This is a genomic window from Pseudomonas sp. UBA3153 (genome assembly GCF_002364635.1).
GTDB classification, from domain to species: Bacteria; Pseudomonadota; Gammaproteobacteria; order Pseudomonadales; family Pseudomonadaceae; genus Pseudomonas_O; species Pseudomonas_O kuykendallii.
The window spans coordinates 1,431-57,154 of the sequence record NZ_DEYR01000015.1 but is presented as its reverse complement, the minus strand read 5'-3'; the positions used below and the strand labels follow the sequence as shown (position 1 = coordinate 57,154).

The window sequence follows — 55,724 nt, the reverse complement described above, 5'->3', positions numbered from 1 at the left end:
AACTCGGCGAGCAGGACCAGCGCCAGCAGCGCCTCGGGCTCGCACAGCGCGGGCACGAAGAAGTCATCGATGGGCGCCGTGGTGCGGGCGCGTTTCAGCCAGTCGACTCGCATCCCCGCGGGCCTCCCTCCTGTGATTTTCGGCACAGGCTACAGGCAAAGGCCGCGGCCCACAGCAGCGCCCTGAAGCCGCCGGCGGCTTTTGTTATCATCGCCGCAGTTTCAGGCCGCTCCTGCGGCCCGCGTCCAGTCGAGAGAATGTCCATGAGTGCCGAGAAAACCAACCAATCCTGGGGCGGCCGCTTCAGCGAGCCCGTCGACGCCTTCGTCGCCCGCTTCACCGCCTCCGTCGAGTTCGACAAGCGCCTCTATCGGCACGACATCATGGGTTCCATCGCCCACGCCAGCATGCTCTCCGAAGCGGGCGTACTGACGGTCGACGAGCGCAATGCGATCGAGAACGGCCTTAAGGAAATCCAGGCCGAGATCGAAGCCGGCACCTTCGACTGGCGCGTCGACCTGGAAGACGTGCACATGAACATCGAGGCGCGCCTGACCGACCGCATCGGCATCACCGGCAAGAAGTTGCACACCGGCCGCTCGCGCAACGACCAGGTGGCCACCGACATCCGCCTCTGGCTGCGCGACGAGATCGACCTGATCCTCGCCGAGATCACCCGCCTGCAACAGGGCCTGCTGGAGCAGGCCGAGCGCGAAGCGGACACCATCATGCCCGGCTTCACCCACCTGCAGACCGCCCAGCCGGTGACCTTCGGCCACCACCTGCTGGCCTGGTTCGAGATGCTGTCGCGCGACTACGAGCGCCTGGTCGACTGCCGCAAGCGCACCAATCGCATGCCACTCGGCTCGGCCGCACTGGCCGGCACCACCTACCCGATCCGGCGCGAAACCACCTGCCGGCTGCTCGGCTTTGAGGCGGTGGGCGGCAACTCGCTGGACGGCGTGTCCGACCGCGACTTCGCCATCGAATTCTGCGCCGCCGCCTCGCTGGCGATGATGCACCTGTCGCGCTTCTCCGAAGAGCTGGTGCTCTGGACCAGCGCGCAGTTCCAGTTCATCGACCTGCCCGACCGCTTCTGCACCGGCTCCTCGATCATGCCGCAGAAGAAGAACCCCGACGTGCCTGAGCTGGTGCGCGGCAAGAGCGGCCGCGTGTTCGGCGCCCTGACGGGCCTGCTGACCCTGATGAAAGGCCAGCCCCTGGCCTATAACAAGGACAACCAGGAAGACAAGGAACCGCTGTTCGACGCCGCCGACACCCTGCGCGATTCGCTGCGCGCCTTCGCCGACATGATCCCGGCGATCAAGCCGAAAACCGCCATCATGCGGGAGGCGGCGCTGCGCGGCTTCTCCACCGCGACTGACCTTGCCGACTACCTGGTACGCAAGGGTCTGCCGTTCCGCGACTGCCACGAGATCGTCGGCCATGCGGTGAAGTACGGCGTCGAGTCCGGCAAGGACCTGGCTGAGATGAGCCTCGACGAGTTGCGCCAGTTCAGCGACCAGATCGAGCAGGACGTGTTCGCCGTGCTGACCCTGGAAGGTTCGGTCAACGCCCGCGACCACGTCGGCGGAACCGCGCCGGCGCAGGTCCGCGCCGCCGTGATGCGCGGCAGGGAACTGCTCGCGACGCGCTGAGCCGCCGCTCCGGGCCGCATTCGGCGGCCCTTTCCCGCCGCCATCGACCTCAAGTCGGGCGTTCGATGGCCGATAGCCTGGCAAACCTCTTAAGGGAAGGCTGCAATGACCCGCATCAGCCAGAACCTCGACGCGCATACGCGCATCGCCAGCAGCGCCAACGGCGCCGTTGCCAACAGCGACGCCGCGACCGGCGGCAAGCTGTCGATCGGCAAGCCCTACCAGGCGACCGCCGCCAAGGCCAGCGGCTCGAGCGGCAGCACGGTGGACAAGTTAAAGGAAATGATCGCCAGGCTTCAGGAACAGCTCAAGGAAGCCCAGAAGCGTCTGGACCAGGCGAGCCGCGACGCCAGCGCGAATCCCGATTCCGAAGCCAGTCAGGCGGCGTTGCAGGCGGCCCAGACCGAGGTCGCCTCGCTGACCAGTTCGCTGACCCAGGCCTACGCAATGCTGATGAAGGCGGTCAAGGACTCCGGCGGCAGGGCCACGGGCAACACGGTGAGCGCCAGCGCCTGAGCGACGCTCACAGCCAACCCTTGTACTTGAACAGGGCATAGGACAGCAGCGCCGAGCCGACCATCATGCCCAGCGCCATCGGGTAGCCCAGCGTCCAGTCCAGTTCCGGCATCACCTTGAAGTTCATCCCGTACACGGTGCCGACCAGCGTCGGCGGGAGGAACAGCACGGCAGCGATGGAGAACACCTTGATGATGCTGTTCTGCTCGATGTTGATCAGCCCGAGGGTGACGTCGAGCAGGAAGACGATCTCGCCGGACATCTTGGTCTGGTAGTCGTTGAGCGAGCGCACGTCGCGCTCGCTGGATTTCAGCCAAGTGCGCGCCGCCTCGCTGAGCCAGCCGTTGCCGGCCTGGCGCACGTAGGTGATCTGCCGGCCGATGCTCAGGAGGCTTTCGTTGAGCTTGGCCAGCAGCGAGTTGTAGCGCCCCAGGTCCTTGATCACCCGCTGCAGGTCGGCCTTTTCCTGGGCGCGCTCGCGGGTCTCGCTGAAGATGTGCTGCGACAGGCTGTTGAGCTGCGCCTGGAGCTCCTCGAGCACATCGGCGATGCGGTCGACCATGCTGTCCAGCAGCGAGGCGAACAGCATGTCGCTGCTCTGATGGCAGTCGGCCTGGCGCGCGGCCTTGTTGACGAAGGTGCGGAACGCGGTCATCTCGCTGTAGCGCACGGTCACCAGCCAACGCTCGGACAGCACGAAGGACGACTCCTCCGAACGCGGGTGTTTCTGGGTGATGCCGGTGACCACACTGGTCGTCATGTAGAGCGCGCCGTTCTCTTCGTAAAAGCGCGAGGAATCCTCGATCTCGGCCATTTCCTCGCGCGTCGGCACGCCCACACCGAGGGCCTTCTCCACTACCCGCTCCTCGTCCGCGGTCGGGTTCAGCAGATCTATCCAGAGCACCTCGGGCGGCAGCGCATCGAGATTCTCGGGATGGCAGGCGCGCAGGCCCTCGCTGCTGGGCAGGTAGTAGGTGATCATGCGGGCAAGACTCCAGGACGTTCATCGGCTCGACGCCAGCAATAGAGCCGCGGCGCTGCTCATTCGTTCTTGCGCCCGCCCCGGAAGGCCGCGCGCATGGCAAACTGGCGGTTCATTTTGCAGGGAAACGGCATGAACGAGAACGACGACGAAGCCTTCGCCGAAGCGCGGCTGATCGAAGCCATCGAGAACCAGCTCGAGGCCGGTGAGCCGGCGGCGGCCCAGGCCACCTTCAACAAGCTGACCCTGGTCGGCTACGAGCGCGAAGACATCCTCGCCCTGATGGCGCAGGTGCTGGCCCAGGAAATCCGCACGATGCTGCGCGATGACCGCGGTTTCGACATGGACTGGTACGAGCAGGCGCTGCGCGCTCTGCCGGAACTGCCGGAGGACGACTGAACACGGCTGGCTGGACTCTTGCTTGGCGTCCGTGGACTCATTGCCGGCCGTTCGTTCATGCTCGTACTGCGTTTGCTGTTTTTTGCCGCTGCACTCTTTGGCGAGCAGGCGCTGGCCGAACACTACGTGGTCGGCGCCGAAGACGATTGGTATCCCTACACCGCCCTGCGCGACGACAAGATAACCGGCATGTCGGCGGACATCGTCCGGGCTGCGTTCGAGGCGGCCGGCGCGGATGTCGAACTGGTCGCCTATCCCTACTCGCGCTGCATGCAGCTGGCCCGCCAGGGCACCATCGCCGGATGTTTCAACACCGCACCGGAGCGGCGCATCGCCGCTGAGTTCCAGCTGTCCCAGCCCCTCTTCAGTGCCGAACTGATGCTCTGGGCGCGCCGCGACCAGGCGGTGGCCCTGAACGACCTCGACCAACCGGCAGACAAGAAGGTAGCGATGGTGATCGGCTACGAATACGGGCCGCTCATCGATCAGCACCCGACCCTGAAGCGGGTGCCGGTGCGCCGCGATCTCAACGGCTTTCTGATGCTGCAGCGCGGGCGCGTCGACTACTGCGTGGCCTATAGAGGCACCAGCGAAGCGCTGTTTCGCGAGACGCCGGCCCTGCAGGACCAGTTCGTGGCGGTCGCCAGCGTTCTGCGTCCGCAGCTGAGCCTCTCGTTTTCCCGCCGTTACCCGGGGGCCGACGAATTGCGGCGGCGTTTCGACGAGGGCCTGCAGCGCATTCACGAAAACGGACGCTATGAGCGCATCCTGACTGCCTGGCGTCATGAAACATCCGACTGATCGCGGCTACACTGCTGATGCCCGCCCAAAGTAGGTGGGCTCACACCTCTGGAGTTGCCATGTCCTATACGCCCGAGCTGATCGCAGAACTCGAAATCCTCGCCCTGTTCAACCTGGCCAACACCCAGGAAGGACTGAAGATCCACCACACTGCCGCGCCTTCCGCCATCGCCGCCGTTCGCCGGCTGTACGACAAGGGCCTGGTCGATGCCGCCGATGGCGGCTACCTGACCAGCCTCGGCCTCGACGCCGCCGAGCATGCCCAATCGCTGCTGACCATCCTGGCCTTCGAACCCGAAACGGCCTGACGCCGGACCGCCCCGCTTCGCCGGCCTCTGCGCCGGCGTTTCCCCCTCAAGAACGCCCCGAAACGCCCGATACACTGAGCATCCGGCGCAGCTCCTGATAGGCTGGACGCCCTCATTCGACGCGGACCCGCCATGTCGCGCAGCCACGAAATTCGCCCCGACATCGACGAGGGTATCGACCGCAAGGTGCTCAAGCAGCTTCGCGCGCGCTACCTGGAGGTCAATGACGGTCGCCTGCAGCGCGCCATGCAGATGCTTTCCACGCGCCAGCAACTGGTCCTGCGGCTGATGCCGCTGCTGTTCCACGTCAACCACCCGCTGCTTCCGGGCTACGTCTCCGGCACCACCCCGGCGGGCCTTTCGGGCTTTCAGCCGGACGACCAGATCCTCGCCGAAGCGCAGCGCCTGACCCGTTCCTTCGCCTACCGCGAGCGCACCGGCAACCCACTCGCCGGCAAGCCCCGGCAACCGATCCACGGCCTGTTCCTGATGGGCAGCCTGGGCACCGTCGCGCAGGCCGATCAGAGCGACATGGACATCTGGGTCTGCCACGCCCCCGAGCTGAGCGCCGCCGAAGTCGCGGAGCTGCAGCGCAAGTGCGATCAACTCGAAGCCTGGGCCACCACCCAGGGCACCGAGGCGCACTTCTTCCTCATCGACCCCTCGCGCTTCACCAGCGGCGAGCGCGAAGGCAAGCTGACCTCGGACGACTGCGGCACCACCCAGCACTACCTGCTGCTGGACGAGTTCTATCGCACCGCCATCTGGCTCGGCGGACGCACGCCGGTGTGGTGGCTGGTGCCGGCGTACGAGGAGCAGCGCTATGCCGCGTACGTACACACGCTGCTGTCGAAGCGTTTCATCCGCGCCGAGGAGGTGCTCGACCTCGGCCACCTGGCGCGGATTCCGCCCAGCGAATTCATCGGCGCCGGCATGTGGCAGTTGTTCAAGGGCATCGAGTCGCCCTATAAGTCGGTGCTCAAGCTGTTGCTCACCGAGGTCTACGCCAGCGAGCACCCGCAGGTCGAATGCCTGGCGCTGCGCTTCAAGCGCGCGGTGTTCGCCAACCAGCTGGACCTCGACGAACTCGACCCCTACATCGTCGTGCTGCGCCGACTGGAGGAGTACCTCGGCGAACGCGGCGAGCAGGAGCGCCTGGAGCTGGTGCGCCGAAGCCTCTACCTGAAGATCAACAAGAAGCTCAGCCGACCCGCGCGCGGTCGGGCGAAAAGCTGGCAGCGCCTGCTCCTCGAGCGTCTGGCCGACGAGTGGCAATGGCCGTCGCGACAACTGGCGATGCTCGACAGCCGCAGCCAGTGGAAAGTCCGCCAGGTCAGCGCCGAACGCCGCGCACTGGTCAACGAGCTGACCTACAGCTACCGCTTCCTCTCGCAGTTCGCGCGCAACCTGCAGGTCGGCAGCTCGCTCAACAGCCGCGACCTCGGAGTGCTCGGCCGGCGCCTCTACGCCGCCTTCGAGCGCAAGGCCGGCAAGGTCGAGAACGTCAACCCGGGGATCGCCCCGGACCTCGCCGAGGACGCGCTGACCCTGGTGCATGCCTCGCTCGGCGAATACAACGGCGAAAGCCAGTGGGCACTGTTCGGCGGCAACCTGAACGCCCAGGAATGGCAGGATTTCGCACCGATCAAACGCGCCCGCGAGCTGATCGGGCTGCTCGCCTGGTGCCATCGCAACGGCGTCATCGACGCCAGCACGCGACTTACCCTGCACGCCGGCAGCTCCGACCTCAGCGAATTCGAACTGAACAACCTGCTGACCAGCCTGCGCCAGGTCTTCCCGCTGCCGCTGCCGACCGCCGGAGAAAGCGCCCTGCTGCGCGCCAGCGCGCCGAGCGAGGTGTTGCTGCTGGTGAACGTCGGCGTCGACCCGCTCAGGCAGCACAGCCAGCTCAACGTGCACCTGACCACCGAGCGCACCGACGCGCTGGGCTATGCCGGTGCGCGCGAGAACCTGGTGCTGACCCTCGACCAGGTCACCCTCAACAGCTGGAACGAGATGCTGGTCACCCGCTTCGACGGCCCGTTCGCGCTGCTCGACTGCCTGCGCAGCTTCCTCGACAGCCTGCCCGCGGGCCGCGCGCGGCCGGACCTGCGGGTGCGCTGCTTCTGCCGCAACCGGGCGCCGGCGATCGCCCAGCGCGTGGAGGAACTGTTCCACGACGTGCTCGGCCACCTCGACGGCGAACGCAACAGCCGCTACCTGGTGCAGGTCCAGCAGCAGTACCACCTCCTCGAACTGAATCCCGGCCAGGCCGTCAGTCACGCAGCCCTCGCCGACCTGCCGGCGCTGGTCGAGCACCTGGGCGCGGGGCTGGGCCATTTCAGCCCGCTGCACCTGGACCGCTACGCGCTGGAGGGCAGCGAGCTGGCGCTGATCCTGCCGCTGGGGCAGGCCGACTGCATCCAGGTGTTCTACCGCCTGGCCGGCGATTTCGCCGAGCTGAGCGTGCTCGACGAACGCAATGCGCTGTGGCGCCAGCAGTTGCCCTTCCGCGACGAACACAGCCTGCTCAACCCGCTGCAGCGCTTCCTGCAGTCGGTGCTCTACCGGCGCAACGCGTCGCAGCCGCTGGACGAGCTGCCGGCGCTGCCGCTGGATATCCGCTATTACGAAGTGCTGCCGGCGCCGCCCCTGCGTGCCCAGCGCCTGGAGCGCCGCGCCGCGCCGCAGAGTTCGGACAACCCGTTTTTCTACAACGTCCAGGCGATCGTCGAGCCGCTGGACAGCGTGCGCGAGAACGTCACCCTGTACTGCAATGACCGGGAGTTTTCCGAACTGGAATACGGCGCCGACCTGTTCGCCGCCGTGGCCCGGCACATTGTCGAGCAGCGTCGCGAAAACGAGCGATATCGCTGCTACCTGACCGATCTGGACCTCTCGCAGGTGGCCCGCGACGGCCAGCTGCAGACCATCGACTATCTGCGCTACAAGGCCAAGCTGGAAGAGGCGCTGAACACGGCGCTGCTGGGCACGCCCTGAGCGCGAAGGGGAAAAGGTTAGGACTGCCGGTTGCGCAGACGGTCGGCGGCGGCATCGACGATCTGACGACGACGCGCCTCGTCCGACTCGCTCCACTGAAGGATTTCCTCGAGGCTGCGGCCGCAGCCCAGGCAGACGTCCAGCGCGTCGAGGCAGCAGCGCCGGCAGCAGGGCGACGCCACCGGCGCCGCGCCCGGCGTCGGCTCAGAGTTCCTCGAACTCAACGTCGCTGCCGGTCTGTTCGCGGGTCACGCGCGCCATCAGTTCGCCCAGCGGCTCTTCGCTGGTGTCGCAGATCCAGCGCGCGCTCTTCTCGTCGTAGTCGAAATGGAAACCGCCCGAACGTGCGGCGACCCACAGCTGGCGCAGCGGCTCCTGGCGACTGAGGATCACCTGCGTACCGTTCTCGAAACCGATCGTGAGGACCCCGGCGGAATTTTCCAGATCGACGTCCAGGTCGCTGTCGTCGAACACGTCCTCGATCTCCTGCTGGGCAGCGTCGATCAGGTCATGGTAGCGGGCTTCGCTCAGGCTCATCGGGTGAATCCTCGTCAATGGAACAGTCTTGTCGTAGCCAATCATCTCCCGGCACGCCAGTCGCGACGATGGCCGGGCGATGCCGTTGCCGCCCTTCGGCAGCCATCGCGGGGCCATTCGTCGGACCTCCGCCAATGCCCCGCGAGAACCGCCGTAAGCCGCGCCGGACGGGAGTCCTGCGCATAGGCAAGGCGCCGGGCGGCCGGTATACTCCGGCGCAATCACGCTTTTCACAAGGATTTTCGCCATGAAGCGCCTGCTGCTTCCCTTCCTCGCGCTGGTCGTGCTCAGCGCCACCCTCGCCGGCTGCGGCCAGAAAGGCCCGTTGTACCATCCGGACGACGAAAAGGCCGCCAACAGCAAAGATCGTTTCGAATTCTAGGAACCTGACTCCCGATCTGGCGAGCCGGCGCCGGACGCCCCCTGAAGTGGCCCGCAAGGCCCAAGGCAGCGGAATCCGCGCTTCGTAGCCGAGCCTTCCGAAGGCCGCTATCGCGCCGCAACAGATCGGGAACGGGTTCGACGAGGCCGCCCGCGGCCGCCGCACCGAGTGCCAGCGGAACGGGCGCTTCCACCGAGGAGGCATCATGGAATCCTTCAACTACCGCGACGGTTCGCTGTTCGCGGAAGGCGTGGCGCTGTCCGCCATCGCCGAACGCTTCGGCACACCGACCTACGTCTACTCGCGCGCCCATATCGAGGCGCAGTACCGCGCCTACGCCGATGCGCTGGCCGGTGTTCCGCACCTGGTCTGCTTCGCGGTCAAGGCGAACTCTAACCTGGGCGTACTCAACCTGCTGGCGCGCCTGGGCGCCGGCTTCGACATCGTGTCCAGCGGCGAACTCGAGCGTGTACTCGCCGCTGGCGGCGATGCCGGCAAGGTGATCTTTTCCGGCGTGGGCAAATCGCGCGACGACATGCGCCGCGCGCTGGAAGTCGGCGTGCACTGCTTCAACGTCGAGTCCACCGACGAGTTGGAGCGCCTGCAGGAAGTCGCCGCCGAACAGGGCGTGAGCGCCGCCATCTCGCTGCGAGTGAACCCCGACGTCGACGCCGGTACCCACCCGTACATTTCCACCGGGCTCAAGGAAAACAAGTTCGGCATCGCCATCGCCGACGCCGAGGCGGTGTACGCACGCGCCGCCAGCCTGCCGAACCTCAAGGTGCTCGGCGTGGACTGCCACATCGGCTCGCAGCTGACCAGCCTGCCGCCGTTCCTCGATGCCCTCGACCGCCTGCTGGCGCTGATCGACCGCCTCGCCGAGCGCGGCATCGCGATCCGCCACCTCGACCTCGGCGGCGGCCTCGGCGTGCGCTACAAGGACGAAACCCCGCCGCTGGCCAGCGACTACATCGCCGCGGTGCGCCAGCGCATCGACGGCCGCGCGCTGACCCTGGTGTTCGAGCCGGGCCGCTCGATCGTCGCCAATGCCGGCGTGCTGCTGACCCAGGTCGAATACCTCAAGCACACCGAGCACAAGGATTTCGCCATCGTCGATGCGGCGATGAACGACCTGATCCGCCCGGCGCTGTACCAGGCCTGGATGGACGTGGTGCCGGTGCAGCAGCGCGACGGCGAGAAGCGCCGCTACGACCTGGTCGGCCCGATCTGCGAGACCGGAGATTTCCTCGCCAAGGACCGCGAACTGGCACTCGCAGAGGGCGACCTGCTGGCCGTCCGCTCGGCCGGGGCCTACGGTTTCGTGATGAGTTCCAACTACAACACCCGCGGCCGCGCCGCCGAGGTGCTGGTGGATGGCGAGCAGGCCTACGAGGTGCGTCGCCGCGAAACCCTCGAAGAACTCTACGCGGGCGAAAGCCTGCTACCGGTCTGAGGGCCCGACCATGCTATTGCGCTTCACCAAGATGCACGGCCTGGGCAACGACTTCATGGTCCTCGACCTGGTCAGCCAGCACGCGCACATCCAGTCCAAACACGCCCGCCAGTGGGGCGACCGGCACACCGGCGTCGGCTTCGACCAGTTGTTGATCGTCGAACCGCCCAGCAATCCGGACGTCGACTTCCGCTATCGCATCTTCAACGCCGACGGCACGGAAGTGGAGCAATGCGGCAACGGTGCGCGCTGCTTCGCACGCTTCGTCATCGACAAACGCCTGACCAGCAAGCGCGAGATTCGCGTCGAGACCAAGGGCGGCATCATCGAGTTGACCCTGCGCGCCGACGGCCAGATCAGCGTCGACATGGGCGCACCGCGCCTGCTGCCGAGCGAGATTCCGTTCCAGGCCGAAAGCCAGGCGCTGAGCTATCGGGTCGAGGTCGACGGCGAAAGCGTCGAGCTGGCCGCGGTGTCCATGGGCAATCCGCACGCCGTCCTGCGCGTCGACGACGTACAAGCGGCGCCGGTGCGCACGCTGGGGCCGAAGCTGGAACAGCATCCGCGCTTCCCGCAGCGGGTCAACGTTGGCTTCCTCCAGGTGCTGGACCGCAAACTGGCTCGCCTGCGCGTGTGGGAACGCGGCGCCGGCGAAACCCAGGCCTGCGGAACGGGTGCCTGCGCCGCCGCGGTCGCCGCGATCCAACAGGGCTGGATGGATTCGCCGCTGCACCTGGACCTCACCGGCGGCCGTCTGGCCATCGAGTGGGCAGGTCCCGGTCACCCGGTTATCATGACCGGCCCCGCCGTACGCGTGTACGAAGGCCAGGTCCGTCTATGAACAAGAGCCAGCGATGAGCGAGAAAAACCAAGAGCCGCCTGTACTCGACGCCGCCGCGGTCGCCGCCTACCTGCGCGAGCATCCGGAATTCTTCGTCGACTTCGAGGAGCTGATTCCGGAGCTGCGCATCCCGCATTCGCGGGGCGAGGCGGTGTCGCTGGTGGAGCGCCAGGTCAAGCTGCTGCGCGAGCGCAACATCGAGATGCGCCATCGTTTGTCGCAGCTGATGGATGTCGCCCGCGACAACGACCGGCTGTTCGACAAGACCCGCCGCCTGGTGCTTGACCTGCTCGATGCCGGCAGCCTGGAAGAAGTGGTCAGCGCCGTCGAAGACAGCCTGCGTCACGAGTTCCAGGTGCCCTTCGTCAGCCTGATCCTGTTCAGCGAAACGCCGCTGGGCGTTGGCCGCTCGGTGAGCGTCGCCGAAGCGCACCAGGCGGTCGGCGGCCTGCTCAGCGGCAGCAAGACCCTCTGCGGCGTGCTGCGCAGCCACGAGCTGGCCTTCCTCTTCGGCGACGAAGACCGCGAGAAGGTCGGCTCCGCCGCGGTGGTCGCACTCAACCATCAGGGCCTGCACGGCCTGCTCGCGGTCGGCAGCCCCGATCCCCAACACTACAAGAGCTCGCTGGGCACGCTGTTCCTCAGCTACCTGGGCGAAGTGCTGTCCCGCGTGCTGCCGGGTTTTTCGGCGCCGCTGCGCTCGGTGCGCTGAACCGCCCGGCGCGGCGCTCCGCTGGATGCGAACACGCCTGACCGGAGCCCCATGCAGAACGACCTCGACGCCTATCTGGAGCACCTGCGCAGCGAACGCCAGGTCTCGCCACACACGCTGGAAGGCTATCGCCGCGACCTCGGCAAGCTGCTCGCCTTCGCTGAAGAAGAGCAACTGCCCGACTGGCAGTCGCTGGATACACGCCGCCTGCGCCGCCTGATCGCCCAGCTGCACCAGCGCGGACAGTCGAGCCCGAGCCTGGCACGACTGCTCTCGGCGACCCGCGGGCTGTACCGCTATCTGATCCGCGAAGGTCGCTCCAACCACGACCCTGCCGCGGGCCTCAGCCCGCCGAAAGCGCAGAAGCGCCTGCCGCGCACCCTGGACGCCGATCGCGCCCAACAGTTGCTGGATGGCGCGGTGGAGGACGACTTCCTCGCCCGCCGCGATCACGCCATGCTCGAGCTGTTCTACTCATCCGGACTGCGACTGTCGGAGCTGGCCGGCCTCGACCTCGACGGCCTCGACCTGTCGGCCGGTCTGGTCCGCGTACACGGCAAGGGCAACAAGGTCCGCGAGTTGCCCGTCGGCCGCCACGCACGCCAGGCGCTGGACACCTGGCTCGGCCTGCGTGCGCTGGCCAATCCGGCGGACCGCGCGGTGTTCATCAGCCGCCAGGGACAGCGCCTGGGCGCGCGCGCGATCCGCCAGCGCGTGCATCTGGCCGGCGTGCGCGAACTGGGTCAGCACGTGCATCCGCACATGCTGCGCCACTCGTTCGCCAGCCACATGCTGGAGTCGTCGCAGGACCTGCGTGCAGTGCAGGAGTTGCTCGGCCACGCCGACATCGCGACCACGCAGATCTACACGCACCTGGACTTCCAGCACCTGTCGAAGGTCTATGACAGTGCCCACCCGCGGGCGAAGAGGCGCAGCGAACCCGAATGAGCATCCAACTGGTCACCTTCGATCTCGACGACACCCTGTGGGACAACCGCCCGGTGATCGTCGCCGCCGAGCGCAGCATGCGCGACTGGCTCAACCTCCACGCGCCGCGCCTGGGCGCGTTGCCGGTCGATCATCTGTGGGGCATCCGCTCGCGCCTGGTGGAAGCCGAGCCCGGCCTCAGGTATCGCCTCAGCGAACTGCGCCGGCGCACGCTGTTCCATGCGCTGGCGGAGCTGGGCCACGGCGAAGGCGAGGCGCGCGAACTCGCCGAGGGCGCGTTCCAGACCATGCTCGATGCCCGTCACCAGATCACCTTCTTTCCGGACACCATCGCCACCCTGGAGCAACTCGCCGGGCGCTATGCGCTGGCCGTGATCACCAACGGCAACGCCGACGTCCGCCGCCTGGGCCTGGCCGACTATTTTCGCTTCGCCCTCTGCGCCGAGGAGCTCGGCGTCGGCAAGCCCGATCCGCACCCGTTCCAGGAAGCGCTGCGCCGCGCCGATGCGCAGGCCGAGCGTGCCGTGCATATCGGCGACCATCCCGGCGACGACATCCTCGGCGCCCAGGCGGCCGGGATGCGCGCAGTCTGGTACAACCCGCTCGGCAACGCCTGGGAACAACCGGGCGCCCCGGATGCGCAGATTCGCAGCCTGACCGAGCTGCCGGCGCTGCTGGACGCCTGGAACCGCGACTGAGCCGAACGCCAGCCATGAAAAAGCCCGCGACATGGCGGGCTTTTTCATCGGCGGGACAGCCTCAGATGGGGCGGCTGCCGTACTTGCTGTCGGGCTTCTTGGGCGGATCGGCGACCACATTGGGCTCCACTTCCTGCACCTTGCCACCGCGCGCGAGGAACTCTTCCATGGCTCTGGCCAGGGCGTCACGCTCCTTCTGCTTGGCTTCGACGCTGGGCAGCTCTTCGGGCTCGATGGCTGCCTTGGCCTTCTTGCCGGCCGGGGCAGGGGTCTCGCTCTCGCTGTCTTCGCTATCGACGTCTTCGGCAGCGGCGAGCTCCTCGCCTTCGTCCTCGTCGGTTCCTTCCAGTTCGTCCTGTTCCAGTTCTTCGTCGCTCATGTTCGACCTCACGCTCGCGATAAGCAGGTTGTTATGGTCCCGCCGCTGCACTGCGCGACAGGAAAAAATCAGCAAACTTCGCCATGCAGGGTAGCGATCAACCGCCGTGCACCGCCCTGGTCGCGGTGCTCACCGAGGTAGACACCTTGCCAGGTCCCCAACGCCAACTCGCCCGACGCTATCGGCAGACTCAGTTGGCAGCCCAGCAGGCTCGCCTTGAAGTGCGCCGGCAGATCGTCGGGGCCTTCGTAATCGTGTTCATAGCCGTCGGCTCCCTGCGGCACTAGACGGTTGAAGAACCGCTCGAAGTCTCGACGCACCGCAGCGTCGGCATTCTCGTTGACGCTCAACGACGCCGACGTGTGCTGCAGCCACAGGTGTAACAGACCAACCCGATAACGGGACAGTTCCGGCAGAACGTTCAGCACTTCGTCGGTTATCAGGTGGAAACCACGCGGACGCGCCCGCAAGGTGATCGATCGCTGCAGCCACATCTGGCGTTCTCCCCTTTTGGCGGGCGCATTCTAGCGCGACGCCGGAAAAAACAAAGGCCAGCCAGGGCCTCAATTTAGCCGGTGGTGGCGACCTTCGCCGCATGCTGCGATCTCTGTATAGCAAGGCGGTGGCCGTTTCGCAGGCAAAAAAAAGCCCGGCGAACCGGGCTTTTCTTCTTGAAGCGTATTACAGGTTGTAGCCGCGCTCGTTGTGCTCGGCGAGGTCGAGGCCAACGGTTTCGGTCTCGTCGCTGACACGCAGGCCGATGACCAGATCGAGAACCTTGAGGATCACGAAGGTCACGATGCCGGTGTAGACAACGGTGAAGGCAACGCCTTTGAACTGGATGAACAGCTGAGCGGCGATGTCTTCGACGGTGCCGAAGCCACCCAGAGCCGGAGCGGCGAAGACGCCGGTCAGCAGAGCGCCGATGATGCCGCCGATGCCGTGCACGCCGAAGGCGTCCAGGGAGTCGTCGTAGCCCAGTTTGCGTTTCAGGCTGGTGGCGCAGAAGAAGCAGATCACGCCAGCGACCAGACCGATCACCAGGGCGCCCATCGGGCCGACGGTGCCGGCGGCCGGGGTGATGGCGACCAGACCGGCAACCACGCCGGAAGCGATGCCCAGGGCGCTCGGCTTACCGTGGGTCAGCCACTCGGCGAACATCCAGCCCAGGGCAGCGGCGGCGGTAGCGATCTGGGTGACCAGCATGGCCATGCCCGCGGTGCCGTTGGCAGCTACAGCGGAGCCGGCGTTGAAGCCGAACCAGCCGATCCAGAGCATGGCGGCGCCGACCAGGGTGTAGCCCAGGTTGTGCGGAGCCATCGGAGTGGACGGGTAGCCTTTACGCTTGCCGAGCACGATGCAGGCAACCAGACCGGCGATACCGGCGTTGATGTGCACTACGGTGCCGCCCGCGAAGTCCAGTACGCCCCAGTCCCACAGCAGACCACCGTTGCCGCTCCACACCATGTGGGCGATCGGTGCGTACACCAGGGTGAACCACACGACCATGAAGATCAGCATGGCGGAGAACTTCATGCGCTCGGCGAAGGCGCCGACGATGAGGGCCGGGGTGATGATCGCGAAGGTCATCTGGAAGGTGATGAACACGCTTTCCGGGAAGGCCGAGGTCAGGCTGTCGACGGTCAGGCCGCTGAGGAAGACGCGCGACAGGCCACCCACGAAGGAGTTGAAGTTGACAACGCCCTGCTCCATACCGGTGGTATCGAAGGCCAGGCTATAGCCGTAGACAACCCAGACGATGCTGATCAGGCCAGTGATGGCGAAGCACTGCATCATTACCGAGAGAATGTTTTTCGAACGCACCATGCCGCCGTAGAACAGCGCCAGGCCGGGGATGGTCATGAACAGCACGAGAGCCGTGGCAGTCAGCATCCAGGCGGTATCGCCAGAGTTCAGGGTAACTTCCTGAGCCATGGCCAAACCGGGGGTGAAAAGGGACAAAAGGGCTCCAAGCCCTGCGAACTGACGCAGAGTCATCTGTATATCTCCTGGGTCGGGGTCGGGGGCTTAAATCGCGTCTGTGCCGGTTTCGCCGGTACGGATACGGATAGCCTGTTCGAGGTTCACCACGAAAATCTTGCCGTCACCGATCTTCCCGGTGTTGGCGGCCTTGGTGATGGCTTCGATGACGCGGTCCAGCTGATCATCAGCGATGGCTACGTCGATCTTCACCTTGGGCAGAAAGTCGACGACGTATTCGGCGCCGCGATACAGCTCGGTGTGACCTTTCTGGCGACCGAAGCCTTTGACTTCAGTGACCGTGATGCCCTGCACGCCGATCTCCGACAGCGACTCGCGCACGTCGTCCAGCTTGAACGGTTTGATGATGGCAGTGACTAGCTTCATAACTATCTCCCGTGTAAATGACTTGCCCCAGGAACAGATGACCTGAACCAAGTCTATGCGCTGTGTCTGGCTTTGTAACGCGTCGCGGCCCTGGCTCGGCCGCGCCGACATCAACCTACCGTTCCCGACGAAGCATTCTCCCCCGCTTCGCCTAACGCACCGGAACTGCATCGGTGCACGCGTCACAGGCAGCTAAGCAGAAAGCTTGCCATCTACGGCGATGGACGGTTTTTGGGGCCTCGCGGGCGATTCCATCGGCAATAGAACCGGCCAAATCGCCAATGCGCACCAAAATAGAGCACACACCGCGGAGCGCATGCGCGATAAACGTGCGCTTATGCCTCAAGGCCGGGAATTTCCGGCGCCATGCTAGACTCCGCCGCCACTGTCACCGGAATAAGCCCATGTTGCCGCCCAAAGCCCTGCTCGATGCCCTCAGCACCCATGCTTCGCGACTGTTCAATGGCGAGCGCCCCGTTCAGCGCGAAGAGTTCGAATCGCAGCTCAAGGCGTTGCTGCAAAGCACCTTCAGCAAGCTCGACCTGGTCAGCCGCGACGAATTCGACGGCCAGATGATCGTGCTCGCACGCACCCGCGCTCGCCTCGAGGCCCTGGAAAGCAAGGTTCTCGAACTCGAAGAACGCCTGGCGAAAGAGTCTCCTCCCGCCGCCGAGTGAATCGCGCTCGGCGAGCGGCATGTCATCAAGGAGTGATGCATGTCCCTGGCCATCGTCCACAGCCGCGCCCAGGTCGGCGTGGAAGCCCCGTCCGTCACCGTCGAGGCGCACCTGGCGAACGGCCTGCCGTCCCTGGCGCTGGTGGGCCTGCCGGAAACCGCGGTGAAGGAAAGCAAGGACCGCGTGCGCAGCGCCATCCTGAACTCGGGCTTCGACTTTCCACCCCGCAGAATCACCCTGAACCTGGCTCCGGCCGACCTGCCCAAGGACGGCGGCCGCTTCGACCTGGCCATCGCGCTCGGCATCCTCGCCGCCAGCGGACAACTGCCGGCGGAAAGCCTGGCCAACTGCGAATGTCTCGGCGAACTGGCGCTTTCCGGCGCAGTACGGCCGGTGCAGGGCGTGTTGCCCGCCGCACTGGCCGCCCGCGCGGCCGGGCGCGCCCTGGTCGTGGCGAAGGCCAACGCCGAGGAAGCCAGCCTGGCGTCCGGGCTGGTGGTCTTCGCCGCCGACCATCTGCTGGAGCTGGCCGCCCATTTCAGCGCGAAGACTCCGCTGGCGCCGTTCCAGGCGCAGGGGCTGCTGCGCCGCCTGCTGCCCTACCCCGACCTTGCGGACGTACAGGGGCAGATCGCCGCCAAGCGCGCGCTGCTGGTCGCCGCGGCCGGATCGCACAACCTGCTGCTGAGTGGTCCACCAGGAACCGGCAAGACCCTGCTGGCCAGCCGCCTGCCGGGGCTGCTGCCCGCGCTGGACGAACGCGAGGCGCTGGAAGTCGCCGCCATCCACTCCGTGGCCAGCCACACACCGCTGGAAGCCTGGCCGCAGCGTCCCTTTCGGCATCCGCACCATAGCGCCTCGGCACCGGCGCTGGTCGGCGGCGGCAGTCGCCCGCGCCCCGGCGAAATCACCCTGGCTCACCAGGGCGTCCTGTTTCTCGACGAATTGCCGGAGTTCGACCGCAAGGTCCTGGAAGTCCTCCGGGAGCCCCTGGAAAGCGGCGAGATCGTCATTGCCCGGGCCAACGACAAGGTGCGTTTTCCTGCACGCTTCCAGCTCGTCGCGGCGATGAATCCCTGCCCGTGCGGCTACCTCGGCGACCCCAGCGCACGTTGCCGTTGCTCCTCCGAGCAGATCCAGCGCTATCGCGGCAAGCTGTCCGGGCCGCTGCTCGACCGCATCGATCTGCACGTCGCCGTGCTGCGCGAGCCGATGGCCCTGGATACCGCCCCGCGACACGGCATGGGCAGCCACGAGGCGGCAGCCATCGTCGCGGCGGCGCGCCAGCGACAACTGCGGCGCCAGGGCATGGCCAACGCGTTCCTCGACCTGCAGGGGCTGCGGGAACATTGCCTGCTGAGCGCGGAGGACCGCCTCTGGCTAGAGGCCGCCTGCGAGCGTCTCGGCCTGTCGCTGCGGGCAGCGCACCGGGTGCTGAAGGTGGCGAGGACCCTGGCGGACCTCGAAGACGCCTCGTCCATCGACCGCGCGCACCTCGCCGAAGCCCTGCAGTACCGCGCCAGCGGCCTGGCTTAGGACGGCTGCTGCGGGTTGGCCTGGCGCGGACCGCCCGAGAGCAACTGGACGAGATGCTGCAGCGCCAGCGGCCGGCTGATCAGGTAGCCCTGTACCTGGTCGCAGCCGAACCGCGCCAGCAGCGCCAGCTGTTCGGCGCTTTCCACCCCCTCGGCGACCACGTCCAGACCGAGGTTGTGCGCCAGATCGATCATCGCCCGCACCAGCCGATAGCTTTCCGCCTTGTCATTCATGCCGCCGACGAAACTCTTGTCGATCTTCAGCAACGCGATGGGCAAGCGGTCGAGGTGAACGAAGGAGGAAAACCCGGTACCGAAGTCATCCAGGGAAAAGCGCACGCCAAGCTTGCGCAGCGCCTGCATGGTCTGGCGCACCTGGTCGCTGCGGCGCATCACCGCCGTCTCGGTGAGCTCGAATTCCAGCCAGCGCGCGTCCACCTGGTTTTCCTCGATCAGCCGGCTCAGGGTCGGCAGCAACTGGCTGTCCTGGAACTGGCGAAACGACAGGTTGACCGCCATGTGCAGCGCCGGCAGGCCCTTCGCACGCAGGTCCTGCATGTCGCGCAGCGCGCGGGAAATCACCCAGTAGCCGAGCGGCACGATCAGGCCGCTCTCCTCGGCCAGTGGAACGAACTCGCTCGGCGCCAGCAGCCCCCGGCGCGGATGCTGCCAGCGCACCAGCGCCTCGACGCCGAGGAAGCGCCCGGATTGCAGGCACAGCCGCGGCTGGTAATGCAGCACCAGTTCGTCGCGGCGCAGCGCCCGGCGCAGCTCGCCTTCCAGCCGGGCGCGGGTACGGGCACTGTGGTTGATGCGCTCGTCGTAGAGATGGAAGGTGCAGCCCTGGGCGTTCTTGGCCTGCTGCATGGCGATGTGGGCGTGCCACATCAGCGGGTCGATCGCGCCGCCGTTGGCGTGCGCCAGGCCCAGGCTGCAGCCGATCAACAGGCTTTCGCCCTCCAGCCAGTAAGGCTCCTCCAGGGCTTCGACGACCCGAGCGGCGAGACGCTCGGCGCGGCGGAAGTCGTTGGAGGTATCGATCAGCAGGGCGAATTCGTCGCTCCCCAGGCGTGCCAGGCGGTCGCCCTCGCCGAGCTGGTCCTTCATCCGCGCGACCACCTGCAGGATCAGCCTGTCGCCGGCCTCGTAACCGAGGCTGTCGTTGACCGCGCGAAAATTGTCCAGGTCCAGGTGCCCGAGGGCGAAACCGCGCCCCTCATGCTCGGCCATCCGCGCACTCAGCAGCGACTGGAAGCCCTGGCGATTGGCGATGCCGGTGAGCGGGTCCAGCTCGCCGTAACGGCGGCGCAGGCTGCGTTCGGCGACATAACGCAGGCAGCGCCGCAAGGTCGCCGGGCTGGTGTCGTCGTACACCAGCCAGTCGCTGACGCTGGCCGGCACGCTTTCCGGCTCCGCCTCCAGCAGCATCACGATGGGCACCGTGCTGGCGCCGGCCGCCGGCAACTGGTCCGGCGTGCAGAGCAGCAGGCAGTCGTCGTCGAGCAGTTCCGCCACACCTTCCCAGGACGGCGCGCTGACCAGTTGCGGCGCATTGTCGAGGGTCGTCAGCCGGTCGCGCAGCAGCCCGACCCAGGACGGATCGTCGCCAAGAAGAATCAAACGCGAGGGTTGCACTAGCGCGGGCACGCGACCTCCCCAGGCCATGACAGTGTTCGCCGGAGTATTCCCTCACCACTACGATGGTGGCCAGGCTGCGGATCGCGGCCTCGCATCACCGCGCGAGGGGCTCAACCCGTGCTGCCTGGCACTGTTCGGGAGTCGTTGTTCTGGCGGTCTTCCCTGACCCGGCCGGGCGCGAAATCGTCGACGGCCATTTGACAATTCACCCGTAGCCTACTGGAGCAGGCGAAATAACCAAGCCGTGGCACGCTGCCATCAGCGCAACGGCGCGAGCCTGGGGGCGAGTGCCTGCTAGAATGCCGCCCCTTCTCCTGAGCGAAACGCGACGACCATGTCCCGACTCAATCCCCGGCAGCAGGAAGCCGTGAACTACGTCGGCGGCCCACTTCTGGTGCTCGCCGGCGCCGGCTCCGGCAAGACCAGCGTGATCACCCGTAAGATCGCCTACCTGATCCAGCAGTGCGGCATCCAGGCCCGCCACATCGTCGCCATGACCTTCACCAACAAGGCCGCGCGCGAAATGAAGGAGCGCGTCGGCACGCTGCTGCGCGGCAGCGAGGGCAAGGGCCTGACGGTCTCGACCTTCCACAATCTGGGCATGAACATCATCCGCAAGGAGTACGCGCGACTGGGCTACAAGCCGGGTTTCTCGATCTTCGACGACGGCGACATCAAGGCGCTGCTCACCGACATCATGCAGAAGGAATACGCCGGCGATGACGGCGCCGACGAGATCAAGAACCTCATCGACAGCTGGAAGAACGAGCTGATCCTGCCCGACGAGGCCCTGGCCAACGCACGCAACCCCAAGGAGCAGACCGCCGCCATCGTCTACCTGCACTACCAGCGCACGCTCAAGGCGTATAACGCGGTGGACTTCAACGACCTGATCCTGCTGCCGGTCAAGCTGTTCCAGGAGCACAAGGACGTCCTGGAAAAGTGGCAGAACCGCATCCGCTACCTGCTGGTGGACGAGTACCAGGACACCAACTCCAGCCAGTACCTGCTGGTGAAGCTGCTGGTGGGCATGCGCAACCAGATCACCGTGGTCGGCGACGACGATCAGTCGATCTACGCCTGGCGCGGCGCGCGCCCGGAAAACCTGATGCTGTTGAAAGAGGATTACCCGTCGCTGAAGGTGGTGATGCTGGAGCAGAACTACCGCTCCACCAGCCGCATCCTCAAATGCGCCAACACCCTGATCGCCAATAACCCCCACGCCTTCGAGAAACAGCTGTGGAGCGAGATGGGCATGGGCGACGAGATCCGCGTGATCCGCACCCGGAACGAAGACGCCGAGTGCGAGCGCGTGGCCCTGGAAATCCTCACCGAGCACCTGCGCACCGAGCGCCCGTACAGCGATTTCGCCATCCTCTACCGCGGCAACTACCAGGCCAAACTGATGGAGCTGAAGCTGCAGCACCACCAGATCCCCTATCGCCTGTCCGGCGGCACCAGCTTCTTCGCCCGTCAGGAGGTAAAGGACCTGATGAGCTACTTCCGTCTGCTGGTCAACCCGGACGACGACAACGCCTTCCTCCGGGTAATCAACGTGCCGCGCCGCGAGATCGGCTCGACCACCCTGGAAAAGCTCGGCAACTACGCCACCGAACGCAAGATCAGCATGTACGCCGCCAGCGACGAGATCGGCCTCGGCGAACACCTCGACAGCCGCTACACCGAGCGTCTCTCGCGCTTCAAGCGCTACATGGACAAGCTCCGCCAGCAGTGCTCGCAGGACGACCCCATCGCCGCGCTGCGCAGCATGGTGATGGACATCGACTACGAGCAGTGGCTGCGCCAGAACGCCTCCAGCGACAAGGTTGCCGAGGCGCGCATGGGCAACGTCTGGTTCCTCGTCGATGCGCTGAAGAACACGCTGGAGAAGGACGAAGACGGCGAGATGACCATCGAGGAGGCCATCGGCAAGCTGGTCCTGCGCGACATGCTCGAACGCCAGCAGGAAGAGGAAGAAGGCGCCGAGGGCGTGCAGATGATGACGATCCACGCGTCCAAGGGGCTGGAGTTTCCCTCGGTGTACATCCTCGGCGTGGAGGAGGAAATCCTTCCGCACCGCTCCAGCATCGAAGCCGACACCATCGAGGAAGAGCGCCGCCTGGCGTACGTCGGTATCACCCGCGCCAAGCGCAACCTGACCATGACCTTCGCCGCCAAGCGCAAGCAGTACGGCGAGATCATCGAGTGCTCACCGAGCCGGTTCCTCGACGAATTGCCGCCCGAGGACCTGGTCTGGGAAGGCCAGGAAGACGCACCGGTGGAAGTGAAGGCCGCGCGGGGCAACGACGCCCTGGCGGCGATGCGCTCGATGCTCAAGCGCTAACGATCCATAGATAACGCTGCTTGGCGCCATCGACAAAAGTGATGAGTAACCACAGCGCGGGTGTGGTCTAGTTGAACCCAGGGTTTCAAGGCCGCCACCGCGCGGACATCGTCACTTTTTCGAGGAGAGCACCATGGCCACTGCAAGCGCCAAGCAGGAACTGAAAACCGTCAAGAGCGTCCGCGACGAGGCCGCGAAAGGCCCGGACGCCGGCATCGGCAACGCCGTCGAGATCGGCAAGGCCCTCACCGTGCTGGTGTCGGACATGTTTGCGCTGTACCTCAAGACCAAGAACTTCCACTGGCACGTAAGCGGGCCGCACTTCCGCGAGTACCACCTGCTGCTGGACGACCAGGCCGCGCAGATCTTCGCCATCATCGACCCGATCGCCGAACGTGCACGCAAGATCGGCCAGCCGACCCTGCGCTCGGTGGAGCAGGTGGTCGCCAGCAAGCGCCTGCAGAGCAGCGAAGTGGAGAACCTCAGCGCCGAGCAGATGCTCAGCGAACTGCACGCCGACAACCAGGCCCTGGCCGCCTACATGCGTAGCACCCACACGCTGACCAGCGACGCCAACGACGTGGCCACCACCAGCCTGCTGGAAGAGTGGATCGACCAGGCTGAAGAACGCGCCTGGTTCCTCGGCGAAACCCTGCGCACCCGCTGATTCGAGCCCGCGCGACGAACGAACGCCCCGCCTTTTCGGCGGGGCTTTTTTTTGCGCCGCAGCGGTGTTCCGCCCGGCGATCACCGCCGGTCGCGCAACTTTCGCCCTGCGCCGGGCATCGAACCCGGACAGGCGCGCCATCCCGAGCGCCCGACCACGCAGAGGGACCTCGCCCATCATGCAGATCACCCTGGTGCGCCACGGCCGCCCGAACTACTCCGGCGCCGAACGCTGTACGCCCCGCGAAATGAAGACCTGGATCGAAGGCTACAACCGCGCGCCGGTGGTGTGCTCCGAAGTGCCGCAATCGCTGATCGACCAAGCGAAGCGCACCGAGGTGTTCGCCTGCAGTTCGATCTCGCGCTGCGTGGAATCGCGCACCCGCATCGCCGGCGGATGCACCGACGAGGTTGACGAGGTGTTCGCCGAAGCGCACCTGCCCTACCCCGACTGGAACGCGCCGAAGCTGCCGGTGAAGGTCTGGCGGATACTGTTCCGCGGCGCCTGGTTCCTCGGTTTCGCCCGGCACACCGAATCGATCCGGGTGTCGCGCAAGCGCGCCCGCATGGCCGCCGACCGCCTCATCGAACTGGCCAGGATCCACGGCAGCGTGATGCTCGTCGGCCACGGCATCATGAACGTGCTGATCTCCGCCGAGCTGCGCAAGCGCGGCTGGTCCGGCCCGCTCAACCTGATCCTCAAGGATTACTGGCAGCCCTGCGTGTACCGCAAGGCACGCTGAGCACCGCTGCGGAGACCCCGGCGACGCCCGGTTTCCCGAGGCGCACAACCGGGGCTTAGCCCTTTTCCGTCAGAACCAGAAGCGCAGGCCGGCGACCAGGCGCGAGTCGCTGCGGGCCTCGTCCCGATCCTCCCCGAGCGACGCGGTTTCGCCGAAGCGGCGGGTCCACTCGAGGCCGACATAGGGCGCGAACTGCGGCGTGACCTCGTAGCGCAGCCGCAACCCGAAACGGCCCTCGGCGAGCCCGCTGCCGATCGTCCTGGCGCGGTCGTCCTTGCCGTAGGCTTCCAGCTCCAGCTGCGGCGCCAGCACCAGCTTCTGGCTCAGTTGCAGCTCGCGCTCGACCTCCAGCCGCGCCGCACTGCGGCCGTTCGGCCCCAGGTAGGCGCTGGCCTGCACCTCGAACCACCAGGGCGTGGTGCCGGCGATGCCGAAGGCCAGCCATTGCCGGTCGGGATCGCTGCCGAAGTCCTGGCGTACACCCAGGCGGCTGTCCCAGAAGGCCGCGACGGCATGCGACCAGAGCAGCTCCGCGCGCCCTTCGCTCTCGCCGCCAGCACGCTCACCTTCGCTCTGCAGCCAGAGCTTGTCGGTATCGCCGCCCCACCAGGCGTCCGCGTCCCAGGCCAGGCCGTTGTCATCGCGCCCGTCGCGGTATTCGAGCCGCTCGAACAGCACCTGATGGGCCAGCGACTCGCCGTGGCGGTGCTGGTCGTGACTGGCCGGCATCGGCATCGGCGGCGCCTGCTCTTCGCGCGGCAGGATGCGGTTGGCGTCTCCCGCATCGGCCGCCGGCGCCGGCATGCCGTGGTCCATCATCCCCATGCCATGCATGTCGTGCGTCATGCCGGGCATTTCCTCGGCCTGCAGCGCCGGAGCGAGCGCCAGCGCGGCGATCATCAGTAAACGCCTCATGCGACCACCACCTTGCGGAACATGCCCGCTTCCATGTGATACAGCAGGTGGCAATGGAATGCCCATTCGCCGGGCGCATCGGCGCTGACCAGCAGTGCCACCTGCTTGCCCGGCTGGACGTTGACGGTGTGCTTGCGCAGCAGCACGCCGCTCGCCTCGTTCTCCACCTCGAAGAACATCCCGTGCAGGTGGATCGGGTGATTCATCATGGTGTCGTTGATCAGCCGCAGGCGCAGGCGCTCGCCATAACGCAGGGGAATCGGCTCGGCCTCATTGTACTTCAGCCCGTCGAAGCCCCAGACGAAACGCTGCATGTTGCCGGTCAGGCGCAGCACTAGATCGCGCGTCGGCGGTCGAGGATCGAGTCCGTCGCCCAGGGTGCTCAGGTCGGCGTAGGTCAGCACGCGACGGCCGTTGCCGCGCAGCCGCGGGCCGGGATCGTCGAGCGCGTCGGACGGATTGGCGACGCGCATGTCGACCTGTGCCGAGGTCGGCAAGGGCGCGCTGGCGGGCATGGCGGCGTGATCCATCCCGGCCATCGATCCATGATCCATCCCCGCCATTGCCATGTGTTCCATGCCGGCCATGGTTCCCTCGCCGTGGCCCATGTCGCGCATGTCCAGCCAGACCGGCGGATCGAGGCGCGGCAGCGCGGCCTGCATGCCGGCCACCGGCGCCAGGGTCGCGCGGGCGTAGCCGCTGCGGTCCATGGACTGGCAGAAGATGCTGTAGGCCTGTGCGTCCGGCATGCGCACCAGCACGTCGTAGGTCTCACCGGGGGCGATGCGGAACTCGTCCACCGTCACCTCGGCCACCGCCTGGCCGTCGGTGGCGACCACCGTCAGTGGCAGGCCGGGAATCCGCACGTCGAAGTAGGTCGAGGTGCCGGCGTTGATGAAGCGCAGGCGCACCCGCTCGCCGGGTTCGGCGATGGCCGTCCAGTTGGCCGCCGGCGTGGCACCGTTGACCAGGTAGGTGTAGGTAGCGCCGGACACGTCCTGCAGGTCGGTGGGGCTCATGCGCATGCGGTTCCACATCGCGCGCTTGTCCCAGGCGGCGGCCAGGCCGAGGTTTTCGACGTCGCGGGCGAACTGCGCCACGCTGGGCTTGGCGCGGGCGAAATATTCGCTGTCCGCCTTCAGCCGACCGAAGATGCGCATCGGGTCTTCGTCGGTCCAGTCGCTGAGCATCAGCGTGTAGTCGCGCTCCACCGCCAGCGGCTCGCCGTTTTCGGGCTCGACCAGCAGCGCGCCGTACAGCCCGGTCTGCTCCTGAAAGCCGCTGTGGCCGTGATACCAGTAGGTGCCGGCCTGCAGCACGCGGAAGCGGTAGGTGAAGCTTTCCCCCGGCGCGATGCCGGCGAAGCTGATGCCGGGCACGCCGTCCATGTCGGCCGGCAGGAGGATGCCGTGCCAGTGGATCGAGCTGGGCACGGCGAGGCGGTTGGTCACCCGCAGGCTGACCTCCTCGCCCTGCCGCCAGCGCAGGGTCGGCGCCGGCAGCGAGCCGTTCACCGTGGTGGCGACCGCCGCGCGGCCGGTGTAGTTGACCGCCTGCTCGGCGATCTCCAGCTCGAAGCGATTACCCGAGAGTTGCCGCGGCGAAGGCGCGACGGCCTGCGCCAGAGCGCCCTGTGACCAGCCGCCGGCGAGCGCCAGTGCGCCCCCGGCGCCCAGGCCCTGGACGAAACGGCGCCGCGAAAGCGCCGGAAAGGATGCGTTCATCTGTGAAATCCTGATCGGGCGGAACAGGCGCGTTCGCGCAAGGGCGACCGCGGCTGTCCGCGAAAGTCGAAAGAGAAGGAAAACGCGCGATCAGGCGAGGGAGCGCGGCGGGCGCCGCAAGGGATCGGGGACGATGCTGCGGTAACGCTCGGGATCACCGAGCAGGGGCGCGGCGTGCACGGGCGCGGCGCCGGGTTGGATCAGGCTGGAGGCCAACGGCAGGGCGACGCAGGCCAGGCAGCAGAGACCGAGGTCGTGGTCCATGCTGGCGGACGAGCTGTCGCAGGAGGTCTCCATCGCGGCATGCGCCGACGCCGTCATCGGGCCGCCGTCATGGCTGGTCATCGGCATCTGCGTGCAGTCGATCATCGACGCCGCCGCCATCCCCCGCCCCGCCGTGGTGGCGAGCAGCAACAACATGAGCAGGATGTGCAATGGACGATTCATCGGGGCGATCCGCATGGGCCTGGGCGGATTCTAACCGAGCCAGAGACGAAGAACAGCGGCGCGACACGCCTGCTTGACCTATTGCAAGGTTTCCGCCCGGCGGCCGGTGGAATTGACGGGCATACCGAGCCGTTTTGCGGGAGAATGCGCGGCTTTCCTTGGGGTCGCAGGGGGCCGCGTTCGTGGAACTGTTGAAAGAGAAAATTCGCACCGAGGGCATCGTGCTGTCGGAGCAGGTGCTGAAGGTCGACGCCTTCCTCAACCACCAGATCGATCCGCGGCTGATGCAGCAGATCGGTCATGCCTTCGCCGAGCGCTTCCGCGATCAGGGCATCACCAAGATCGTCACCATCGAGGCCTCGGGCATCGCGCCGGCGGTAATGGCCGGCCTGGAGCTCGGCGTGCCGGTGATCTTCGCCCGCAAGTACCAGTCGCTGACCCTGCGGGATAACCTGTACATCTCCAAGGTGTTCTCCTTCACCAAGCAGACCGAAAGCACCATCGCCATCTCCGCCAAGCACCTGCACGCCAATGACCACGTGCTGGTGATCGACGACTTCCTCGCCAACGGCCACGCCGCCAAGGCCCTGCTCGACCTGATCGGCCAGGCCGGCGCCAGCGTCGCCGGGCTCGGCATCGTCATCGAGAAGTCCTTCCAGGAAGGCCGCAGCCTGCTGGAAAACGAGGGCTACCGCGTCGAGTCCCTGGCGCGGGTGAAATCGCTGAAAGACGGCAAGGTCACCTTCGTCGACTGACCGGCGCCGACGGCCGACTCAGCGCGGCGGTCGCCACAAGCCCACCAGCCGGCCCTGAGTGCCGCCCACCGGATCGGTCAGCGGCGGCGCCACGCGGGCGATGCGCGCGCGGTGGGCGTCATGGGTCGCCGCATCCGGACGCTGCAGGTCGAAGTCGCACTCCGGTGGATAGGCGCCGACCACCAGGAAATCCTCGCTGGCCTGCAGTCGGCAATGCCCGGTGCCGGCCGGCAGCACCAGCGCGTCACCGGCGCGCACCTCCACTTCGGTTCCCGATTCGCCGCCCAGCAGCAGGCGCGCCCAGCCGCACGCCACACCCAGCGCCTCGTGGGTGTCGGCGTGGTAGTGCTGATAGTCGAACACGCTCGCACGCCAGCGCGGCGGCCACAGGTGACTGGCGAACAGCCCCTCGAAGCGCTCGGCCAGCGCGTCCTGACCGAGCGGCAACCGACGGTAGATGAGCACCGGCAACGGGCTGTTCGGCGTGCGCCCGTCGCTGGCGAAATGCAGGGTCTCCGGTCTCGGCGCGGTGCCTGGCATCGCTCGGTCCTCAGTGTTGGGCGGTGGCCTTCAGGCCGGCCAGCACCAGTTTCTGGTAGAGCTGCTCGCGCAGGCCCTCGGGTTTTTCCAGCCCCATGCGCTCAAGGTGAGCGGCATAGGCGGCCGGCTCCGGCAGGTCGAACAGCGTGGCCATGCCCAGTTCGAGAATCTCGCTGAGTTTGAGCTTGCTCTTCAGCCAGCGCAGCGCGCGCAGCAGCGCCTGCTCCTCGGCCGTGAAATCGCAGCCCAGCGGGTATTCGGCGAACAGCCGCGGATGCTGCGACTGCACGTCGAGCAGTCGCCAGGGCGTGTTCTGCCGGTGGACCCAGTCCAGCTGGAAGTCCGCCGACAGCTTGCCGGCCTTCTGCGCCTGTTCGATCAAGGCGTCCTGGAACCGCGAGTCGGCAATACGCAGCAACGCCTCGATCACCTCCTCGTCGTTCTTGCCGCGCAGGTCGGCGATGCCGTACTCGGTGACGACGATGTCGCGCAGGTGGCGCGGAATGGTCGTGTGGCCGTACTGCCAGACGATGTTCGAGCTGGCTTCGCCGCCCGACTCGCGCCAGGCGCGCAACATCAGGATCGAGCGCGCGCCCTCGAGCTCGTGGGCCTGCGCGAAGAAGTCGTACTGCCCGCCAACGCCGCTGAGCACGCGGCCGTCCTCCAATTGGTCGGCCACGCCGGCACCGAGCAGGGTCACGGTGAAGGCGCTGTTGATGAAGCGCGCATCGCGGCGCTGCAGGCGTTTGAGCTCCTCGTCGCCATACAGGCGGTTGATGAAGCCGATGCCGGTCATGCCGACCCGCTGGCGCTGCGCGTGGCTCATCTGCCGAAGGCGTTCGTAGAAGGCCTGCGGGCCAAGGAAGAAGCCACCGTGCACCAGCACGCCAGCGGCCTGCCCGATGTATTCGCTCAGCGCCTGCTCGCTGGCGCGGTCGTTGAGATCGGCGCTGACCAGCCGCCCGTCCGGCAGGCGCACGCCGTCCCGCTCCAGACGGACCTCGCCGTCGAGCAAACCGTGACGCTGCAACCAGAGCAGGCTGCGCGGCGTGATCCGCGCCGGCAGCCCGGCGGCGACCAGCGTACCCAGGCTGCGCGGCCTGCCGTGGGCATCCAGCGCGCCGAGGTTGGCCATCCGTTGCAGGCGCGCGTCGGGGTACACGGGGCGGCGCACCACGCCGGCCTCCATCAGCGCCAGCATGCCGAGCACGAACATCTCGCTGCAGCCGTAGAGGCCCTCGGCGAACGGCGCCAGGCCACCCTCGCGCTCGATCAGCTCGCCCCAGCCCTGCGGCACGCGAAGCTCCTCGAGCACCGCGCGGTAGCCGGCATTGTCGGCCTGGCGCGCCAGCAGCGCCGCACTCAGCGCATCGCCCATGGCGCCGATGCCGATCTGCAGCGTGCCGCCGTCGCGCACCAGCGTGCTGGCGTGCAGGCCGATGGCATGGTCCTGCAGGCTGACCGGCATGTTCGGCGTGGAGAACAGTGTGTCGCGCTCGGGCGGCTCGATCAGCAGGTCGAACTCGTCCTCGGGCAACTCGGCGTCGCCGGGCATGTACGGCAGGTCGGCATGCACCTGGGCGACGCTGAGCAAGGTTTCGCCGGCCTCGCGGCGACGCTTGAGCAGTGGCATTAGGTCGAGGGTGATGTCCGGGTTGCAGGACAGGCTCAGGCAATCCGGATCGTCGCGGCGGCGGGCCACCAGTTGCGCCACCAGGTTGATGCCCTTGCGGTCGAGATCGCGCGCGACCTGGCTGTAGTTCAGACTGATGTAGCCGCGCTGCGCCTGCGGGCTGTCCAGCAGGCTGCCGGGCTGCAGGTAGAACTCCTCGATGTGGATGTTCGCCGGCAGCTCGCCGCGTTGCAGGTCCAGGCGATAGTCTAGCTCGGGATAATCGCCGAACACCCGTTCGACGAACGGCCCGAGCAGCCGCTGCTCGAGTTCGCTGTGGGCCTGCGGGCGGCCCAGCGACAATGCGGTGTAGATCGTCAGCTCGCGCTGCGGCGTTTGCTTGATGCGCTGGTAAAGCGCATTGGCGAATGGATTCGGCTTGCCCAGCCCCAGCGGCAGGCCCAGTCGAATGTGACCCTCGATGCGTGCCAGCACGGCATCGACGGCCTGTTCCAGCGTGCAGGAAGGCACCGGCGGACTCCTTGGCGAATGCGTCGGAGTTTGGACCCGCTCGGATGCCGCTTTGATCCCCGCGGGCACGCACACACCGGGGAGGCAAATCGCAGGCATGAAAAAGCCGCCCGGAAGCGGCTCTTTCAGCGAAGAGGTGCGATCAGAGACCGGACATCTTCTTGATGGCGCCACGCAGGTCGTCATCGGAGCAGGTCGCGCAGGTGCCTTTCGGCGGCATGGCGTTGATCCCGCTGATGGCCTTGGCCAGCAGACCGTCGAGGCCACCCTGTTCGTCGGCACGGGTTTTCCAGGCCGCGGCATCACCGATCTTCGGTGCACCGAGCACGCCAGCGCCATGGCAGGCGTTGCAATGCTTGGCAATCACGTCGTCGGGGCTCATGCCACCACCGGAAGCCGACGCGGCAACGGCGGCGACGCCCTTGCATTCCTGGCCGCTCACGCATACTTCGCCAACCGGCTTGAGGCGTGCGGCAATCTCATCATTGGTCGCAGCCTGAGCGCTCATCGCCCACAGGGCCAGCGCGGCGGCATTCGCCACCAGCATCTTGTTTATCCAGTTCACCCTTACACCCTCATCGTGGCTAGAAACGCTCGCGGCCACGGTTTCGCGAGCGGGCGCCAGTATACCGATAAGCCCGCCCAGCCGAAACAACCCTGCGCCATGCATGGGCTTGCGGCATCGCGTCGCAGCCGTGGCCTCAGAAGTTGGCAGGGGTGGTGGCGCTGATCAGTCGCGCCGGCTTGTCGAAGGGGTTGCGGAAGCGATGCGGCTTGTTGCTCTCGAAGTAGTAGCTGTCGCCGCTCTCGAGCACGAACAGCTCGCCGGAGACGGTCAGTTCGAGGCGCCCGTCGATCAGCATGCCGGCCTCTTCGCCGTCGTGGTTGAGCATCTCCGCACCGGTATCCGCCCCCGGTGGGTAGGTTTCGTCGAGGAAGGCGATGGCGCGGCTGGGATGCGCCTTGCCGATCAGCTTCATGGTCACGGCGCCGTCGGAGATGTCGAGCAGCTCGCTGGCGCGGTAGACCACCTGGGTCTGGTTGTCCTGTTCGAAATCCAGGGAAAAGAACTCCACCAGCGACATCGGAATGCCGCCGAGCACTTTTTTCAGGGAGCTGATCGAGGGGCTGACGCTGTTCTTCTCGATCATCGAGATGGTGCTGTTGGTGACGCCCGCACGCTTGGCGAGTTCACGCTGAGAAAGGCCTTTGTGCTTGCGGATGGATTGCAGTCGAACACCGACGTCCAATGGTTGAATCCTCCTCGAGGGGGATAGCTGCGGTCGAAGTGGGCCGTATCATCGCACAGCGTTCGGAATTTACAACGCTGCGATCGGGTTTCCCGCACAAAAGCGCCGCAGCCCAGGAATCGTGGGGCCTGCAGAGGGGCCTTCAGTGTCCCGAATGGACGCGCGGTACGCGCTTCAGATTGCACATCAGCTGGTAGGGAATGGTCTCGGCCCGGGCGGCGACCTCGCTCACCGAAACGGATTTGCCCCAGAACTCCACCCGGCTGCCGAGCCCGGCCTGCGGCAGCTCCGTCAGGTCGACGGTGAGCATGTCCATCGAGACGCGCCCGATGAGCCGGCTCGGCTGGCCGTCGATGCTCACCGGCGTGCCACTCGGGGCGTGCCGCGGGTAACCGTCGGCATAGCCCATGGCGACCACCCCGACGCGCGTCGGGCGCTCGCTGACGAAGCGGGCACCGTAGCCCACCGGCTCGCCAGCGGGCAGCTCGCGCACGCAGATGATCTTCGATTCGAGGGTCATCACCGGCTGCAGCCGGTCGGCCAAGGGGTGCGCCTCTTCAAAGGGCGTGGCGCCGTAGAGCATGATCCCCGGCCGCAGCCAGTCGCTCGGGCGCTGCTGGGGAAAGAGCTGCGGCCAGCCCAGCAGCGCCGGCGAGTTGCGCAGGCTGACTTCCGCCGCGAGCCCTTCGCGGGCCGTCTCGAAGACCGCGAGCTGCTCCGCCGTGCGGCCGTGGTCCAGCTCATCGGCGCGGGCGAAGTGGGTCATCAGCACGACCTTGGCCACCTTGCCGCTGGCCAGCAGTCGCCAGTGGCCCTGCTGGAACTCCGCCGGATGCAGGCCGACCCGGTGCATGCCGCTGTCGAGCTTGAGCCAGACGCACAGCGGCCGGCTCAGCGCGGCGCGCTCGATGGTCTCGATCTGCCAGCTCGAATGCACCACGCACCACAGGTCGTGCTCGGCGATCAGCGCCAGTTCATCGGCCTCGAAGAAACCTTCCAGCAGCAGGATCGGCGCGCGGATACCGGCGGCGCGCAGCTCCAGCGCTTCCTCGATCATCGCCACGGCGAAACCGTCCGCCTCGTCGGCCAGCACCGCCGCGCATTCCAACGCGCCGTGCCCGTAGGCATCCGCCTTGATCACGGCGAGGGCGCGCGCGCCGCCCAGTTCGCGGGCCAGGCGGTAGTTGTGTCGGAAGGCTTGCAGGTCGATCAGGGCACGGGCGGGGCGCATGGTTCGGGACTTCTGAAAGATTGAAAGAGGCCCGGCGCGAGGCCGGGCAGCGGTCAGGCCTGAGCGGCGATCACGCTCATTTCCACCCGCACACGCGGGTCGTAGAGCGCGGCCTCGACGCAGGCGCGGGCTGGCGTGGCGCCCTCGGCGACCCAGGCGTCCCACTCCAGGTTCAACCCGGCGTAGTCGGCCATGTCCTTGAGGTAGATGGTCACCGAAAGGATCTTAGACTTGTCGCTGCCCGCCTCGGCCAGGAAGCGGTCGATGCTGGCCAGGGTCTCGCGGGTCTGCGCGCGGATGTCGCCGGCGTAGTCGTCGGCCAGTTGCCCCGCCAGGTAGACGGTGCCGTTATGGATGACGATTTCGTTGAGGCGCTTTTCAGTGCGCAGGCGCTGGATGGACATGCTTGTGGGTCTCCTGTAAATTGCCGTAGCGGGTGATGTCCAGGCCTTCGGCGCTGATCTGCGGGCGCTTCTGCGCCATCAGGTCGGCGAGGAAACGGCCGGATCCGCAGGCCATGGTCCAGCCCAGGGTACCGTGTCCGGTATTGAGGAACAGGTTGCGGAACGGCGTGGCGCCAACGATCGGCGTGCCGTCCGGGGTCGCCGGGCGCAGGCCGGTCCAGAACTCGGCCTGGGCGAGGTCGCCGCCCTCGGGATAGAGGTCGTTGACCAGCATCTCCAGGGTGGCGCGGCGGCGCGGGTTGAGGCTCAGGTCGAAGCCGGCGATCTCGGCCATGCCGCCCACGCGGATGCGATTGTCGAAGCGGGTCATGGCGACCTTGTAGGTCTCGTCGAGGATCGTCGAGCTGGGCGCCATCGCCGCATTGGTGATCGGCACGGTCAGCGAGTAACCCTTGAGCGGATAGACCGGCGCGCGGATGCCCAGCGGCTTGAGCAGCTGCGGGCTGTAGCTGCCCAGGGCCAGCACGTAGCGGTCGGCGGTTTCCAGCTTGCCGTCGATCCACACGCCGTTGATCCGGTCGCCGGCGAAATCCAGGCGCTGGATGTTCTGCCCGAAGCGGAATTCGACGCCCAGCGCGCGGGCCATTTCCGCCAGCCGCGTGGTGAACATCTGGCAGTCGCCGGTCTGGTCGTTGGGCAGGCGCAGGGCGCCGGCGAGCTTGTCGGTGACCTTGGCCAGCGCCGGCTCGACCCGGGCGATGCCGGCACGGTCGAGCAGTTCATAGGGCACGCCGGACTGTTCCAGCACGGCGATGTCCTTGGCCGCGGCATCCAGTTGCGCCTGGGTGCGGAACAGCTGAGTGGTGCCGAGCTGGCGGCCTTCGTAGGCGATGCCGGTTTCCGCGCGCAGTTCGTCGAGGCAATCGCGGCTGTACTCCGAGAGGCGCACCATGCGTTCCTTGTTCACCGCGTAGCGCGCCGCCGTGCAGTTGCGCAGCATCTGCGCCATCCAGAGGTACTGCTGAACGTCGCCGGTGGCCTTGATCGCCAGCGGAGCGTGCTTCTGCAGCAGCCACTTCATCGCCTTGAACGGCACGCCGGGCGCCGCCCAGGGCGAGGCGTAGCCGGGCGAGACCTGGCCGGCGTTGGCGAAACTGGTTTCCATGGCAGGCGCGGGCTGGCGGTCGACGACCGTCACCTCGAAGCCGGCACGGGCCAGATAGTAGGCGCTGGCGGTACCAATGACACCGCTACCGAGAACCAGAACACGCATGCTGCCTCCTCGCCCGGACGCCATCCGAACGGCTAAGTTTTTTGAACCCGAATGTGCGGCAGTATATGGAGCAATAAGCAGTGATTTTGACTATTTAAAAAGCTATATTTGGCGACAAATCTGGGCCGAAAGGCTTTTTGTGGAGGGCTATCTCCTGTGAGAACTCAGCACCAATCGCGCCGCGAGCTGGACAAGATCGACCGCAACATCCTGCGCATCCTGCAAGAAGAAGGCCGCATCTCCTTCACCGAGCTGGGCGAGCGCATCGGTCTCTCCACCACCCCCTGCACCGAGCGGGTCCGCCGGCTGGAACGCGAGGGCATCATCATGGGCTACTCGGCGCGGCTCAATCCGCAGCACCTGAAGTCCAGCCTGCTGGTGTTCGTGCAGATCAGCCTCGATTACAAGTCCGGCGACACCTTCGAGGAGTTCCGCCGCGCCGTGCTCAAGCTGCCCCACGTGCTCGAGTGCCACCTGGTGTCCGGCGACTTCGACTACCTGGTGAAGGCGCGGATCAACGAGATGGCGTCCTACCGCAAGCTGCTCGGCGACATCCTTCTCAAGTTGCCGCACGTGCGCGAATCGAAAAGCTACATCGTCATGGAAGAGGTGAAGGAAAGCCTCAACCTGCCGGTGCCGGACTGATTTCGAAGGCGCCTAGTCCTCGGACGGTGCGCCGGCCGATCGGTTCGCCCGGGCGGTGAAGCGCGCATCGTCGCGACGCCGCCGCGCCAAGCGGATCAGCGGCATCCTGACACTTCCGCCGCGGCCTCCGGACCTTGATGCTCGACGGTGTCACCCCTATGCTGCGTAAAATTTTCCACACACCATAATCAGGATTTCACACATGAGCGCTCGCGTTCGGCTTCCGGTGCACACGGATCGGCATGCTCCTTCCTATTACACCGCCACCGCCAACCAGGCGCTCAGCTACCCGCCGCTGCGCGACGCCCTGCGCGTCGACGTGTGCATCGTCGGCGGCGGCTTCAGCGGGCTAAATACCGCCATCGAACTGGCCGAACGGGGGTTCTCCGTGGCGCTGCTGGAGGCGCGACAGGTCGGCTGGGGCGCCAGCGGACGCAACGGCGGCCAGCTGATTCGCGGCGTCGGCCACGGCGTCGAGCAGTTCCGCCCGGTGCTCGGCGAAGACGGCGTGCGCTCACTCAAGCTGATGGGCCTGGAAGCCGTGGAAATCGTTCGCCGGCGCATCGAGAAGCACGCCATCGACTGCGACCTGACCTGGGGCTACTGCGACCTGGCGAATAAGCCGGCCGACCTGGCCGGTTTCGCCGAGGACATGGCCGAGCTGCAGGGGCTGGGCTATCGGCATCCGCTGCGCCTGCTGCAACCGGGCGAGATGCACAGCGTGGTGGGCTCGGACCGCTACGTCGGCGGGCTGATCGACATGGGTTCCGGCCACCTGCATCCGCTCAACCTCGCGCTCGGTGAGGCCGCCGCCGCCGCCGCGCTGGGCGTGCGCCTGTTCGAGCATTCCGAAGTGATACGCATCGAGTACGGCGACGGGGTGAAGGTGCATACCGAACAGGGCCGGGTCTGCGCCAAGACCCTGGTGCTCGCCTGCAATGCGTACATCAACGACCTGGAGCCGCGGCTCGGCGGCAAGGTACTGCCCGCCGGCAGCTACGTGATCGCCACCGAGCCGCTTTCCGAAGACCAGGCGCAGGCGCTGATCCCGCAGAACATGGCGCTCTGCGACCAGCGCGTGGCGCTGGACTACTATCGCCTGTCCGCCGACCGCCGCCTGCTGTTCGGCGGCGCCTGCCACTATTCAGGCCGCGACCCGGCGGACATCGCCGCCTACATGCGGCCGAAGATGCTCAAGGTCTTCCCGCAACTGGAAAACACCCGCATCGACTACCAGTGGGGCGGGATGATCGGCATCGGCGCCAACCGCCTGCCGCAAATCGGCCGCTTCGCCGATCGCCCCAACGTGTATTACGCGCAGGCGTATTCCGGCCATGGACTGAACGCCACCCACCTGGCCGGCAAGCTCCTCGCCGAAGCCATCAGCGGGCAGCAGGGCGGCGGCTTCGATCTGTTCGACAAGGTTCCGCACATCACCTTTCCGGGCGGCAAACGCCTGCGCTCGCCGATGCTCGCCCTGGGCATGCTCTGGTACCGCTTCAAGGAAGCCACCGGGCTGGCGTGACGCGCGGCGCCATCAGCGGCCCGTCCGCGCCTGCTGTCCAGCCTCGCGCCAGAGCGTCCAGAGCGATTTTTCCGCCTCGGCCAGCGCATCGGCGCGGCTCAGGCCGATGTCGTGCAAGGCGTGGCGGCTGAGGCTCAGCAGCGCCTTGCGGGTGCGCAGGGCGCGCCAGAACACCACCCAGCGCCCCTCGCCCACCGGCGCGGCCGGCACCAGGCGCAGCCTCGGGCGCCGATCCTCCAGCACCGGTACGGGTTCGACGAGTTCCTCGCAGCTTTCGATCGAGTCGCGCATGGCGCTCTCCTTGCCTTCATCTGTATGGGAGAACATCATTGCGCCCATCGGAAAACCGATACAGATTCAGCGTATGGAAATTAACCCCATACAGCCGGGCGGAAATCGCCTCTGAATCGACGGTTTTTGACGTATCTGTACTGATCGCAGAGGGATCCTCAGTCGATGACGCTTTACCAGAACCTAGCCAATGTGATCGGCGCACGCATCGAGCAGGGCCTCTACCTGCCCGGCGATCGCCTGCCGTCGGTGCGCGCGCTGAGCGTCGAGCACGGCGTCAGCCTGAGCACCGTGCAGCAGGCCTACCGGCACCTCGAGGACCAGGGCCTGGCGACACCGCGGCCGAAGTCGGGCTACTTCGTGCCCGCCGCGCGCCAGGTGCCGGCGCTGCCCAACGTGATCCGCAACGCGCAACGGCCGGTGGAGGTCTCGCAGTGGGATCAGGTGCTGGAGCAGATCGGCGGCGAGCCCAGCGAGAAGCTGATCCAGCTCGGGCGCGGCCGCCCGGACATCAGCAGCCCGACGCTGAAACCGCTGCTGCGCTCGCTGTCACGGCTGGGCCGGCGGCAGGACCTGAACACCCTCACCTACGGCAACATCTATGGCGACATCGGCCTGCGCGAACAGATCTCGCGGCTGATGCTCGACTCCGGCTGCCAGATTCCGGCCACCGAGATCGTCGTGACCACCGGCTGCCACGAAGCGCTGTCCGCCGCCATTCGCGCCCTGTGCGAGCCCGGCGACATCGTCGCGGTGGACTCGCCGAGCTTCCATGGCGTGATGCAGGCGCTCAAGGGTTTCGGCATGAAGGCCCTGGAGCTGCCCAGCGACCCGCTCACAGGGATCAGCCTGGAGGCGCTGGAGCTGGCCCTGGAGCAGTGGCCGATCAAGGCCATCCAGCTCACCCCGACCTGCAACAGCCCGCTCGGCTACATCATGCCGGAGGCCAACAAGCGCGCCCTGCTGACGCTTGCCCAGCGCTACGACGTGGCGATCATCGAAGACGACGTCTACGGCGAACTGGCCTACCGCTACCCGCGCCCGCGCACCATCAAGTCGTTCGACGAGGATGGCCGCGTGCTGCTCTGCAGCTCCTTCTCGAAAACCCTGGCGCCCGGCATGCGGGTCGGCTGGATCGCCCCTGGCCGTTACCTGGACCGCGTGCTGCACATGAAGTACATGGGCACCGGCGCCACCGCGCAACTGCCGCAACTGGCGCTTGCCGAATTCATCAGCGGCGGCCACTACGAGCCGCACCTGCGGCGCATGCGCGCGCAGTACCAGCGCAGCCGCGACGTGATGATCGAATGGATCGCCCGCTACTTCCCGGCCGGGGTGAAGGTCAGCCAGCCGCAGGGCAGTTTCATGATCTGGGTGGAAATGCCCGAAGGCTTCGACAGCCACCGGCTGAATCGTACCCTCGCCAGCCAGGGCATACAGATCGCCACCGGCAGCATCTTTTCCGCGGCGGGAAAATACCGGAACTGCCTGCGGATGAACTACGCCAGCAAGCCCAGCACGCTGATCGAGCAGGCGGTGCGCGCCGTCGGCGAAGCGGTGGCGGCGCAGATGGCCGAAGGTTGAGCGACGCGACTGCCCGCCCTAGAGCCCTCGCGCCGCTTCGCTGAATCAAACCGCAAGAGAGCCGTCTAACCGCTAGGTTGAATGTAGCGGGAGGCTACTTTGCGTCGACATCTGCTCTTGCTGGTTGCGCTACTGCTGACCGCCTGCGCCAATCACGTGCCGATCGAGCCCAGCCAGGCGTTGCCGGCCAAGGATTCGCCGCTCGGCGCCGCCCTCATCGCCCAGGCGCAGCAGCACCCCGGGGGGCAATCCGGCTTTCGCCTGCTGTCCTCCAGCACCGAGGCGTTCATCGCCCGCGCCGAGCTGATCCGCGCCGCCCGGCAGAGCCTCGACCTGCAGTACTACATCGTCCACGATGGCCTCAGCACCCGCGCGCTGATCGACGAGTTGCTCAAGGCCGCCGACCGCGGCGTGCGCGTGCGCATTCTCCTCGACGACACCACCAGCGACGGCCAGGACGACGAGATCGCCCTGCTCGGCGCCCACCCGAACGTCCAGGTGCGGGTGTTCAACCCGCTGCACCTGGGCCGCGCCACCGGCATCACCCGCGCCCTGGGGCGGTTGTTCGACGTCACCCTGCAGCACCGCCGCATGCACAACAAACTCTGGCTGGCGGACAACGCCGTGGCGGTGGTCGGCGGGCGCAACCTGGGCGACGAGTATTTCGACGTCGAACCGAACCTGAACTTCACCGACATCGACCTGCTGGGCGCCGGCCCGGTGGCCGAGCAGCTCGGGCAGAGCTTCGATCAGTACTGGAACAGCGCGCTGAGCAAGCCGATCGAGCAATTCGTCAGCTTTCCGCCCAGCGCCCGCGACCTGGCGAAGACCCGTCGCGGACTGACCGACTACCTGAACGCGGCGCAGGTCGAGCAGCGCGAGAACTACCAGCGACTGATGGACTACCAGGACCACCCGCGCCTGGCAGGCTGGCTGGACGAGCTGATCTGGGCGCATGGCAGCGCGATGTGGGACGCACCGACCAAGATCCTCAAGAGCGAGCCCGATCCGCAGTTGCTGCTGACTTCGCAACTGGGCCCGGAACTGGCCAGCGTCAGCGAGGAGCTGATGCTGATCTCCGCCTACTTCGTTCCCGCGGAGGATGGCCTGACCTACCTAACCGGGCGCGCCGATGCGGGCGTTTCGGTGAGCCTGCTGACCAACTCGCTGGAGGCCACCGACGTGCCTGCGGTGCATGGCGGCTACGCGCCCTACCGCAAGGCGCTGTTGCGTCACGGAGTGAAGCTCTTCGAGCTGCGCCGGCAACCGGAGCAAGAGGCGTCCTACAACCTGAGCGGCTCTTCGGAGTCCAGCCTGCACAGCAAGGCGCTGGTGTTCGATCGGCGCAAGGTGTTCATCGGCTCGCTGAACTTCGACCCGCGCTCGATCCTCTGGAACACCGAGGTCGGCGTGCTGGTGGACAGCCCGGAGCTGGCCGGCGAGGTGCGCCGCCTGACCCTGGAAGGCATGGCGCCGGCGCTCAGCTACGAGGTGCGCCTGGAGAACGGGCGGCTGGTGTGGATCGCCGAGGACAATCGCCGCCTGCACCGCATCGACAGGGAGCCGGGTGGTGCCTGGCGCCAGATCAACGCCTGGCTGGCCAAGGTCATCGGGCTGGAACGGCTGCTCTAGGCGCCGTGTGCGCCTCTCTCACGACGGCTCCGGCGAGACGTCGGTGAAACCTCCGGGGCGCCGGATCAGCCAGACGAACACCGCCGCGCCCGCCGCCATCACCAGCGGCAACGCATGCCCGCTGAGCCACTGGCTGGCCGCGCCGGTGAGCAGCGGCCCGACCAGGCAGCCCAATCCCCAGAGCTGCGCCACGTGCGCATTGGCGCGAACCAGTTCGTCGTCGCGATAGCGCTCGCCGATGAGGATCAGCGACAGGGTGAACAACCCGCCGGCGGCGGCGCCGAACAGCACCAGCAGCGGCCAGATCGCCTGGGTGTGCAGCAGCAGCGGGATGCTCAGGCTCGACACCAGCAGGAGCACGCCGCACGCGCGGAACAGCGTGCCGCGGGACATGCGGTCGGCGAGCAGGCCGATCGGCAGTTGCAGCGCGGCATCGCCAACCACCACCACGCTGGCCATCAGCAGCGCCACTTCCTGGGTGAAGCCCTGGCGCAGCCCATAGACCGGCAGCAGGGTCAGCATCATCGCCTCGAAAGCGGCGAACAGCGCCACCGCCCAGGCGATCGCCGGAAGCTTGCGGCAGAAGGCGAACAGACCTCGCCCGGAAGCACCATGGGCATCCACACGCGGCGCGCCGGAGCGGCCGAGCAGCACCAGCGAACCGCCGACCAGCAGGCCGGTGCCGGTCCAGAACGCCGAGTCGTTGTCGGTGCCGAGCACACTCAGCAGCAGCGGCCCGGACAGCTGGCTCAGCGCATAGCCGGTGCCATACAGGGCCACCAGGCGACCGCGCCATTTTTCCGGGGCCAACTGGTTGATCCAGCTTTCGCCGAGGATGAACACCATCGTCAGCGCCACGCCGATCCCCAGGCGCAACGCCAGCCATACCGCGTAGTGCTGCACCAACGCCAGCAACGCCACGGATACCGCGCCGAGCAGCAGGCAGGTCTGCATCAGCCGCGTGGTTCCCAGCCGGGCGGCGAGATGGCCTGCCAGCGACGCGCCGAGCAGCACGCCGACCGCCGGAGTCGCCGCCATCACGCCGATCGCGAAATTGCCGTAACCCCAGCCCTCCAGGCGCAGCGACACCAGCGGCATGGTCACGCCCAGCGCCAGCCCGATGCTGATCACCGCCGCACAGACGGCGAAATAAGTCCCCCAACGCATGGTCGATCTCTCTTCTTTCACGGCAGCAAAGCAAACGGCCGGGTTCCCAAGGAAACCCGGCCGCAGGTAGGGCTCGCAATGAGCCGGCCCCGTGTACCGGGGCGGACCTTCTTGTTCGCGGGTCGGGCCCGCTGAGCGTGTTATGGAATCTGCCGGAGCCTCGCGAGCGACAGACGAGCTGCGCTCAACGCCGCGCGGCAGACTCCGAACGGGTTCCTACAGCTTGATCCAGGTGGACTTCAGCTCGGTGTACTTGTCGAAGGCGTGCAGCGACTTGTCGCGGCCGTTACCCGACTGCTTGAAGCCACCGAAGGGCGCCGTCATGTCGCCGCCGTCGTACTGGTTGACCCAGACGCTGCCGGCGCGCAGTGCCTTGGCGGTGAGGTGCGCCTTGGACAGGTTGCTGGTCCAGACCGCGGCGGCCAGGCCGTAGACGGTGTCGTTGGCGATGGCGATGGCTTCCTCGACATCGTCGAAGGCGATCACCGACAGCACCGGGCCGAAGATCTCTTCCTTGGCGATGCGCATGGCGTTGTCCACGCCATCGAAGACGGTCGGCTCGATGTAGGTGCCACCAGTTTCCTCCAGCACCCGCTTGCCGCCGGCGACCAGCCTGGCGCCGTCGTCGTGGCCGGCCTGGATGTAGGACAGCACGTTGTTCATCTGCGTAGTGTCGACCAGGGCGCCGACACTGGTGGCCGGATCCAGCGGGTTGCCCGGCTTCCAGGCCTTCAGCGCCTCGATCACCAGCGGCAGGAACTGGTCCTTGATCGAGCGCTCGACCAGCAGGCGCGAACCGGCAGTGCAGACCTCGCCCTGGTTGAAGGCGATGGCACTGGCAGCGGCCTCGGCGGCGGCCTTGAGGTCGGGCGCGTCGGCGAAGACGATGTTCGGGCTCTTGCCGCCGGCTTCCAGCCAGACGCGCTTCATGTTCGATTCGCCGGCGTAGACCATCAGTTGCTTGGCGATCCGCGTCGAACCGGTGAACACCAGCGTGTCGACGTCCATGTGCAGCGCCAGCGCGCGGCCGACCGTGTGGCCATGGCCCGGCAGCACGTTGAGCACACCGGCCGGGATGCCCGCCTCGATGGCCAGCGCGGCGATGCGGATGGCGGTCAGCGGCGATTTTTCCGACGGTTTGAGGATCACCGAGTTGCCGGTGGCGAGCGCTGGGCCGAGCTTCCAGCTGCTCATCAGCAGCGGGAAGTTCCACGGCACGATGGCGGCGACCACGCCGACCGGTTCGCGAGTGACCAGGCCCAGCTCGTCATGCGCGGTGGCGGCGACCTCGTCGTAGATCTTGTCGATCGCCTCGCCGCTCCAACGCAATGCACGGGCGGCGGCGGGAATGTCGACGGCCATGGAATCGCTGATCGGCTTGCCCATGTCGAGGGTTTCCAGCAGGGCCAGCTCCTCGCCATTGGCTTCGATCAGGTCGGCGAAACGGATCATGATCGCCTTGCGCCGGGCGGGCGCCAAGCGCGACCAGACACCGGACTCGAACACCGCGCGGGCGTCGGCCACGGCAGCCTCGGCATCGGCCTTGTCGCAGCTGGAGACCCGTGCCAGCAGGCGGCCGTCGACCGGGCTGATGCACTCGAAGGTTTCGCCGCTGACGGCGTTGCGGTAGGCGCCGTGGACGAAGGCGCGGCCTTCGATGTGCAGGGCTTTGGCGCGCTGTTCCCAGTCGCTGCGGGTCAGGGTCATGGGGCAATCCTCTTCGTTCGTTGGACGCTGGCGCGCGTGCGGCACCGTCGCGCAAGGGTGCCGGCCACCCTAAACCACAGGCGCCGCGGTTTTCAATATTTTTTACAGCGCAGGGCAAAAGCTCTTCTCATGTTCGTTTTATTAAACATAAACTCGGAACTTTACCGTTTTCGAGCTTCCAGGCATGTCCATCGAACAGATCGTCGACCTCGCGCATTCCACGGCTGCCCTCGAGCAGTACCGCCCGGCTGCGGAAAAAATCCTTTCCGGCGATCCCGCGCAACGTGTGCGCGACGCCTTCGCCAGCCCCTGCGGGCAATTCAACGTCGGCTTCTGGGAGGGCGAGCCCGGCCACTGGACGGTGAACTACAGCGAGCACGAGTACTGCGAGATTCTCGAGGGCGTCTCGGTGCTTCACGCTGCCGACGGCGGCAGCCGCACCGTGCGCGCCGGCGACCGTTTCGTCATCCCGGCCGGCTTTCAGGGGAGTTGGGAAGTCGTCGAACGGTGCCGCAAGGTCTACGTGATCTTCGAGCAGGCGACCCGCTGAGCGCGCGCGGGCTGGCGCGTCCGAACAGGCCCCAGGTTTCCTGCAGGCAAGAAAAAGCCCGCCAATCGGCGGGCTTCTTCCATCAAGGGCCGATCAATTACTTGATCTTGGCTTCCTTGTAGATCACGTGCTTACGAACGACCGGATCGAATTTCTTGATTTCGATCTTGTCGGGCGTAGTGCGCTTGTTTTTGTCGGTGGTGTAGAAGTGGCCGGTACCGGCGCTGGACACCAAACGGATCAGATCACGCATGTTGCTCTCCTAGAAAGACCGAAGCCTTAGAACTTTTCGCCACGGGCGCGGAGTTCGACCAGAATGGCGTCGATACCGCGTTTGTCGATGATACGCATACCCTTGGCAGAAACGCGCAGACGCACGAAACGTTTCTCGGTCTCGACCCAGAAACGGTGATGCTGCAGGTTCGGCAGGAAACGACGACGGGTTTTGTTGTTTGCGTGGGAAATGTTATTCCCGGTTACCGGACCCTTACCGGTAACTTGACAGACTCTCGACATGACTCAGCCCTCTGTAACCACATGCCCAACCCGGCATGGGTTGGCCGCTTGATCTCTCTGATTCGGCGCTTGGCGCCACGTTTCTTCGGGGTCTTACTGGCTGCGCCTTCGTGGGAAGGAACCAGGCCCCTAGAAAAGAGCGCTGCTTTATACCAGAACACCCCTACCCTAGCAAGGCGAAACATGCCATCGCCGAAGCGGGCGCCCGCGGCGCTACCGGCGCGCAGTGTGGGCGGCGGGGCTGTGCGGCGCACTACCGTCCGTCGCCGCAAAGCCGTTGTTCCGCCGCAGTGCATGGTCTACGGTAAGCCCCCCGCGCCAGTCCACAGGAGTTCGCCGTGCGCCGCGCCATTCTATCCCTGCTGTTCTGCCCGTTGCTGGCGAACGCCGCCACCCTCGCCGTGTGCACCGAAGCCAGTCCGGACGGCTTCGACGTGGTCCAGTACAACTCGCTGACCACCACCAACGCCTCGGCCGACGTGCTGATGAACCGCCTGGTGGAGTTCGATGCCGAGAAAGGCACCCTGGTGCCGAGCCTGGCGACGCGCTGGGAGGTTTCCGCCGACGGCCTGAGCTACCGTTTCACGCTGCGCGACGACGTGAAGTTCCACAGCACCGACTACTTCACCCCGAGCCGCACGCTGAACGCCAGCGACGTGCTGTTCAGTTTCCGCCGCATGCTCGACCCCGAAAATCCCTGGTACAAGACCGCGCCGGCCGGCTACCCGCACGCCCAGTCGATGCAGTGGCCGAGCCTGGTGGAACGCATCGAGTCCAGCGACCCGCACAGCGTGACGATCGTCCTCAAGCACCCGGACGCGACCTTCCTCGCCACCCTGAGCATGGGTTTCGCCTCCATCTATTCCGCCGAATACGCCGCCCAGCTGATGGCCGCCGGTACGCCGGAGAAGCTCAACAGCCAGCCGATCGGCAGCGGCCCGTTCATCCTCAAGCGCTACCAGAAGGATTCGGCGGTGCGATACATCGCCAACCCGGACTACTTCGCCGGCAAGCCGGTGGCCGATGCGCTGATCTTCGCCATCACCCCGGACGCCAACGTGCGCCTGCAGCGCCTGCGCCGCAACGAGTGCCAGATCGCCCTGTCGCCGAAACCGCAGGACGTGCGCGAGGCGCAGGCCGACGCCAAGCTGAAGGTGATCGAGACGCCCGCCTTCATGACCGCCTTCGTCGCGTTGAACAGCCAGCATCCGCCGCTGGACCAGGCCAAGGTGCGCCAGGCGATCAACCTGGCGTTCGACCGGCAGAACTACCTGAAGGTGGTCTTCGAGGGCAGCGCGACGGCCGCCAGCGGCCCCTATCCGCCGAACACCTGGAGCTACGCCAAGGACCTGCCGGGCTATGCCTACGATCCCCTGCAGGCTCGCCAGCTGCTGGCCGAGGCCGGCCTGGACAACGGTTTCAAGACGACGATCTGGACCCGCCCCTCCGGCAGCCTGCTCAACCCGAACCCCGGTCTCGGCGCGCAGATGCTCCAGGCCGACCTGGCCAAGGTCGGCATCCAGGCCGAGATCCGCACGCTGGAATGGGGCGAGCTGATCCGCCGCGCCAAGGCCGGCGAGCACGATCTGCTGTTCATGGGCTGGGCTGGCGACAACGGCGATCCGGACAACTTCCTCACTCCGCAGTTTTCCTGCGCGTCGGTGCAATCCGGGCTCAACTTCGCGCGCTATTGCGATCCGCGCCTGGACGGGCTGATCGGCGACGGCAAGCGCACCTCCGACCAGGCCAGGCGCAGCGCGCTGTACCAGCAGGCGCAGCAACTGATCCAGGAGCAGGCGCTGTGGCTGCCGCTGGCGCACCCGACTGCCAGCGCGCTGGTGCGCGCCGATGTCGAGGGTTACCGGGTCAGCCCGTTCGGGCGGCAGGACTTCGCGAACGTCAAAGGCGGGCGCTGAGCGGCGCTGGTCAGAGCGCTTCGGCGCGGATCGAGACGCCCATCTCGTGGGTCGCCTCCGGTGCCAGGACGATGCAGTCGTCCATGACGTTGGCGGTTTCGATGCAGAGCATCCGCTGCCAGGCGTCGTCGGCGAACTGCGAGAGCCGTGCGGCCTTGTCGATCCACGGGTTCCACAGCACGGCCGAATCCGAGCCGCTGGCCTGCAGCACGATGCGCCGCTGCCAGGCCGGGTCGACGATGCTCAGTGTCGGCGGCAGGTCTAGGTAGATGCGGTCGGTCTCGCCGGTGAAGCGCAGCGTGCCCTCCTGGCGGCGCTCCTGCCAGTTCTCCAGCGTCTCGATGTAGCGGCGCCCTTCGAGCCCCTCGACGCTGACCTGATGAATGTCGCCGACCGCAAAGTAGCTGTGCAGCGCCTGGCTGAACGCCACCGGCTCGCGACCCAGGTTGGTGGTGCTCAGGCTGATGCTCAGGCGCGTGTCCAGGCGAACGGCGAGCTTCAGCTCCAGGGCATGCGGCCAGCCGGGCAGGCCGTCCTCGGCGGCGTCGAGGATGAATTCGATGGACACGCCACCGTCCTCGTCGGCGATGTTCAGTAACTGCCAGTCACGCGCGCGCACCTCGCCATGCGCCGGTGCCGGCGTATCGGCCTGGCGCATCGCCTGCACTTCGGCGGGGTTGCGCGCCAGGTCGCCGAACCACGGCCAGCACACCGGCACACCGCCACGCACCGATTGGCCGCGGACGAACGCGGCATCCTCGCTGAGCCAGATCAGCGGGCGTCCGCCGGCCGGGGTGTAGGCGAGCACCTGGGCGCCCTGTTCGGCGATCAGCAGCTCGGCGCCGTCGGCGCCGCGAATCTGCCAGCAGGCGAGGTCGCCACGGTCGATGCGTTCGATGTGTGCGCTGCGGGAGGCCAGGGCCATGCGGGGATCTCCGAAAAAACGTCGCCGGGGTGGCGGACACGCCGCGGCACCGACGCGAGGGGCGACGGCGCGCGGCAGGTGAAGAAAGCGCTCAGCGGCGCGGCGGTACCGGGCGGGTGCGCCCGCTGCCGTCGATGGCGACGAAGACGAACACCGCCTCGGTGACCTTGCGCCATTCGCTGGACAGCGGGTCGTCGCTCCACACCTCGACCAGCATCTGGATCGAGCTGCGCCCGACTTCCAGGGCCTCGGTATAAAAGGAAAGCTGCGCGCCGACGGCCACCGGAACCAGGAACGCCATGCGGTCGATGGCTACGGTGGCGACACGGCCGCCGGCGACCTTGCTCGCCATGGCGGTGCCGGCGAGGTCCATCTGCGCGACCAGCCAGCCGCCGAAGATGTCGCCGAAACCGTTGGTTTCGCGCGGTAGAGCGGTTATCTGCAAGGCCAGGTCACCCTGGGGGGTGAGGTTTTCTTCTTCGATCTCGATCATTGCCTGGAAGCCTCAGCCTCTCAATTTATTGGAATTGGAGAGACGCGGTTTAAGTGGGGAATTCCGCAAAGACCCCGTCGGATCACGACGACGCGGTTATGTGCCGCTCGCCGGACGGACGATCTTTGCGCAATGCCCCCGGCGACGCGCGTCGTGACGGGCGGCGCTGCCGTGCCGGCAGTATATCGGCGGATGCGTCGAGCGACGACCGCAGGGTTCCGCTTTTCGCGAGGCTCCCCGCAAAAGCTGTGTCGATGTGTCGCAATTTGCTAGAGTCCGCGGCTGCGGCGGCTCAACGCCGCGGCCCTCCACGAGAAACAACACCGCCATGCATGCCCTGCCTACCGGTTCCGCGCCGGTGACGCGCCCGTTGACCCGCAACGACTACAAGACGCTCGCCCTCTCCGCCCTTGGCGGCGCGCTGGAGTTCTACGATTTCATCATTTTCGTGTTCTTCGCCACCGTGGTCGGCAAATTGTTCTTCCCCGTCGACATGCCCGAGTGGCTGCGCCTGCTGCAGACCTTCGGCATCTTCGCCGCCGGCTACCTGGCGCGCCCGCTGGGCGGCATCGTCATGGCGCACTTCGGCGACCTGCTCGGGCGCAAGCGCATGTTCACCCTGAGCATCTTCCTGATGGCGGTGCCGACGCTGCTGATGGGCCTGCTGCCGACCTACGCGCAGATCGGCATCCTCGCGCCGCTGGCGCTGCTCCTGCTGCGGGTGATCCAGGGCGCGGCGATCGGCGGCGAAGTGCCGGGCGCCTGGGTGTTCGTCGCCGAACACGTGCCGCGGCGCAACGTCGGCTACGCCTGCGGCACCCTGACCTCGGGGCTGACCACGGGCATCCTGCTCGGCTCGCTGATGGCGACGCTGATCAACAGCCTCTACAGCGCCGAGGACATCGCCGCCTGGGCCTGGCGCGTGCCCTTCGTCATCGGCGGCGTGTTCGGCCTGTTCTCGGTCTACCTGCGCCGCTGGCTGCACGAAACCCCGGTGTTCGCCGAATTGCAGCAACGCAAGGCGCTGGCCGACGAACTGCCGCTGAAGACCGTGCTGCGCGGCCATCGCCGCGCGGTGGCGATCTCCATGCTGCTGACCTGGGTGCTTTCCGCCGGCATCGTGGTGGTGATCCTGATGACCCCCAGCGTGCTGCAGAGCGCCTACGGCTTCGACGCCGCGCAGGCGCTGAAGGCCAACAGCCTGGCCATCGTCATGCTCAGCCTCGGTTGCATCGCTGCCGGCGCGCTGGCCGACCGCGTCGGCGCCGGGAAAGTGTTCGTCGTCGGCAGCCTGCTGCTGGCCGCCAGTTCCTGGACCTTCTACAGCCAGCTGCACGCCCACCCGGACCTGCTGTTCCCGCTCTACGCGCTGACCGGCCTGTGCGTCGGCACCATCGGCGCCGTGCCTTTCGTGATGGTCAACGCCTTCCCCGCCGCCGTCCGCTTCACCGGGCTGTCGTTCTCCTACAATCTGGCCTACGCGATCTTCGGCGGGCTGACGCCGATGAGCGTCGCGCTGTTGCTCAAATACAGCCCGCTCGGCCCGGCCTACTACGTGCTGGCGCTGTGCGGCCTGGGCCTGGCGCTGGGTCTCTACCTGCTCGACGCCGAGCGCTGGCAAGCCACCCCGCACTGACCGCCACGCGCCATTCCGAGGCCCGCCCCGCGCGGGCCTCGGCATTTCTGTGGTCGTCATTCAATTGTCATAAACCTTTCATAGAGTGTTCATACGGCCTGCCGATACTGGCCCCCGTTCGACCCACACTGGAATGCTAGGAGCAAGGCATGAAACTGAATCGTCTAATGGCGGCCCTGACCTTCGTCGCCGCTGGCGTAGGCACCGCAAGCGCGTTCGCCGCGATCGACCCGGCGCTGCCCACCTATGAGAAAACCTCCGGAGTGTCCGGCAACCTGTCCAGCGTCGGTTCCGACACCCTGGCCAACCTGATGACCCTGTGGGCCGAGAACTACAAGAAGTTCTACCCCAACGTGAACATCCAGATTCAGGCCGCCGGTTCCTCCACCGCGCCGCCGGCACTCACCGAAGGCACCTCCAACCTTGGCCCGATGAGTCGCCAGATGAAGGACGCCGAGATCCAGGCCTTCGAAGAGAAGTACGGCTACAAGCCGACCGCCGTTCCGGTCGCGATCGATGCCCTGGCCGTGTTCGTGCACAAGGACAACCCGATCAAGCAGCTGACCATGCAGCAGGTCGATGCGATCTTCTCCAGCACCCGCCTGTGCGGCGAGCCGAAAGAAATCAAGACCTGGGGCGAAACCGGGCTGACCGGCGAATGGGCGAACAAGCCGATTCAGCTGTTCGGTCGCAACTCGGTATCCGGCACCTACGGTTACTTCAAGGAAGAAGCGCTGTGCAAAGGCGACTTCAAGTCCAACGTCAACGAGCAGCCGGGTTCGGCCTCGGTGGTGCAGTCGATCTCCAGCACCCTGAACGCCATCGGTTACTCGGGCATCGGCTACAAGACCTCCAGCGTCCGCGCCGTTCCCCTGGTCAACAAGAAGGGTGAGCTGGAAGAAGCCAACGAAACCAACGCCCTGTCCGGCAAGTACCCGCTGGCGCGCTTCCTCTACGTCTACGTGAACAAGGCGCCGAACAAGCCCCTGGCGCCGCTGGAAGCGCAGTTCCTGAAGATGGTCCTGTCCAAGCAGGGTCAGGAAGTGGTGGTGAAGGACGGCTACATCCCGCTGCCGGCCAAGGTGGTCGAGAAAGCCCTGAAGGACGCCGGCCTGTAACGGGCGCGCGGCGCCCGCAAGGCGCCCGTCGTGCCTGACGAAGCCCGCTGCTCCCCTGGGGCGGCGGGCATCGTCATGTCAGCACCCTGTCATCTATCTGTCACAGAAGACAGATAGATTGAAGACCCCCCGCAACAAGCGGCCCTGCTCGCAGCGCCCCGAGAATTCCTCATGAATGACCTGGCCAACAACAGCATGAGCGCCCAATCGAACGGCCTGAGGCTGGATTTCAACACCCCCGCCCAGCAACGCAAACGGCGCGTTCGCGCGTTCAAGGACCGGCTCACCCGCTGGTACGTGTCGATCGGTGGCCTGGCCGTACTCGGCGCCATCACGCTGATCTTCTTCTACCTCGCCCATGTGGTGCTGCCGATCTTCGCCGGCGCCGAGCTGAAGCCGCTCAAAGCGCAGCAGCCCGCCTGGCTGGCGGCGCAGAACGACGCGCTGCTGCTCGCCGTGGAAGAGCAGAACAAGGTGGCGATGCGCCTCGATCGCGCCGGCCAGGTGCAGTTCTTCACCCTCAAGGACAGCACGCCGCTGAACCGCGTGCAGCTGCCGCTACCGGCGGGCGCCAGCATCACCTCGGTGAGCCAGGACCAGCCCGGCAGCCACCGTGTGCTGCTCGGCCTGTCCACCGGCCAGGTGCTGGTGTTCACCCACACCTACCCGGTGACCTACCCGGACAACGTCAAGACCATCACGCCGACGCTGCAGTACCCGTTCGGCGAGGCGCCGATCGTGCTCGACCCGCAGGGCCGCGCGCTGGAGCATGTGGCGCTCAGCGAGAACGGCGACACGTTGATGCTCGCCGGCTCCACCGGCGCCGAACTGAGCCTGCTGTCGATCAGCCGCGAAGAGAACCTGATGACCGGCGAGGTCAGCCAGGACGAGACGCGCATCGCCCTGCCGCAGATCGCCGAGCCGATCAAGGCGCTGGTCATCGACCCGCGCCAGCAGTGGCTCTACGTGATAAACGGCAAGGCCACCGCCGACGTCTTCGACCTGCGCAGCAAGAGCCTCAACGGCCGCTACGCGATGCTCAAGGGCGACGCCGAAGTCAGCACCCTCAGCCCGCTGCTCGGCGGTACCTCGCTGCTGGTCGGCGACAGCAAGGGCGGCATCGCCCAGTGGTTCATGGTCCGCGACGGCGACGGCAAGTCGGTGCTGACGCACATCCGCGACTTCAGCCTCGGTGAAAAACCGATCACCCAGATCGTCCCCGAGGAACGTCGCAAGGGCTTCATGGCGCTGGACGCCGACGGCATGCTCGGGATTTTCCACAGCACCGCGCACCGCACCCTGCTGGTCGAGCGGGTCGCCGACGGCCAGGCCCACGCCGCGCTGTCGCCGCGCGCTTCGCGCCTGCTGGTGGAGTCCAACGGACAACTGCAACGCTTCGTGGTCGACAACCCGCACCCGGAAGTGTCCTGGAGCGCTCTGTGGAGCAAGGTCTGGTACGAGAACTACGACGAGCCGCGCTACGTCTGGCAGTCGACCTCGGCCAACAGTGATTTCGAGCCCAAGCTGAGCCTCGCCCCGCTGACCTTCGGCACCCTGAAGGCGGCCTTCTACGCGATGATCCTCGCCGCCCCGCTGGCGATCTGCGCAGCCATCTACACCGCCTACTTCATGGCCCCGGCGATGCGCCGCAAGGTCAAGCCGGTGATCGAGCTGATGGAAGCGCTGCCGACGGTGATCCTCGGCTTCTTCGCCGGGCTGTTCCTCGCGCCCTACGTCGAAGGGCACCTGCCGGGCATCTTCAGCCTGCTGTTGCTGACGCCGGTCGGCGTCCTCCTCGCCGCCTACCTGTGGAGCCGCCTGCCGGAGAAAGTCCGCCTGGCGATTCCCGATGGCTGGGAAGCGGCGCTGCTGATCCCGGTGATCCTCGGCGTCGGCGCGTTGTCGCTGGGCATGAGCGGGCATATGGAGAACTGGCTGTTCGGCGGCGACATGCGGCATTGGCTGTCCAACGACCTCGGCATCGCCTTCGACCAGCGCAACGCCCTGGTGGTCGGCCTGGCGATGGGCTTCGCAGTGATCCCGAACATCTTCTCGATCGCCGAGGACGCCGTGTTCAGCGTGCCGAAAAGCCTCACTTTCGGCTCTCTGGCTCTCGGCGCGACGCCCTGGCAGACCATGACCCGCGTGGTGATCCTCACCGCCAGCCCGGGGATCTTCTCGGCGTTGATGATCGGCCTCGGCCGCGCGGTGGGCGAGACCATGATCGTGCTGATGGCCACCGGCAACACGCCGATCATGGACATGAACATCTTCGAGGGCCTGCGCACCCTGGCGGCCAACACCGCGGTGGAAATGCCCGAATCCGAAGTGGGCAGCTCGCATTACCGGGTGCTGTTCCTCGCCGCGCTGGTGCTGCTGAGCTTCACCTTCGTGATGAACACCCTGGCGGAAGTGATCCGTACCCGCCTGCGCAAGAAATACGCCTCGCTATAGATACACGGCCGGCCACGCCGGCCCGCTGATGGCCCTCGCCCCTCGGGGAGAGGGTGCCCCGCAGGGCGGGAGTAGGTGCTCAGACCCGCAGGGTGCTGGCTTCTCCCCGATGAATGCACTGCACGGCGCGACGTCGCCGGGCGAAACGAACGAAGGTACGAGCGGTGAAACAGCAAACCCTGAAATCCTGGTTCAAGAGCGGCTCGCCCTGGGTCTGGATGACCGCCAGCGGCGTGTCCATCGCGGTGATCATGACCGTCGGCCTGCTGGCGGTGATCGCCACCCGCGGCCTGGCCAACTTCTGGCCGGCGGATGTGCTGGAGGCCGATTACCAGGTGCCCGGCACGCCAGCCAAGGTGATGGCCGGCGAGCTGGTCCAGGCCGAGGAGGTGCCGCGCGCGCGCCTGGCCGGCGCCGGCCTGCCGGTGGACGTGAACGGCGGCGAGTTCATGACCCGCGAGCTGTTCAAGGTCGGCAACCGCGAGGTGTATGGCGCCGACTTCACCTGGGTGGTCGCCGAATGGACCAGCAACCTGCGCACGCCGCAGAACCTGATGGTCATGGAGCGCCGCGAGTGGGGCAACTTCTACGGCTACCTGGTCAACGTGAAGGAAAACGGCCAGGTGATCGCCGAGGGTGACGACGCCTGGGCCGCGATGCAGCAGCGCATCGGCCGCGTCGACGCGCTCTACGGGCAGATCTCCAAGCTGGAAAAACGCGACATCGGGCGCATCAACGCCGGCCTCGAGCGCCTGCGCCTGAAAACCCGCAAGCTGGAGATGAACGGCCAGCTGGACGCCGCCGGGCAAGCCGATCTGGACGCCGAGCGCGCGCAGTGGGGTGCCGAGTACAAGGTCCTCGAAGGTCAGCTCAACGACCTGCACCAGCAGTTCGACCGCGACAGCGTGACGGTGCGCACCGTCGACGGCCAGGAGCAGGAGATGAGCCTGGGCAAGGTGGTCCGCGCCTACCGGCCGAACACCATGGGCACCGGCGCCAAGCTCGGCTTCTACTTCGCCAAGCTGTGGGAATTCCTCAGCGACGAGCCACGCGAGGCGAACACCGAGGGCGGCATTTTCCCGGCCATCTTCGGCACCGTGATGATGACCCTGATCATGGCCGTGATCGTCACTCCGTTCGGCGTGCTGGCGGCCATCTACCTGCGCGAGTACGCAAAGCAGGGGCCGCTGACGCGGGTCATCCGCATCGCCGTGAACAACCTCGCCGGGGTTCCGGCGATCGTCTACGGCGTGTTCGGCCTGGGCTTCTTCGTCTACGTGCTGGGCGGCTCGATCGACCGGCTGTTCTTCGCCGAGGCCCTGCCGGCGCCGACCTTCGGCACGCCGGGGCTGATGTGGGCGTCGCTGACCCTGGCGATCCTCGCCGTGCCGGTGGTGATCGTCGCCACCGAGGAAGGCCTGGCGCGCATCCCGCGGGCCCTGCGCGAGGGCTCCCTGGCGCTCGGCGCGACCAAGGCGGAAACCCTCTGGAAGGTCGTGTTGCCGATGGCCAGCCCGGCGATGATGACCGGCCTGATCCTCGCCGTGGCCCGCGCCGCCGGCGAAGTCGCCCCACTGATGCTGGTCGGCGTGGTCAAGCTGGCGCCGGCGCTGCCACTGGACGGCAACTACCCGTACCTGCACCTTGACCAGAAGATCATGCACCTGGGCTTCCACATCTACGACGTCGGCTTCCAGAGCCCCAACGTCGAGGCCGCGCGACCGCTGGTGTACGCCACCGCGCTCCTGCTGGTGCTGGTGATCGCCCTGCTCAACCTGAGCGCGGTGTTCATCCGCAACCACCTGCGCGAGAAGTATAAGGCGCTGGACCACTGAATGAATTGCGCCGGCCGCGCGCCGCGCGGCCGGCTAACCGAATTGTTAGCGTAGGGAGCACCCCATGCAGCACGAAACGCATACCCACGGCATCGACATCAAGGCCCTCGGCCGCGACAAGCAGAGCCTGCACCTGGCGGACGAGACCGTCGCCCTTGAAGTGCCTGGGCTGAACCTGTTCTACGGCGACAAGCAGGCGCTGTTCGACGTCAGCATGAACATTCCCAAGCAGCGCGTGACGGCCTTCATCGGCCCGTCCGGCTGCGGCAAGTCGACCCTGCTGCGCACCTTCAACCGGATGAACGATCTGGTCGATGGCTGCCGCGTCGACGGCGAGATCCTCCTCGACGGCCAGAACATCTACCGCAAGGGCGTGGAAGTCGCCGAGCTGCGCCGCCGCGTCGGCATGGTTTTCCAGAAGCCCAACCCGTTCCCCAAGAGCATCTACGAGAACGTCGTCTACGGCCTGCGCATCCAGGGCATCAACCAGAAGCGCGTGCTCGACGAAGCGGTGGAATGGTCGCTGAAGAGCGCCGCGCTGTGGGACGAGGTGAAGGACCGCCTGCACGACTCCGCCCTCGGCCTCTCCGGCGGCCAGCAACAGCGTCTGGTGATCGCCCGCACGGTGGCGGTGCAGCCCGAAGTGCTGCTGCTCGACGAACCCTGCTCGGCGCTCGACCCAATCTCGACGCTGAAGGTCGAGGAGCTGATCTACGAGCTGAAGAGCAAGTACACCATCGTCATCGTCACCCACAACATGCAGCAGGCGGCACGGGTTTCCGACTACACGGCGTTCATGTACATGGGCAAGCTTATCGAGTTCGGCGACACCGACACGCTGTTCACCAACCCGACGAAGAAGCAGACCGAAGACTACATCACCGGCCGCTACGGCTAGGGACTCGTGCCGTAGGGTGCGCCGCGCGCACCGACTCGCCACTGGTGCGCGCGGCGCACCCTACCGTTTTTTCGCGGAGTTAGAGAATGATCAACAAAGACGGCCATACCCAACACATCTCCCAGCAATTCAACGCCGAACTGGAGGAAGTGCGCAGCCACCTCCTGGCGATGGGCGGCCTGGTCGAGAAGCAGGTCAACGACGCGGTCAACGCGCTGATCGACGCCGACACCGGCCTCGCCCAGCAGGTCCGCGAGATCGACGACCAGATCAACCAGATGGAGCGCAACATCGACGAAGAATGCGTGCGCATCCTCGCCCGGCGCCAACCGGCGGCGTCGGACCTGCGCCTGATCATCAGCATCTCCAAGTCGGTGATCGACCTCGAGCGGATCGGCGACGAGGCGACCAAGATCGCCAAGCGCGCCATCGATCTCTGCGAAGACGGCACGTCCCCGCGCGGCTACGTCGAGGTGCGCCACATTGGCGGCCAGGTGCGCAAGATGGTCCAGGAAGCGCTGGACGCCTTCGCCCGCTTCGATGCCGACCTGGCGCTGTCGGTGGCG

Annotated in this window: 56 protein-coding genes (1 of these 56 only partly in view); 30 read left to right on the top strand and 26 right to left on the bottom strand. The window is 66.6% G+C overall.

Going from position 1 to position 55,724, the window contains the following annotated elements:
* Positions 1–113 carry the beginning of a sensor histidine kinase gene (locus B2X67_RS03810; RefSeq protein WP_286784667.1) on the bottom strand. 970 nt of this gene lie to the left of the window's left edge, so only the first 113 of its 1,083 coding nucleotides appear in the window; its start codon is at positions 111–113; its stop codon lies off the left edge, out of view.
* A 150-nt stretch (positions 114–263) separates the two neighbouring features.
* Here B2X67_RS03810 and argH point away from each other — a divergent pair, with 150 nt between their 5' ends.
* Positions 264–1,658, top strand: a complete 1,395-nt coding sequence (gene argH / locus B2X67_RS03805) for an argininosuccinate lyase (protein WP_286784666.1) — start codon at positions 264–266, stop codon at positions 1,656–1,658.
* 105 nt (positions 1,659–1,763) lie between these two features.
* On the top strand, positions 1,764–2,174 hold the full coding sequence (locus tag B2X67_RS03800) for a hypothetical protein (RefSeq protein ID WP_286784665.1): 411 nt from the start codon (positions 1,764–1,766) through the stop codon (positions 2,172–2,174).
* 7 nt (positions 2,175–2,181) lie between these two features.
* Here B2X67_RS03800 and B2X67_RS03795 read toward each other — a convergent pair whose 3' ends face one another.
* A complete protein-coding gene (locus tag B2X67_RS03795; protein WP_286784664.1) occupies positions 2,182–3,156 on the bottom strand; it encodes a magnesium transporter CorA family protein in 975 nt (324 codons plus the stop codon).
* A gap of 132 nt (positions 3,157–3,288) precedes the next feature.
* Between B2X67_RS03795 and B2X67_RS03790 the strand changes: the two genes are divergently transcribed.
* The 4 genes from B2X67_RS03790 (at position 3,289) to B2X67_RS03775 (ending at position 7,664) form a co-directional block, all read left to right on the top strand.
* Positions 3,289–3,555, top strand: coding sequence for a hypothetical protein (locus tag B2X67_RS03790; protein WP_090224304.1), 267 nt, complete (start codon positions 3,289–3,291; stop codon positions 3,553–3,555).
* Between the two features lie 57 nt (positions 3,556–3,612).
* Positions 3,613–4,356, top strand: a complete 744-nt coding sequence (locus tag B2X67_RS03785; RefSeq protein WP_286784663.1) for a substrate-binding periplasmic protein — start codon at positions 3,613–3,615, stop codon at positions 4,354–4,356.
* Positions 4,357–4,415: 59 nt separating this feature from the next.
* A complete protein-coding gene (locus tag B2X67_RS03780) occupies positions 4,416–4,664 on the top strand; it encodes a TIGR02647 family protein (RefSeq protein WP_090224306.1) in 249 nt (82 codons plus the stop codon).
* Between the two features lie 132 nt (positions 4,665–4,796).
* The gene (locus B2X67_RS03775; RefSeq protein ID WP_286784662.1) at positions 4,797–7,664 is read left to right on the top strand and encodes a class I adenylate cyclase; all 2,868 of its coding nucleotides are present in this window, start codon (positions 4,797–4,799) and stop codon (positions 7,662–7,664) included.
* 17 nt (positions 7,665–7,681) lie between these two features.
* Here B2X67_RS03775 and B2X67_RS03770 read toward each other — a convergent pair whose 3' ends face one another.
* Together B2X67_RS03770 and cyaY are read right to left on the bottom strand one after the other, a co-directional pair.
* Positions 7,682–7,846 (bottom strand): DUF1289 domain-containing protein, encoded by a 165-nt coding sequence (locus B2X67_RS03770; RefSeq protein ID WP_282340208.1) that lies wholly within the window; start codon positions 7,844–7,846, stop codon positions 7,682–7,684.
* Positions 7,847–7,868: 22 nt separating this feature from the next.
* Positions 7,869–8,201 carry an iron donor protein CyaY gene (gene cyaY, locus B2X67_RS03765; RefSeq protein WP_090224311.1) on the bottom strand — a complete coding sequence of 111 codons (333 nt, stop codon included), beginning with the start codon at positions 8,199–8,201 and terminating at the stop codon, positions 7,869–7,871.
* A gap of 247 nt (positions 8,202–8,448) precedes the next feature.
* On the opposite strand from cyaY, the gene lptM reads away from it, so the two are divergent.
* The 6 genes from lptM to B2X67_RS03735 all read left to right on the top strand — a co-directional run bounded on the left by lptM (position 8,449) and on the right by B2X67_RS03735 (position 13,235).
* Positions 8,449–8,583 carry an LPS translocon maturation chaperone LptM gene (gene lptM / locus B2X67_RS03760; protein ID WP_090224313.1) on the top strand — a complete coding sequence of 45 codons (135 nt, stop codon included), beginning with the start codon at positions 8,449–8,451 and terminating at the stop codon, positions 8,581–8,583.
* Between the two features lie 205 nt (positions 8,584–8,788).
* Positions 8,789–10,036 (top strand): diaminopimelate decarboxylase, encoded by a 1,248-nt coding sequence (gene lysA / locus B2X67_RS03755; RefSeq protein WP_286784661.1) that lies wholly within the window; start codon positions 8,789–8,791, stop codon positions 10,034–10,036.
* 10 nt (positions 10,037–10,046) lie between these two features.
* Positions 10,047–10,877, top strand: coding sequence for a diaminopimelate epimerase (gene dapF / locus B2X67_RS03750; RefSeq protein WP_286784660.1), 831 nt, complete (start codon positions 10,047–10,049; stop codon positions 10,875–10,877).
* A 13-nt stretch (positions 10,878–10,890) separates the two neighbouring features.
* Positions 10,891–11,589 carry a DUF484 family protein gene (locus B2X67_RS03745; RefSeq protein ID WP_090224318.1) on the top strand — a complete coding sequence of 233 codons (699 nt, stop codon included), beginning with the start codon at positions 10,891–10,893 and terminating at the stop codon, positions 11,587–11,589.
* 51 nt (positions 11,590–11,640) lie between these two features.
* Complete coding sequence (gene xerC, locus B2X67_RS03740; RefSeq protein WP_286784659.1) at positions 11,641–12,537, top strand: tyrosine recombinase XerC; 897 nt, start codon at positions 11,641–11,643, stop codon at positions 12,535–12,537.
* Positions 12,534–13,235 carry an HAD family hydrolase gene (locus B2X67_RS03735; RefSeq protein WP_286784658.1) on the top strand — a complete coding sequence of 234 codons (702 nt, stop codon included), beginning with the start codon at positions 12,534–12,536 and terminating at the stop codon, positions 13,233–13,235. The genes xerC and B2X67_RS03735 overlap by 4 nt, the downstream gene beginning before the upstream one ends.
* Positions 13,236–13,296: 61 nt before the next feature.
* Here B2X67_RS03735 and sutA read toward each other — a convergent pair whose 3' ends face one another.
* The 4 genes from sutA to glnK form a co-directional block, all read right to left on the bottom strand.
* On the bottom strand, positions 13,297–13,614 hold the full coding sequence (sutA, locus tag B2X67_RS03730; RefSeq protein ID WP_286784657.1) for a transcriptional regulator SutA: 318 nt from the start codon (positions 13,612–13,614) through the stop codon (positions 13,297–13,299).
* Positions 13,615–13,682: 68 nt separating this feature from the next.
* Entirely contained in the window at positions 13,683–14,108 is a 426-nt protein-coding gene (locus tag B2X67_RS03725) for a secondary thiamine-phosphate synthase enzyme YjbQ (protein WP_286784656.1), read from the bottom strand.
* A 187-nt stretch (positions 14,109–14,295) separates the two neighbouring features.
* Entirely contained in the window at positions 14,296–15,612 is a 1,317-nt protein-coding gene (locus B2X67_RS03720) for an ammonium transporter (protein ID WP_090224327.1), read from the bottom strand.
* 30 nt (positions 15,613–15,642) lie between these two features.
* The gene (gene glnK, locus B2X67_RS03715) at positions 15,643–15,981 is read right to left on the bottom strand and encodes a P-II family nitrogen regulator (protein WP_003457590.1); all 339 of its coding nucleotides are present in this window, start codon (positions 15,979–15,981) and stop codon (positions 15,643–15,645) included.
* Positions 15,982–16,385: 404 nt separating this feature from the next.
* Between glnK and B2X67_RS03710 the strand changes: the two genes are divergently transcribed.
* Together B2X67_RS03710 and B2X67_RS03705 are read left to right on the top strand one after the other, a co-directional pair.
* Positions 16,386–16,658, top strand: a complete 273-nt coding sequence (locus tag B2X67_RS03710) for an accessory factor UbiK family protein (protein WP_273233956.1) — start codon at positions 16,386–16,388, stop codon at positions 16,656–16,658.
* A gap of 39 nt (positions 16,659–16,697) precedes the next feature.
* Positions 16,698–18,194, top strand: coding sequence for a YifB family Mg chelatase-like AAA ATPase (locus B2X67_RS03705; protein ID WP_286784655.1), 1,497 nt, complete (start codon positions 16,698–16,700; stop codon positions 18,192–18,194).
* On the opposite strand, the gene B2X67_RS03700 is transcribed toward B2X67_RS03705, so the two are convergent.
* Entirely contained in the window at positions 18,191–19,840 is a 1,650-nt protein-coding gene (locus tag B2X67_RS03700; protein WP_286784654.1) for a putative bifunctional diguanylate cyclase/phosphodiesterase, read from the bottom strand. The two genes, B2X67_RS03705 and B2X67_RS03700, sit on opposite strands and share 4 nt — an antisense overlap.
* 325 nt (positions 19,841–20,165) lie before the next feature.
* On the opposite strand from B2X67_RS03700, the gene rep reads away from it, so the two are divergent.
* The 3 genes from rep (at position 20,166) to B2X67_RS03685 (ending at position 23,584) form a co-directional block, all read left to right on the top strand.
* Complete coding sequence (gene rep, locus B2X67_RS03695; RefSeq protein ID WP_282340141.1) at positions 20,166–22,175, top strand: DNA helicase Rep; 2,010 nt, start codon at positions 20,166–20,168, stop codon at positions 22,173–22,175.
* A 133-nt stretch (positions 22,176–22,308) separates the two neighbouring features.
* Positions 22,309–22,842, top strand: coding sequence for a Dps family protein (locus B2X67_RS03690; protein WP_286784653.1), 534 nt, complete (start codon positions 22,309–22,311; stop codon positions 22,840–22,842).
* 178 nt (positions 22,843–23,020) lie between these two features.
* Entirely contained in the window at positions 23,021–23,584 is a 564-nt protein-coding gene (locus B2X67_RS03685; protein ID WP_282340138.1) for a fructose-2,6-bisphosphatase, read from the top strand.
* 69 nt (positions 23,585–23,653) lie between these two features.
* Here the strand turns inward: B2X67_RS03685 and B2X67_RS03680 are convergent, their stop codons facing one another.
* The 3 genes from B2X67_RS03680 to B2X67_RS03670 form a co-directional block, all read right to left on the bottom strand.
* The gene (locus B2X67_RS03680) at positions 23,654–24,499 is read right to left on the bottom strand and encodes a copper resistance protein B (RefSeq protein WP_282340137.1); all 846 of its coding nucleotides are present in this window, start codon (positions 24,497–24,499) and stop codon (positions 23,654–23,656) included.
* Positions 24,496–26,223, bottom strand: a complete 1,728-nt coding sequence (locus B2X67_RS03675) for a copper resistance system multicopper oxidase (RefSeq protein ID WP_286784652.1) — start codon at positions 26,221–26,223, stop codon at positions 24,496–24,498. Before B2X67_RS03675 ends, B2X67_RS03680 begins: the two co-directional genes overlap by 4 nt.
* Positions 26,224–26,313: 90 nt before the next feature.
* Entirely contained in the window at positions 26,314–26,670 is a 357-nt protein-coding gene (locus B2X67_RS03670) for a hypothetical protein (RefSeq protein ID WP_286784651.1), read from the bottom strand.
* Between the two features lie 182 nt (positions 26,671–26,852).
* On the opposite strand from B2X67_RS03670, the gene B2X67_RS03665 reads away from it, so the two are divergent.
* Complete coding sequence (locus tag B2X67_RS03665) at positions 26,853–27,425, top strand: xanthine phosphoribosyltransferase (protein ID WP_282340131.1); 573 nt, start codon at positions 26,853–26,855, stop codon at positions 27,423–27,425.
* Between the two features lie 18 nt (positions 27,426–27,443).
* On the opposite strand, the gene B2X67_RS03660 is transcribed toward B2X67_RS03665, so the two are convergent.
* The 7 genes from B2X67_RS03660 to dadA all read right to left on the bottom strand — a co-directional run bounded on the left by B2X67_RS03660 (position 27,444) and on the right by dadA (position 34,266).
* Positions 27,444–27,965 (bottom strand): DNA-binding protein, encoded by a 522-nt coding sequence (locus tag B2X67_RS03660; protein ID WP_286784650.1) that lies wholly within the window; start codon positions 27,963–27,965, stop codon positions 27,444–27,446.
* Positions 27,966–27,975: 10 nt separating this feature from the next.
* Complete coding sequence (locus tag B2X67_RS03655) at positions 27,976–30,108, bottom strand: acetyl-CoA hydrolase/transferase C-terminal domain-containing protein (protein ID WP_286784649.1); 2,133 nt, start codon at positions 30,106–30,108, stop codon at positions 27,976–27,978.
* Between the two features lie 142 nt (positions 30,109–30,250).
* Complete coding sequence (locus B2X67_RS03650; RefSeq protein WP_273234127.1) at positions 30,251–30,673, bottom strand: c-type cytochrome; 423 nt, start codon at positions 30,671–30,673, stop codon at positions 30,251–30,253.
* A gap of 136 nt (positions 30,674–30,809) precedes the next feature.
* A complete protein-coding gene (locus tag B2X67_RS03645) occupies positions 30,810–31,358 on the bottom strand; it encodes a cupin domain-containing protein (protein WP_090224349.1) in 549 nt (182 codons plus the stop codon).
* A 142-nt stretch (positions 31,359–31,500) separates the two neighbouring features.
* Complete coding sequence (alr, locus tag B2X67_RS03640; protein ID WP_286784648.1) at positions 31,501–32,589, bottom strand: alanine racemase; 1,089 nt, start codon at positions 32,587–32,589, stop codon at positions 31,501–31,503.
* A gap of 53 nt (positions 32,590–32,642) precedes the next feature.
* Positions 32,643–32,993 carry a RidA family protein gene (locus B2X67_RS03635; protein ID WP_286784647.1) on the bottom strand — a complete coding sequence of 117 codons (351 nt, stop codon included), beginning with the start codon at positions 32,991–32,993 and terminating at the stop codon, positions 32,643–32,645.
* Entirely contained in the window at positions 32,968–34,266 is a 1,299-nt protein-coding gene (gene dadA, locus B2X67_RS03630; RefSeq protein WP_286784646.1) for a D-amino acid dehydrogenase, read from the bottom strand. Before dadA ends, B2X67_RS03635 begins: the two co-directional genes overlap by 26 nt.
* Before the next feature lie 156 nt (positions 34,267–34,422).
* Between dadA and dadR the strand changes: the two genes are divergently transcribed.
* Both dadR and B2X67_RS03620 read left to right on the top strand, forming a co-directional pair.
* Positions 34,423–34,911, top strand: a complete 489-nt coding sequence (gene dadR / locus B2X67_RS03625; RefSeq protein ID WP_090224356.1) for a transcriptional regulator DadR — start codon at positions 34,423–34,425, stop codon at positions 34,909–34,911.
* Positions 34,912–35,113: 202 nt separating this feature from the next.
* Positions 35,114–36,436 carry an NAD(P)/FAD-dependent oxidoreductase gene (locus B2X67_RS03620; RefSeq protein ID WP_286784645.1) on the top strand — a complete coding sequence of 441 codons (1,323 nt, stop codon included), beginning with the start codon at positions 35,114–35,116 and terminating at the stop codon, positions 36,434–36,436.
* Positions 36,437–36,448: 12 nt separating this feature from the next.
* Here B2X67_RS03620 and B2X67_RS03615 read toward each other — a convergent pair whose 3' ends face one another.
* Positions 36,449–36,727, bottom strand: a complete 279-nt coding sequence (locus B2X67_RS03615; RefSeq protein WP_286784644.1) for a DUF1127 domain-containing protein — start codon at positions 36,725–36,727, stop codon at positions 36,449–36,451.
* A 165-nt stretch (positions 36,728–36,892) separates the two neighbouring features.
* Between B2X67_RS03615 and B2X67_RS03610 the strand changes: the two genes are divergently transcribed.
* Together B2X67_RS03610 and B2X67_RS03605 are read left to right on the top strand one after the other, a co-directional pair.
* Positions 36,893–38,311, top strand: a complete 1,419-nt coding sequence (locus B2X67_RS03610; protein ID WP_286784643.1) for a PLP-dependent aminotransferase family protein — start codon at positions 36,893–36,895, stop codon at positions 38,309–38,311.
* Positions 38,312–38,410: 99 nt separating this feature from the next.
* Positions 38,411–39,943 carry a phospholipase D family protein gene (locus tag B2X67_RS03605; protein WP_286784642.1) on the top strand — a complete coding sequence of 511 codons (1,533 nt, stop codon included), beginning with the start codon at positions 38,411–38,413 and terminating at the stop codon, positions 39,941–39,943.
* An 18-nt stretch (positions 39,944–39,961) separates the two neighbouring features.
* Here B2X67_RS03605 and B2X67_RS03600 read toward each other — a convergent pair whose 3' ends face one another.
* Both B2X67_RS03600 and B2X67_RS03595 read right to left on the bottom strand, forming a co-directional pair.
* A complete protein-coding gene (locus tag B2X67_RS03600; protein ID WP_286784641.1) occupies positions 39,962–41,110 on the bottom strand; it encodes an MFS transporter in 1,149 nt (382 codons plus the stop codon).
* A 216-nt stretch (positions 41,111–41,326) separates the two neighbouring features.
* Positions 41,327–42,817: an aldehyde dehydrogenase gene (locus tag B2X67_RS03595; protein WP_286784640.1), complete on the bottom strand. Its 1,491-nt coding sequence runs from the start codon at positions 42,815–42,817 to the stop codon at positions 41,327–41,329.
* Between the two features lie 184 nt (positions 42,818–43,001).
* On the opposite strand from B2X67_RS03595, the gene B2X67_RS03590 reads away from it, so the two are divergent.
* On the top strand, positions 43,002–43,367 hold the full coding sequence (locus tag B2X67_RS03590; RefSeq protein ID WP_286784639.1) for a cupin domain-containing protein: 366 nt from the start codon (positions 43,002–43,004) through the stop codon (positions 43,365–43,367).
* A gap of 97 nt (positions 43,368–43,464) precedes the next feature.
* Here the strand turns inward: B2X67_RS03590 and rpmG are convergent, their stop codons facing one another.
* Both rpmG and rpmB read right to left on the bottom strand, forming a co-directional pair.
* Positions 43,465–43,620, bottom strand: a complete 156-nt coding sequence (rpmG, locus tag B2X67_RS03585) for a 50S ribosomal protein L33 (RefSeq protein WP_003284185.1) — start codon at positions 43,618–43,620, stop codon at positions 43,465–43,467.
* Positions 43,621–43,646: 26 nt separating this feature from the next.
* Positions 43,647–43,883, bottom strand: coding sequence for a 50S ribosomal protein L28 (gene rpmB / locus B2X67_RS03580; protein ID WP_090224368.1), 237 nt, complete (start codon positions 43,881–43,883; stop codon positions 43,647–43,649).
* A 338-nt stretch (positions 43,884–44,221) separates the two neighbouring features.
* Between rpmB and B2X67_RS03575 the strand changes: the two genes are divergently transcribed.
* A complete protein-coding gene (locus B2X67_RS03575) occupies positions 44,222–45,799 on the top strand; it encodes an ABC transporter substrate-binding protein (protein WP_286784638.1) in 1,578 nt (525 codons plus the stop codon).
* Between the two features lie 10 nt (positions 45,800–45,809).
* Here the strand turns inward: B2X67_RS03575 and B2X67_RS03570 are convergent, their stop codons facing one another.
* On the bottom strand, positions 45,810–46,724 hold the full coding sequence (locus B2X67_RS03570; RefSeq protein ID WP_286784637.1) for a D-hexose-6-phosphate mutarotase: 915 nt from the start codon (positions 46,722–46,724) through the stop codon (positions 45,810–45,812).
* A gap of 91 nt (positions 46,725–46,815) precedes the next feature.
* Positions 46,816–47,217: an acyl-CoA thioesterase gene (locus B2X67_RS03565; RefSeq protein ID WP_090224374.1), complete on the bottom strand. Its 402-nt coding sequence runs from the start codon at positions 47,215–47,217 to the stop codon at positions 46,816–46,818.
* A gap of 328 nt (positions 47,218–47,545) precedes the next feature.
* On the opposite strand from B2X67_RS03565, the gene B2X67_RS03560 reads away from it, so the two are divergent.
* From B2X67_RS03560 to phoU, 6 genes are all read left to right on the top strand, one after another.
* Positions 47,546–48,853 (top strand): MFS transporter, encoded by a 1,308-nt coding sequence (locus B2X67_RS03560; protein ID WP_286784636.1) that lies wholly within the window; start codon positions 47,546–47,548, stop codon positions 48,851–48,853.
* A gap of 149 nt (positions 48,854–49,002) precedes the next feature.
* Positions 49,003–49,971 (top strand): phosphate ABC transporter substrate-binding protein PstS family protein, encoded by a 969-nt coding sequence (locus tag B2X67_RS03555; RefSeq protein WP_286784635.1) that lies wholly within the window; start codon positions 49,003–49,005, stop codon positions 49,969–49,971.
* A gap of 171 nt (positions 49,972–50,142) precedes the next feature.
* Positions 50,143–52,425: an ABC transporter permease subunit gene (locus tag B2X67_RS03550; RefSeq protein WP_282340058.1), complete on the top strand. Its 2,283-nt coding sequence runs from the start codon at positions 50,143–50,145 to the stop codon at positions 52,423–52,425.
* A 113-nt stretch (positions 52,426–52,538) separates the two neighbouring features.
* Positions 52,539–54,260, top strand: coding sequence for a phosphate ABC transporter permease PstA (gene pstA / locus B2X67_RS03545; RefSeq protein ID WP_282340056.1), 1,722 nt, complete (start codon positions 52,539–52,541; stop codon positions 54,258–54,260).
* Between the two features lie 64 nt (positions 54,261–54,324).
* Positions 54,325–55,158 (top strand): phosphate ABC transporter ATP-binding protein PstB, encoded by an 834-nt coding sequence (gene pstB / locus B2X67_RS03540; protein ID WP_286784634.1) that lies wholly within the window; start codon positions 54,325–54,327, stop codon positions 55,156–55,158.
* Positions 55,159–55,244: 86 nt separating this feature from the next.
* A partial coding sequence (phoU, locus tag B2X67_RS03535) for a phosphate signaling complex protein PhoU (RefSeq protein ID WP_286784633.1) occupies positions 55,245–55,724 on the top strand: 480 nt, incomplete at its 3' end.

Excerpts from the sequence above, each read along its gene's own strand:
- argH (WP_286784666.1), top strand. The coding sequence starts at position 264 with ATGAGTGCCGAGAAAACCAACCAATCCTGGGGCGGCCGCTTCAGCGAG.
- B2X67_RS03800 (WP_286784665.1), top strand. The coding sequence starts at position 1,764 with ATGACCCGCATCAGCCAGAACCTCGACGCGCATACGCGCATCGCCAGC.
- B2X67_RS03795 (WP_286784664.1), bottom strand. The coding sequence starts at position 3,156 with ATGATCACCTACTACCTGCCCAGCAGCGAGGGCCTGCGCGCCTGCCAT.
- B2X67_RS03790 (WP_090224304.1), top strand. The coding sequence starts at position 3,289 with ATGAACGAGAACGACGACGAAGCCTTCGCCGAAGCGCGGCTGATCGAA.
- B2X67_RS03785 (WP_286784663.1), top strand. The coding sequence starts at position 3,613 with ATGCTCGTACTGCGTTTGCTGTTTTTTGCCGCTGCACTCTTTGGCGAG.
- B2X67_RS03780 (WP_090224306.1), top strand. The coding sequence starts at position 4,416 with ATGTCCTATACGCCCGAGCTGATCGCAGAACTCGAAATCCTCGCCCTG.
- B2X67_RS03775 (WP_286784662.1), top strand. The coding sequence starts at position 4,797 with ATGTCGCGCAGCCACGAAATTCGCCCCGACATCGACGAGGGTATCGAC.
- cyaY (WP_090224311.1), bottom strand. The coding sequence starts at position 8,201 with ATGAGCCTGAGCGAAGCCCGCTACCATGACCTGATCGACGCTGCCCAG.
- lptM (WP_090224313.1), top strand. The coding sequence starts at position 8,449 with ATGAAGCGCCTGCTGCTTCCCTTCCTCGCGCTGGTCGTGCTCAGCGCC.
- lysA (WP_286784661.1), top strand. The coding sequence starts at position 8,789 with ATGGAATCCTTCAACTACCGCGACGGTTCGCTGTTCGCGGAAGGCGTG.
- dapF (WP_286784660.1), top strand. The coding sequence starts at position 10,047 with ATGCTATTGCGCTTCACCAAGATGCACGGCCTGGGCAACGACTTCATG.
- B2X67_RS03745 (WP_090224318.1), top strand. The coding sequence starts at position 10,891 with ATGAGCGAGAAAAACCAAGAGCCGCCTGTACTCGACGCCGCCGCGGTC.
- xerC (WP_286784659.1), top strand. The coding sequence starts at position 11,641 with ATGCAGAACGACCTCGACGCCTATCTGGAGCACCTGCGCAGCGAACGC.
- B2X67_RS03735 (WP_286784658.1), top strand. The coding sequence starts at position 12,534 with ATGAGCATCCAACTGGTCACCTTCGATCTCGACGACACCCTGTGGGAC.
- sutA (WP_286784657.1), bottom strand. The coding sequence starts at position 13,614 with ATGAGCGACGAAGAACTGGAACAGGACGAACTGGAAGGAACCGACGAG.
- B2X67_RS03725 (WP_286784656.1), bottom strand. The coding sequence starts at position 14,108 with ATGTGGCTGCAGCGATCGATCACCTTGCGGGCGCGTCCGCGTGGTTTC.
- B2X67_RS03720 (WP_090224327.1), bottom strand. The coding sequence starts at position 15,612 with ATGACTCTGCGTCAGTTCGCAGGGCTTGGAGCCCTTTTGTCCCTTTTC.
- glnK (WP_003457590.1), bottom strand. The coding sequence starts at position 15,981 with ATGAAGCTAGTCACTGCCATCATCAAACCGTTCAAGCTGGACGACGTG.
- B2X67_RS03710 (WP_273233956.1), top strand. The coding sequence starts at position 16,386 with ATGTTGCCGCCCAAAGCCCTGCTCGATGCCCTCAGCACCCATGCTTCG.
- B2X67_RS03705 (WP_286784655.1), top strand. The coding sequence starts at position 16,698 with ATGTCCCTGGCCATCGTCCACAGCCGCGCCCAGGTCGGCGTGGAAGCC.
- rep (WP_282340141.1), top strand. The coding sequence starts at position 20,166 with ATGTCCCGACTCAATCCCCGGCAGCAGGAAGCCGTGAACTACGTCGGC.
- B2X67_RS03690 (WP_286784653.1), top strand. The coding sequence starts at position 22,309 with ATGGCCACTGCAAGCGCCAAGCAGGAACTGAAAACCGTCAAGAGCGTC.
- B2X67_RS03685 (WP_282340138.1), top strand. The coding sequence starts at position 23,021 with ATGCAGATCACCCTGGTGCGCCACGGCCGCCCGAACTACTCCGGCGCC.
- B2X67_RS03680 (WP_282340137.1), bottom strand. The coding sequence starts at position 24,499 with ATGAGGCGTTTACTGATGATCGCCGCGCTGGCGCTCGCTCCGGCGCTG.
- B2X67_RS03675 (WP_286784652.1), bottom strand. The coding sequence starts at position 26,223 with ATGAACGCATCCTTTCCGGCGCTTTCGCGGCGCCGTTTCGTCCAGGGC.
- B2X67_RS03670 (WP_286784651.1), bottom strand. The coding sequence starts at position 26,670 with ATGAATCGTCCATTGCACATCCTGCTCATGTTGTTGCTGCTCGCCACC.
- B2X67_RS03660 (WP_286784650.1), bottom strand. The coding sequence starts at position 27,965 with ATGCCAGGCACCGCGCCGAGACCGGAGACCCTGCATTTCGCCAGCGAC.
- alr (WP_286784648.1), bottom strand. The coding sequence starts at position 32,589 with ATGCGCCCCGCCCGTGCCCTGATCGACCTGCAAGCCTTCCGACACAAC.
- B2X67_RS03635 (WP_286784647.1), bottom strand. The coding sequence starts at position 32,993 with ATGTCCATCCAGCGCCTGCGCACTGAAAAGCGCCTCAACGAAATCGTC.
- dadA (WP_286784646.1), bottom strand. The coding sequence starts at position 34,266 with ATGCGTGTTCTGGTTCTCGGTAGCGGTGTCATTGGTACCGCCAGCGCC.
- B2X67_RS03620 (WP_286784645.1), top strand. The coding sequence starts at position 35,114 with ATGAGCGCTCGCGTTCGGCTTCCGGTGCACACGGATCGGCATGCTCCT.
- B2X67_RS03615 (WP_286784644.1), bottom strand. The coding sequence starts at position 36,727 with ATGCGCGACTCGATCGAAAGCTGCGAGGAACTCGTCGAACCCGTACCG.
- B2X67_RS03610 (WP_286784643.1), top strand. The coding sequence starts at position 36,893 with ATGACGCTTTACCAGAACCTAGCCAATGTGATCGGCGCACGCATCGAG.
- B2X67_RS03600 (WP_286784641.1), bottom strand. The coding sequence starts at position 41,110 with ATGCGTTGGGGGACTTATTTCGCCGTCTGTGCGGCGGTGATCAGCATC.
- B2X67_RS03595 (WP_286784640.1), bottom strand. The coding sequence starts at position 42,817 with ATGACCCTGACCCGCAGCGACTGGGAACAGCGCGCCAAAGCCCTGCAC.
- B2X67_RS03590 (WP_286784639.1), top strand. The coding sequence starts at position 43,002 with ATGTCCATCGAACAGATCGTCGACCTCGCGCATTCCACGGCTGCCCTC.
- rpmG (WP_003284185.1), bottom strand. The coding sequence starts at position 43,620 with ATGCGTGATCTGATCCGTTTGGTGTCCAGCGCCGGTACCGGCCACTTC.
- rpmB (WP_090224368.1), bottom strand. The coding sequence starts at position 43,883 with ATGTCGAGAGTCTGTCAAGTTACCGGTAAGGGTCCGGTAACCGGGAAT.
- B2X67_RS03570 (WP_286784637.1), bottom strand. The coding sequence starts at position 46,724 with ATGGCCCTGGCCTCCCGCAGCGCACACATCGAACGCATCGACCGTGGC.
- B2X67_RS03565 (WP_090224374.1), bottom strand. The coding sequence starts at position 47,217 with ATGATCGAGATCGAAGAAGAAAACCTCACCCCCCAGGGTGACCTGGCC.
- B2X67_RS03560 (WP_286784636.1), top strand. The coding sequence starts at position 47,546 with ATGCATGCCCTGCCTACCGGTTCCGCGCCGGTGACGCGCCCGTTGACC.
- B2X67_RS03555 (WP_286784635.1), top strand. The coding sequence starts at position 49,003 with ATGAAACTGAATCGTCTAATGGCGGCCCTGACCTTCGTCGCCGCTGGC.
- B2X67_RS03550 (WP_282340058.1), top strand. The coding sequence starts at position 50,143 with ATGAATGACCTGGCCAACAACAGCATGAGCGCCCAATCGAACGGCCTG.
- pstA (WP_282340056.1), top strand. The coding sequence starts at position 52,539 with ATGCACTGCACGGCGCGACGTCGCCGGGCGAAACGAACGAAGGTACGA.
- pstB (WP_286784634.1), top strand. The coding sequence starts at position 54,325 with ATGCAGCACGAAACGCATACCCACGGCATCGACATCAAGGCCCTCGGC.